Annotated in this window: 53 protein-coding genes and 1 pseudogene; 28 read left to right on the top strand and 26 right to left on the bottom strand. The window is 66.7% G+C overall.

From position 1 onward, the window contains the following. Positions 1-14 precede the first annotated feature (14 nt). From VZ068_RS18350 to VZ068_RS18330, 5 genes are all read right to left on the bottom strand, one after another. Positions 15-2,084, bottom strand: coding sequence for a M13 family metallopeptidase (locus VZ068_RS18350; RefSeq protein ID WP_349657753.1), 2,070 nt, complete (start codon positions 2,082-2,084; stop codon positions 15-17). Positions 2,085-2,234: 150 nt separating this feature from the next. Continuing rightward, the gene (locus VZ068_RS18345; RefSeq protein ID WP_349656098.1) at positions 2,235-2,930 is read right to left on the bottom strand and encodes a glycosyltransferase; all 696 of its coding nucleotides are present in this window, start codon (positions 2,928-2,930) and stop codon (positions 2,235-2,237) included. A gap of 234 nt (positions 2,931-3,164) precedes the next feature. Continuing rightward, the gene (locus tag VZ068_RS18340) at positions 3,165-4,160 is read right to left on the bottom strand and encodes an aldo/keto reductase (protein ID WP_349656097.1); all 996 of its coding nucleotides are present in this window, start codon (positions 4,158-4,160) and stop codon (positions 3,165-3,167) included. A 140-nt stretch (positions 4,161-4,300) separates the two neighbouring features. Next, positions 4,301-4,870, bottom strand: coding sequence for a flavodoxin family protein (locus tag VZ068_RS18335; protein WP_259156742.1), 570 nt, complete (start codon positions 4,868-4,870; stop codon positions 4,301-4,303). Positions 4,871-5,105: 235 nt separating this feature from the next. Then, complete coding sequence (locus VZ068_RS18330) at positions 5,106-6,002, bottom strand: LysR family transcriptional regulator (RefSeq protein ID WP_349656096.1); 897 nt, start codon at positions 6,000-6,002, stop codon at positions 5,106-5,108. A 105-nt stretch (positions 6,003-6,107) separates the two neighbouring features. On the opposite strand from VZ068_RS18330, the gene VZ068_RS18325 reads away from it, so the two are divergent. The 4 genes from VZ068_RS18325 (at position 6,108) to VZ068_RS18310 (ending at position 10,629) form a co-directional block, all read left to right on the top strand. After that, on the top strand, positions 6,108-6,518 hold the full coding sequence (locus tag VZ068_RS18325; protein WP_349656095.1) for a DoxX family protein: 411 nt from the start codon (positions 6,108-6,110) through the stop codon (positions 6,516-6,518). Positions 6,519-6,543: 25 nt separating this feature from the next. Then, entirely contained in the window at positions 6,544-7,350 is an 807-nt protein-coding gene (locus VZ068_RS18320; RefSeq protein ID WP_349656094.1) for a class III extradiol ring-cleavage dioxygenase, read from the top strand. A 167-nt stretch (positions 7,351-7,517) separates the two neighbouring features. After that, positions 7,518-8,762 carry a putative DNA modification/repair radical SAM protein gene (locus VZ068_RS18315; protein ID WP_349656093.1) on the top strand — a complete coding sequence of 415 codons (1,245 nt, stop codon included), beginning with the start codon at positions 7,518-7,520 and terminating at the stop codon, positions 8,760-8,762. A gap of 427 nt (positions 8,763-9,189) precedes the next feature. Continuing rightward, the gene (locus VZ068_RS18310; RefSeq protein WP_349657752.1) at positions 9,190-10,629 is read left to right on the top strand and encodes a UdgX family uracil-DNA binding protein; all 1,440 of its coding nucleotides are present in this window, start codon (positions 9,190-9,192) and stop codon (positions 10,627-10,629) included. Positions 10,630-10,928: 299 nt separating this feature from the next. Here VZ068_RS18310 and VZ068_RS18305 read toward each other — a convergent pair whose 3' ends face one another. After that, complete coding sequence (locus VZ068_RS18305) at positions 10,929-11,486, bottom strand: fasciclin domain-containing protein (protein ID WP_349656092.1); 558 nt, start codon at positions 11,484-11,486, stop codon at positions 10,929-10,931. Between the two features lie 383 nt (positions 11,487-11,869). Between VZ068_RS18305 and VZ068_RS18300 the strand changes: the two genes are divergently transcribed. From VZ068_RS18300 to VZ068_RS18285, 4 genes are all read left to right on the top strand, one after another. After that, complete coding sequence (locus VZ068_RS18300) at positions 11,870-12,511, top strand: hypothetical protein (protein ID WP_349656091.1); 642 nt, start codon at positions 11,870-11,872, stop codon at positions 12,509-12,511. A gap of 466 nt (positions 12,512-12,977) precedes the next feature. Continuing rightward, positions 12,978-14,615, top strand: a complete 1,638-nt coding sequence (locus tag VZ068_RS18295; RefSeq protein ID WP_046965039.1) for a Na+/H+ antiporter — start codon at positions 12,978-12,980, stop codon at positions 14,613-14,615. 434 nt (positions 14,616-15,049) lie between these two features. Next, entirely contained in the window at positions 15,050-15,994 is a 945-nt protein-coding gene (locus VZ068_RS18290; protein WP_349656090.1) for an ABC transporter ATP-binding protein, read from the top strand. After that, complete coding sequence (locus tag VZ068_RS18285; protein ID WP_349656089.1) at positions 15,991-16,752, top strand: ABC transporter permease; 762 nt, start codon at positions 15,991-15,993, stop codon at positions 16,750-16,752. The genes VZ068_RS18290 and VZ068_RS18285 overlap by 4 nt, the downstream gene beginning before the upstream one ends. Positions 16,753-17,260: 508 nt before the next feature. Here the strand turns inward: VZ068_RS18285 and VZ068_RS18280 are convergent. Further along, positions 17,261-17,527, bottom strand: coding sequence for a DUF3297 family protein (locus tag VZ068_RS18280; protein WP_349656088.1), 267 nt, complete (start codon positions 17,525-17,527; stop codon positions 17,261-17,263). Positions 17,528-17,691: 164 nt separating this feature from the next. Here VZ068_RS18280 and VZ068_RS18275 point away from each other — a divergent pair, with 164 nt between their 5' ends. After that, entirely contained in the window at positions 17,692-18,246 is a 555-nt protein-coding gene (locus tag VZ068_RS18275; RefSeq protein ID WP_349656087.1) for a hypothetical protein, read from the top strand. A 57-nt stretch (positions 18,247-18,303) separates the two neighbouring features. Here the strand turns inward: VZ068_RS18275 and VZ068_RS18270 are convergent, their stop codons facing one another. Together VZ068_RS18270 and VZ068_RS18265 are read right to left on the bottom strand one after the other, a co-directional pair. After that, on the bottom strand, positions 18,304-20,208 hold the full coding sequence (locus tag VZ068_RS18270) for a S8 family serine peptidase (protein ID WP_349656086.1): 1,905 nt from the start codon (positions 20,206-20,208) through the stop codon (positions 18,304-18,306). Positions 20,209-20,271: 63 nt separating this feature from the next. Continuing rightward, a complete protein-coding gene (locus VZ068_RS18265) occupies positions 20,272-22,707 on the bottom strand; it encodes a YadA-like family protein (RefSeq protein ID WP_349656085.1) in 2,436 nt (811 codons plus the stop codon). Positions 22,708-22,910: 203 nt separating this feature from the next. Between VZ068_RS18265 and VZ068_RS18260 the strand changes: the two genes are divergently transcribed. Beyond that, the gene (locus tag VZ068_RS18260) at positions 22,911-24,314 is read left to right on the top strand and encodes an ATP-binding protein (RefSeq protein WP_349656084.1); all 1,404 of its coding nucleotides are present in this window, start codon (positions 22,911-22,913) and stop codon (positions 24,312-24,314) included. Here VZ068_RS18260 and VZ068_RS18255 read toward each other — a convergent pair. The 7 genes and pseudogenes from VZ068_RS18255 to msrB all read right to left on the bottom strand — a co-directional run bounded on the left by VZ068_RS18255 (position 24,296) and on the right by msrB (position 29,346). Further along, the gene (locus VZ068_RS18255; RefSeq protein ID WP_349657751.1) at positions 24,296-24,982 is read right to left on the bottom strand and encodes a response regulator transcription factor; all 687 of its coding nucleotides are present in this window, start codon (positions 24,980-24,982) and stop codon (positions 24,296-24,298) included. The genes VZ068_RS18260 and VZ068_RS18255 overlap by 19 nt on opposite strands. Positions 24,983-25,387: 405 nt before the next feature. Then, positions 25,388-25,672, bottom strand: a complete 285-nt coding sequence (locus VZ068_RS18250) for a DUF4031 domain-containing protein (protein WP_259156711.1) — start codon at positions 25,670-25,672, stop codon at positions 25,388-25,390. Between the two features lie 8 nt (positions 25,673-25,680). Beyond that, a complete protein-coding gene (locus tag VZ068_RS18245) occupies positions 25,681-26,265 on the bottom strand; it encodes a hypothetical protein (protein ID WP_349656083.1) in 585 nt (194 codons plus the stop codon). Positions 26,266-26,444: 179 nt separating this feature from the next. Beyond that, positions 26,445-27,617 carry a flagellar motor protein MotB gene (gene motB / locus VZ068_RS18240; RefSeq protein ID WP_349656082.1) on the bottom strand — a complete coding sequence of 391 codons (1,173 nt, stop codon included), beginning with the start codon at positions 27,615-27,617 and terminating at the stop codon, positions 26,445-26,447. 10 nt (positions 27,618-27,627) lie between these two features. Next, positions 27,628-28,482, bottom strand: coding sequence for a flagellar motor stator protein MotA (gene motA / locus VZ068_RS18235; RefSeq protein WP_259156705.1), 855 nt, complete (start codon positions 28,480-28,482; stop codon positions 27,628-27,630). A 97-nt stretch (positions 28,483-28,579) separates the two neighbouring features. Next, positions 28,580-28,844, bottom strand: a pseudogene (locus VZ068_RS18230) (MliC family protein); the annotation flags it as partial. Positions 28,845-28,881: 37 nt separating this feature from the next. Further along, complete coding sequence (gene msrB / locus VZ068_RS18225) at positions 28,882-29,346, bottom strand: peptide-methionine (R)-S-oxide reductase MsrB (RefSeq protein WP_259156703.1); 465 nt, start codon at positions 29,344-29,346, stop codon at positions 28,882-28,884. A gap of 420 nt (positions 29,347-29,766) precedes the next feature. Here msrB and VZ068_RS18220 point away from each other — a divergent pair, with 420 nt between their 5' ends. After that, positions 29,767-30,198, top strand: coding sequence for a hypothetical protein (locus VZ068_RS18220; RefSeq protein ID WP_349656081.1), 432 nt, complete (start codon positions 29,767-29,769; stop codon positions 30,196-30,198). 39 nt (positions 30,199-30,237) lie between these two features. On the opposite strand, the gene VZ068_RS18215 is transcribed toward VZ068_RS18220, so the two are convergent. Beyond that, positions 30,238-30,717: an Lrp/AsnC ligand binding domain-containing protein gene (locus VZ068_RS18215; RefSeq protein WP_259156701.1), complete on the bottom strand. Its 480-nt coding sequence runs from the start codon at positions 30,715-30,717 to the stop codon at positions 30,238-30,240. Positions 30,718-30,864: 147 nt separating this feature from the next. Between VZ068_RS18215 and VZ068_RS18210 the strand changes: the two genes are divergently transcribed. Both VZ068_RS18210 and alr read left to right on the top strand, forming a co-directional pair. After that, entirely contained in the window at positions 30,865-32,154 is a 1,290-nt protein-coding gene (locus VZ068_RS18210; protein WP_259156699.1) for a D-amino acid dehydrogenase, read from the top strand. Next, on the top strand, positions 32,154-33,254 hold the full coding sequence (gene alr, locus VZ068_RS18205) for an alanine racemase (RefSeq protein WP_349656080.1): 1,101 nt from the start codon (positions 32,154-32,156) through the stop codon (positions 33,252-33,254). The genes VZ068_RS18210 and alr overlap by 1 nt, the downstream gene beginning before the upstream one ends. Positions 33,255-33,871: 617 nt before the next feature. Here alr and VZ068_RS18200 read toward each other — a convergent pair. Beyond that, positions 33,872-34,447 (bottom strand): DUF3016 domain-containing protein, encoded by a 576-nt coding sequence (locus tag VZ068_RS18200; RefSeq protein WP_349656079.1) that lies wholly within the window; start codon positions 34,445-34,447, stop codon positions 33,872-33,874. Positions 34,448-34,695: 248 nt separating this feature from the next. Between VZ068_RS18200 and VZ068_RS18195 the strand changes: the two genes are divergently transcribed. The 5 genes from VZ068_RS18195 (at position 34,696) to VZ068_RS18175 (ending at position 39,530) form a co-directional block, all read left to right on the top strand. Then, positions 34,696-35,142, top strand: coding sequence for a hypothetical protein (locus VZ068_RS18195; RefSeq protein ID WP_259156692.1), 447 nt, complete (start codon positions 34,696-34,698; stop codon positions 35,140-35,142). Next, positions 35,129-35,419 carry a hypothetical protein gene (locus VZ068_RS18190; RefSeq protein WP_259156691.1) on the top strand — a complete coding sequence of 97 codons (291 nt, stop codon included), beginning with the start codon at positions 35,129-35,131 and terminating at the stop codon, positions 35,417-35,419. The genes VZ068_RS18195 and VZ068_RS18190 overlap by 14 nt, the downstream gene beginning before the upstream one ends. Before the next feature lie 125 nt (positions 35,420-35,544). Continuing rightward, positions 35,545-37,578 (top strand): ATP-binding protein, encoded by a 2,034-nt coding sequence (locus tag VZ068_RS18185; RefSeq protein WP_349656078.1) that lies wholly within the window; start codon positions 35,545-35,547, stop codon positions 37,576-37,578. Between the two features lie 216 nt (positions 37,579-37,794). Beyond that, complete coding sequence (locus VZ068_RS18180; protein WP_259156689.1) at positions 37,795-38,103, top strand: DUF3247 family protein; 309 nt, start codon at positions 37,795-37,797, stop codon at positions 38,101-38,103. Positions 38,104-38,192: 89 nt separating this feature from the next. Further along, positions 38,193-39,530, top strand: coding sequence for a sorbosone dehydrogenase family protein (locus tag VZ068_RS18175; RefSeq protein WP_259163137.1), 1,338 nt, complete (start codon positions 38,193-38,195; stop codon positions 39,528-39,530). 472 nt (positions 39,531-40,002) lie between these two features. On the opposite strand, the gene VZ068_RS18170 is transcribed toward VZ068_RS18175, so the two are convergent. Next, positions 40,003-40,263 carry a hypothetical protein gene (locus VZ068_RS18170; protein ID WP_104535155.1) on the bottom strand — a complete coding sequence of 87 codons (261 nt, stop codon included), beginning with the start codon at positions 40,261-40,263 and terminating at the stop codon, positions 40,003-40,005. A gap of 228 nt (positions 40,264-40,491) precedes the next feature. Between VZ068_RS18170 and VZ068_RS18165 the strand changes: the two genes are divergently transcribed. Genes VZ068_RS18165 through VZ068_RS18155 form a run of 3 tightly spaced genes read left to right on the top strand, consistent with a single transcriptional unit; the run spans position 40,492 to position 42,946 of the window. Next, complete coding sequence (locus VZ068_RS18165) at positions 40,492-41,559, top strand: class I SAM-dependent methyltransferase (RefSeq protein ID WP_349656077.1); 1,068 nt, start codon at positions 40,492-40,494, stop codon at positions 41,557-41,559. Further along, positions 41,556-42,269, top strand: a complete 714-nt coding sequence (locus VZ068_RS18160) for a pseudouridine synthase (protein WP_259156685.1) — start codon at positions 41,556-41,558, stop codon at positions 42,267-42,269. The genes VZ068_RS18165 and VZ068_RS18160 overlap by 4 nt, the downstream gene beginning before the upstream one ends. After that, positions 42,266-42,946, top strand: coding sequence for an HAD family phosphatase (locus VZ068_RS18155; RefSeq protein ID WP_259156684.1), 681 nt, complete (start codon positions 42,266-42,268; stop codon positions 42,944-42,946). The genes VZ068_RS18160 and VZ068_RS18155 overlap by 4 nt, the downstream gene beginning before the upstream one ends. 434 nt (positions 42,947-43,380) lie before the next feature. Here the strand turns inward: VZ068_RS18155 and VZ068_RS18150 are convergent, their stop codons facing one another. From VZ068_RS18150 to VZ068_RS18125, 6 genes are all read right to left on the bottom strand, one after another. After that, entirely contained in the window at positions 43,381-44,187 is an 807-nt protein-coding gene (locus VZ068_RS18150) for an SDR family oxidoreductase (RefSeq protein WP_349656076.1), read from the bottom strand. A gap of 188 nt (positions 44,188-44,375) precedes the next feature. Next, on the bottom strand, positions 44,376-44,936 hold the full coding sequence (locus VZ068_RS18145; protein WP_349656075.1) for a DUF1415 domain-containing protein: 561 nt from the start codon (positions 44,934-44,936) through the stop codon (positions 44,376-44,378). Positions 44,937-45,066: 130 nt separating this feature from the next. Beyond that, positions 45,067-45,924: an alpha/beta fold hydrolase gene (locus tag VZ068_RS18140; protein ID WP_259163133.1), complete on the bottom strand. Its 858-nt coding sequence runs from the start codon at positions 45,922-45,924 to the stop codon at positions 45,067-45,069. Then, a complete protein-coding gene (locus VZ068_RS18135) occupies positions 45,902-47,641 on the bottom strand; it encodes an ATP-binding protein (protein ID WP_349656074.1) in 1,740 nt (579 codons plus the stop codon). Before VZ068_RS18135 ends, VZ068_RS18140 begins: the two co-directional genes overlap by 23 nt. Then, positions 47,634-48,095: a hypothetical protein gene (locus VZ068_RS18130; RefSeq protein ID WP_349656073.1), complete on the bottom strand. Its 462-nt coding sequence runs from the start codon at positions 48,093-48,095 to the stop codon at positions 47,634-47,636. Before VZ068_RS18130 ends, VZ068_RS18135 begins: the two co-directional genes overlap by 8 nt. Positions 48,096-48,247: 152 nt before the next feature. After that, positions 48,248-48,733: a YajQ family cyclic di-GMP-binding protein gene (locus tag VZ068_RS18125; RefSeq protein WP_259156674.1), complete on the bottom strand. Its 486-nt coding sequence runs from the start codon at positions 48,731-48,733 to the stop codon at positions 48,248-48,250. A 106-nt stretch (positions 48,734-48,839) separates the two neighbouring features. Here VZ068_RS18125 and VZ068_RS18120 point away from each other — a divergent pair, with 106 nt between their 5' ends. The 5 genes from VZ068_RS18120 (at position 48,840) to VZ068_RS18100 (ending at position 53,299) form a co-directional block, all read left to right on the top strand. Further along, positions 48,840-49,736 carry a DMT family transporter gene (locus VZ068_RS18120; protein WP_259156671.1) on the top strand — a complete coding sequence of 299 codons (897 nt, stop codon included), beginning with the start codon at positions 48,840-48,842 and terminating at the stop codon, positions 49,734-49,736. Positions 49,737-49,897: 161 nt separating this feature from the next. Then, on the top strand, positions 49,898-50,905 hold the full coding sequence (locus tag VZ068_RS18115) for a methionine ABC transporter ATP-binding protein (protein ID WP_349656072.1): 1,008 nt from the start codon (positions 49,898-49,900) through the stop codon (positions 50,903-50,905). A gap of 2 nt (positions 50,906-50,907) precedes the next feature. Next, the gene (locus VZ068_RS18110) at positions 50,908-51,600 is read left to right on the top strand and encodes a methionine ABC transporter permease (protein WP_259156991.1); all 693 of its coding nucleotides are present in this window, start codon (positions 50,908-50,910) and stop codon (positions 51,598-51,600) included. A 215-nt stretch (positions 51,601-51,815) separates the two neighbouring features. After that, a complete protein-coding gene (locus tag VZ068_RS18105; RefSeq protein WP_259156669.1) occupies positions 51,816-52,616 on the top strand; it encodes a MetQ/NlpA family ABC transporter substrate-binding protein in 801 nt (266 codons plus the stop codon). A gap of 125 nt (positions 52,617-52,741) precedes the next feature. After that, positions 52,742-53,299, top strand: a complete 558-nt coding sequence (locus VZ068_RS18100) for a DUF1453 domain-containing protein (RefSeq protein ID WP_259156668.1) — start codon at positions 52,742-52,744, stop codon at positions 53,297-53,299. A gap of 118 nt (positions 53,300-53,417) precedes the next feature. Here VZ068_RS18100 and VZ068_RS18095 read toward each other — a convergent pair whose 3' ends face one another. Further along, on the bottom strand, positions 53,418-54,089 hold the full coding sequence (locus VZ068_RS18095; protein WP_259156667.1) for an OmpW family outer membrane protein: 672 nt from the start codon (positions 54,087-54,089) through the stop codon (positions 53,418-53,420). A gap of 144 nt (positions 54,090-54,233) precedes the next feature. Between VZ068_RS18095 and VZ068_RS18090 the strand changes: the two genes are divergently transcribed. Further along, complete coding sequence (locus VZ068_RS18090; protein WP_259156666.1) at positions 54,234-54,794, top strand: DNA-deoxyinosine glycosylase; 561 nt, start codon at positions 54,234-54,236, stop codon at positions 54,792-54,794. 180 nt (positions 54,795-54,974) lie between these two features. Next, entirely contained in the window at positions 54,975-55,739 is a 765-nt protein-coding gene (locus tag VZ068_RS18085; protein ID WP_259163128.1) for a YggN family protein, read from the top strand. The last annotated feature ends 10 nt before the right edge of the window (positions 55,740-55,749 follow it).

The raw sequence follows: 55,749 nt of genomic DNA, 5'->3' as shown, positions 1-55,749 counted from the left end.
CTGCCAGGCACCAGCTACCAGATCCGCACCCGCTGCTCCGGCGGCAGATACAACAGCTCGCCCTGCTGCACATTGAACGCCGGATACCAGGCATCGAGATTGCGCACGGTCTGTGCGCGGAAGCGTCCGGGTGCGTGCACGTCGGTGAGCACGGCGTTGCGTAGCGCGACGTCGCGGTACTTGCCGCGCCAGGCCTGCGCAAACCCCAGGAAGAAGCGCTGGTCCGGGCTGAAACCATCGATGGTCTGCGGTTGCTTGCCCTGCAGCGACAGCTGGTAGGCGTCGTACGCGGTGGCCAGGCCGGCAACGTCGGCGATGTTCTCGCCCAGCGTCAGCTTGCCGTTGACGCTCAGATCGTCGAACGGCTTGTACGCACTGAACTGCGCTGCGAGCGCATTGCCGGCAGCCTCGAATTTCTTCAGGTCCTGTGGCGTCCACCAATTGTGCAGCTCGCCGTGTTCGTCGAACAGCGCGCCCATGTTGTCGAAGCTGTGGCTGATTTCGTGCCCCATCACCGCGCCGATCGCGCCGTAGTTCACCGCATCGTCGGCAGCCGGGTCGAAGAACGGCGGTTGCAGGATCGCGGCGGGGAAGATCAGGCGATTTTCCAACGGCACATTCAGCGCATTGACCTCCTGCGGCAACATGTACCACTCGCGATGATCGACCGGCTTGCCCAGCTTGGCGATGTTGCGGCGATACTCGAACAGACCGGCGCGTTCCACGTTGCCCAGCGGATCGTCGCGACGCACGTCGAGCGCGCTGTAGTCGCGCCAGCTGTCCGGGTAGCCCACCGCCACCGTCAATCCGGCGATCTTGGCCTTGGCATGCCGTTTGGTCTCCGGAGTCATCCACTCCAGCGCGTCGATGCGCTTGCCGAATGCGGTGATCAGATTCTTGACCATCTCTTCGGCGCGGGCCTTGGTCTGCGCGCTGACATATTTCTGCACGTAGCGCTTGCCCACCGCTTCGCCCAAGGCGGCGTTGGTCGCGTCGATTCCGCGCTTCCAGCGCTGGCGTTGCTGCGGTGTGCCTTCCAGCGTAGTGCCGTAGAACGCAAACCGCTCATCGGCAAACGCCTTGGACAGATACGGCGATGCACGATCCAGCGCGCGGAAACGCAGATAGTCCTTCCAGGTCTGAAGCGGTTCGGATTTCACCAGCGCCGACAGCCCGCGTACGGCCTGCGGCTGCCAGACGATGAAGTCCTGCTGCGCCCTCAGGCCGGCGGCGTCGAAGAACAGCGCCCACTCCAGGCCCGGCGCATTACGTGCGAAATCGGCCTGTTTCCAGGCATTTGCGCCCGCCTGCACATTGTTGGTCTGCTCGGGCGTGGCGTGTACGCGCGCGATGGCCACTTCCAGGGCAAGGATGCGCTCGGCCTTGGCCTGGGCATCGTCGATGCCGGCCAGGTCCAGCACCTTGACGATGTGGGCGCGGTAGGCCTCGCGCAGCTGCGCCATGCGCCCGCCGTCCAGGTAGAAGCTGCGCTCGGGCATGCCCAGGCCGCCTTGCACCAGGTACGGCGCGTAGCGGTCGGGGTTGTGCAGATCCTGCGACACCCACAGGCCGAACAGACGGTCGGTGTAGAAATTCGTCGAGTTGAGCAGGTCCACATCGGCGCGTAGCTGCCCGCCCAGGGTGCGTGCCAGCGCCTGCTTGTCTTCCAGCTGCGCAATGGCGTCGAGCTCCGGCTGCACCGGCCGCACGCCCTTGGTCTCGATACTGGCTTCGTCCATGTAGGCGGCGTAATAGTCGCCGATCTGCTTGTCTTCGCCGGTGACGCGGTCGTTGGCCGCAGCGCCTTCGATGATGTCGCGGCTGTGGCGCTCGGTGTCGATGGCGATGCTGACGAAGCTGTTGAAGCTGGAGCGGTCGTCGGGAATCTGCGTGGTCTTGACCCAGTTGCCGCTGGCATAACTGAAGAAGTCCTCGCCCGGCGCCACGCTGCGATCCATGCCCGCCATATCGAAGCCGAAATCACCCAGCTTGGGCGTGCTGGGGGCGGGGGTGGTGCGCGTGTCGGCCGCCGGCGCCACGCCATCGCGGTGACAGGCTGCGGTGGTCAATGCCGCGGCAGCCATGGCAGCGATCAGGACAGGGCGGTGCAAGGAAGCCATGCGGCGCAACTCGGAAACCAGGAACAAGGACCGCAGTGTAAGTGGCATGTGCAGCCACGTCCCGGTTTGAGGGCAGGTGTCGCCGCCTCCTGGCGCGCTGCGGACACGCTCGGTTCAGCGCCGTCGCTGATACCAGAAGCCCAGCGCATCGCGGGTCTGCAGCATGCGGCGCCCGCGCCACACAAATCGCAACAGCAGGCCCAGGTGCTCGCGCTTGGAAAAACTGCGCAGCTTGCGGTCGGAGGTGTGGACGGTCTGGCGCAGGATCACGAAGCGCCCGCAGCGTGCCAGCGCGCGGCTCAAGGCGACGTCTTCGCCAGCGTAGTACTGCGTATCGAAGCCGCCTGCACTGACGAAGGCCACGCGCGTGCAGAACAGAAAGCACCCTGGCGCGATGCCGGCGACGCGGAAAAACCAGCCGAATGCGGCCTGCGCTGCACGTTCGAACCACACCCGCTCGCCCTGCAGATGTACTTGCGCACCACCTCCCACCGCGCCGGCATCCAGCGCGGCCAGTGCGGCGCCGACGACCTGCGGGTTGATCAGGGTGTCGGCATCCAGAAACAGCAGGCGCTCGCCGCGTGCGGCTTGCGCGCCGGCGTTGCGGGTGGCGGCGATATGCCGCAGCTGTACTTCCAGTACCTGTGCGCCGTTGTCGCGCGCAATGCGTGCGGTGGCGTCCTCGCAGGCATCGGCCACCACGATCGCTTCGTAGTCCAGCTGCATTGCCTGCGCACAGGCGTGCAGGCACTGCAGCGTCTGGCCGATCAGCGCAGCCTCGTCATGGGCGGGAATCACGAAAGACAGCATGGGAGCGTGGTGTGGGCACGGGATGAGCGATGGTGCGCCGAGTGTGCAAGCAGCCGCGATGCGGGGGCGTGAGTGCATGCAGCCGGCACGCTCACGCCGTGCTCGGCCGGAGGCTCCTGTCGGGGCGATGCACGCATGTCTGCCGCTCCAAATCTTCGGGGGCATCACTATGCAAGCATGCTTTCGCTAGCCAGCGCGTAGCCGCAGCGTGCGCTGCGGCCACGCGGTCACCGCTCAGCGGTTGAGCGCGCCCATCATCGCTTCGGGGTAACGCGTGCCGGCCGCGGCCTGCGCCGGGAAGATCGCATCGATGCGCGCCAGCTCGTCGGGCATCAACGCCACATCCAGTGCGGCGATGTTCTCGTCCAGGTAGGCCTGACGCTTGGTGCCGGGAATCGGGATCAGGTCCTGGCCCTGCGCCAGCACCCACGCCAGCGCCAGCTGCCCGGGCGTGATGCCCTTGTCGGAGGCGATTGCCTTGACCTGCGCCACCAGCTGCAGGTTGCGGGTGAAGTTGTCGCCCTGAAAACGCGGCGAATGCCTGCGGTAGTCGTCGGCCTCGAAGTCGTCGGGCGATGAGAACGCGCCGGTGAGGAAGCCGCGGCCCAGCGGCGAATAAGGCACGAAGCCGATGCCGAGCTCGCGCACGGTGGCGAACACGCCGTTGTCTTCCGGCTCGCGCGACCACAGCGAGTATTCGGTCTGCACCGCGGTGATCGGGTGCACGGCATGCGCACGGCGGATGGTGGCTGCGGCTGCTTCCGACAACCCGAGAAAGCGCACCTTGCCCTGTTCGACCAGACGTGCCATCGCACCGACGGTGTCTTCGATCGGCACGTTGGGATCCACGCGGTGCTGGTAGTACAGATCGATGTGCTCCACGCCAAGACGGCGCAGGCTGGCGTCACAGGCGGACTGCACGTAGGCCGGGCTGCCGTCGATGCCGCGCACCGACGGGTCGTTGGGGTCGAGCTTGATGCCGAACTTGGTAGCCAGAAACACTTCGTGCCGGCGCGATGCGATCGCCTTGCCCACCAGTACTTCATTGGTATGCGGGCCATACATGTCGGCGGTGTCGAGCAGGCTGATGCCGCGGTCGAGCGCGCGATGGATCACCGCAATCGAGGTCGCCTCATCGCGACGATCGCCATAGAACGCGCTCATGCCCATGCAGCCAAGGCCGAGGGCGGAAACGGTGGGGCCGGAACGGCCAAGCGTGCGGGTTTGCATGGTGGGGGCTCCGTGCAGCGAGGTAGGCGGGGAGAATGGCGTGGCGCGCGTTAGCGCGATGTGGCCCATGCCATCACGCACCACCCGCGCAGATCGGCAGGCCAAGGCTGCCGATCTGCGCGGGTTGGGGTGCGCTTCGATCAGGCCTTGAGCTTGCTGGCGAACTCGGCCACGCGCTTGCCGAGCAGCCTGGCGGTTTCAAGATCGCCACTGCGCGGGGCTTCTTCCGGCGATGCGTCCGACGGCGAGATCGCCAGCGCGCCGCCCCAGCCGGCGGTCCAGTTGACGTCCTGCGGCCCGTGCGCCTTGGTATTGGACGGCGGCAGACCGGTGCCGATCCAGACCTGCCCGTGCTGCTGCGACAAGGTCCAGAAATACTGGATGGTGGCGTATTTGTCGCCATTCACCGACGCGGAATTGGTAAAGCCGGCGGCGACCTTGTCCTTCCATGCCTGCGCAAACCACGGCTTGGAGCTGGCATCGGCAAACTTCTTGAACTGCCAGGCCGGCCCGCCCATGTAGGTGGGGCTGCCGTAGATGATCGCGTCGGCGGCGCCGATCGCCTCCCAGGCGTCGTCGGGCAGGTTGCCGTCCTGGTCGATGCGGTACAGCGTGGCCTCGCCGACACTGGCGGCCCCTGCATGCACGGCTTCGGCCTGCTTGACGGTGTGGCCGTAGCCGCTGAAATACACGATGGCGATCTTGCTCATGGACGCTCCTGCTGAAGGGGGAGCCCGATTGTGCGCACACCGGCCGCGACAGATGAATGACCACGTGCGGGACGAACTGTTGCCGGGGCCGCTTGGGGGTGACCAATGCACCGACCGCATAGCCACCAGACGGGCGCGGCTGTGCAGTTGGTGCACCAGGGATCGCCCGCACATTCCGCTGCCGAGCGCGCCCTGCACCCCCACTGACGGCTGCTGCCGCATATTGCCAATGCGTTTAGCCGGCCGCCGGCCCGGCCAGACATTCGAGCAGGTAGTCGATGAAGCTGCGCACCTTCGGCGCCAGATGGCTGCGGCTGGCGTATACCGCGAAGATGCCGATCTCGCCGAGTTCGTACTCGGGCAGGATGCGCAGCAGGCGGCCGCTGGCGATATGCGCATCGGCCAGGAAGTCCGGTTGTATCACGATGCCCTGGCCGGCCAACGCTGCCGCATTGAGCACATGCCCGTTGTTGGCGCGCAGCCCGCCGTGGATGCGTACCTCGACATCGCCGTCCGGCCCGTGGAAGCGCACCTCGTCGCCGCTGGGCGAATAGTGGTAGAGCAGGCATTCGTGACCGGCCAGATCGGACGGGTGCTTCGGCGTGCCGGCGCGCGCCAGATAGGCGGGCGATGCGCAGGTCAGCAGCCGTACCTTGCCCAGTTGCCGCGCGATCAGCATCGGCGCCGGCTGGCGGGTGATGCGGATGGCGACATCGAAGCCCTCTTCGACCATGTCGACCAGGCGATCGGATAACGACAGGTCCAGGTCCACCTGCGGGTAGCGTGCGCGAAAGCCGGGCAGCAGCGCCCCAAGCCGCTCGATCCCGTAGCTCACCGGTGCATTGACCCGCAGCAGCCCGGACGGCTCCAGCGCCTGCGCCCCGATGGTGGCTTCCAGGTCGTCCAGATCGGCCAGTAGCTGCAGACACCGCTGGTAATACGCGGTGCCGGCGCTGGTCAGGCTGACCCGCCGCGTGGTGCGGTTGAGCAGGCGCGTGCCCAGGCGTTGTTCGAGCGCGGCCACCTGGCGGGTGACGTTGGCGGTGGAGCGGCCCAGCGCATCGGCTGCGGCACTGAAGCCGCTGCGTTCGGCCACCGCCGTGAACACGCGCATCGCATCGAGGGTATCCATCGGCGCTCCGATTGTTTCTTTCAGTGCAATAAATTATCCGATTCCGACGTATTTATCAGATTTCTGTAGGGAATAGGCTGTGCTCGTCGTCTATGGAGTCCCGTCATGTCCGATTACCCCGCAATCCCGCGCACGGCCGCCTATGGCGCGGCGCTGTTGCGCATCAGCCTGGGCGTGCTGTTCCTGGTGCATGGCCTGACCAAGCTGCTGGTGTTCACCCCGGCCGGCACCGTGGCTTACTTCCAGTCGCTGGGTCTGCCCGGGGCGCTGGCCTACCTCAGCATGGTGCTGGAACTGGGCCTGGGCCTTTCGCTGCTGCTGGGCGTCTACGCGCGCTGGACGGCGCTGCTGGGCGTACCACTGCTGCTGGGCACCATCGTCAGCGTGCATGGCGCCAACGGATTCGGTTTTTCCAACCCCGGTGGCGGCTGGGAGTACCCGGCGCTGTGGGCGGTGTTGCTGGTCGTGCAGTCGCTATTGGGCGATGGCGCATTCGCGCTGAAGCCGGCGCGCTGATGTCGGTCATTTCAAGGAGCCACGCATGAGCCGCCTGCCATCGCTGTACATCTCGCACGGATCGCCGATGACGGCGTTGCAGCCCGGCCAGGTCGGGTTGCGTCTGGAACAACTGCGTCAGCTCTTGCCGCGGCCGCGCGCGATCGTCGTCGCCACGGCACACTGGCTGGGCCGTCGCCCGCTGGTCAGCGGTGCGGCGCTGCCTCCCACCATCCACGACTTCGGCGGTTTCCCTGCGCCGTTGTACGAGCTGGAGTATCCCGCCCCCGGCGAGCCTGCGCTGGCGCAGCAGATCACCCGGCGGCTGGAACAGGCCGGCCTGCATCCGCAGCTGGACCCGCAACGCGGCTTCGACCACGGGGTGTGGGTGCCGCTGCGCTTGCTGTACCCGGCGGCCGACATCCCGGTGGTGTCGGTGTCCATCCAGCCCGAGCTTGGCCCTGCGCACCAGTTTGCGGTTGGGCGCGCATTGGCGCCGCTGCGCGACGAGGGCGTGCTGGTGATCGGCTCGGGCAGCATTACCCACAACCTGCACGATGCCCGCCATGGGTATAGCGCCGAGCGCGAGGCGCCGTACGTACGGCCCTTCATCGAATGGACCGAACGCAAACTATTGGAAAACGACATCGCCGCGTTGCTCGACTATCGCCGCAAGGCGCCGTATGCCGAGCGCGCGCATCCCAGCGACGAGCACCTGTTGCCGCTGTATGTCGCGATGGGCGCGGCAGGCAGCGTCCACCTCGGAGCGCAGCGGATCGACGCCGGCATCGACGGAGGCTTCCTGGCGATGGACCTGTATCGCTTCGACGGCGATGCGGCGATTGCGGCCTGATCCGGTCGTTGGGGCGGTGCCGTCATCGTGGCGGCCCTGCTGCGATGACGGCACCGCCTTGGCACCACGCTAACGGCGTCATCGCTACACCGCAGCGCTCTGAAGCATTCACGATAGGCTGCGGTGCAGTCTCATAGGCTGAGACGCCTTGGCTGCATGCTGCTCGCGTGAAAATCCTCGACAAGCTCGCCGTCCTTGCCGACGCCGCAAAATACGATGCCTCTTGCGCCTCCAGCGGTGCCAACAAGCGCAATTCGCTGGGGACGGGCGGGATCGGCAGTACCGAGGGCATGGGCATCTGTCACTCGTACACGCCCGATGGCCGCTGCGTGTCGCTGCTGAAGATCCTGTTGACCAACTTCTGCATCTTCGACTGCGCCTACTGCGTCAATCGCGTGTCCAGCAATGTGCGCCGCGCGCGCTTCACGCCGGAAGAAGTGGTCACGCTGACGCTGGATTTCTACAAGCGCAATTACATCGAAGGCCTGTTCCTGTCCAGCGGCATCATCCGCAACTCCGACTACACCATGGAGCAGCTGGTGGAAGTGGCGCGGCAGCTGCGCGAGGTGCACCGCTTTGCCGGCTACATCCATCTCAAGACCATTCCCGACGCCGCGCCCGAGCTGCTGGCTGCGGCCGGCCGCTATGCCGACCGGCTGAGTATCAATGTGGAGTTGCCGACCGAGCAGGGCCTGACCTTGCTGGCGCCGGAGAAAAGCGTCGGCGGCATTCGATCGGCGATGGGCGAGCTGCGTTGGCGCATCGAAGAAAACCAGCTGGAGCGCAAGGCAGAAAAGGTGCGCCGGGCCAAGCCGCCCCGCTTTGCGCCGGCCGGGCAAAGCACGCAGATGATCGTCGGCGCCGACGATGCCAACGACCGCAGCATCCTGGACACCAGCCACAACCTGTATGGAAACTACCGCATGCGCCGGGTGTATTACTCGGCCTTCAGCCCGATCCCGGATGCCTCGTCCAAGTTGCCGTTGCAGGCGCCGCCGCTGCAGCGCGAGCACCGCTTGTATCAGGCCGATTGGTTGCTGCGGTTCTACGAGTTTTCGGTCGAAGAAATCGCGCCTGCCCAGTCCAACGGCATGCTGGATCTGGATGTGGACCCCAAGCTGGCCTGGGCGCTGCGCAATCCGCAGCGGTTTCCGGTGGATCTGAATGTGGCGCCGCGCGAAATGCTGTTGCGGGTGCCCGGTCTGGGCACCCGTAATGTGGAGCGGCTGCTGTTGTCGCGCCGGCATGCGCGGTTGCGGGTGGGCGACCTGGCGCGGCTGCGGGTACCGATGAAGAAGCTGCTGCCGTTTGTGAGTGTGCTGGACCACCATCCACGTCAGCGCTTGGACGATCCGGTTCGACTGAGGGCGCAGTTGGCGCCTGCACCGCGGCAGGCAAGCTTGTTCGATTGATGTCTATACCTTCTCCCATCGGGAGAAGGTGCCCGAAGCGCGGATGAGGGGACGGCCGCGCGCCTGACCTGGACGTGCCTGGTTGCTTTCATCACTCCACGATCCAGGCCGCCGAACCCCTGCGCCAGGACCGCCGTCGCCTGACGCGATCCGGTGCAATGACGCCGCACCGGTGCCCCATGTTTCTCGCTATACGCGGCAAGGCACCCAGGTTCGCTGCATCCAGACAGCGCATCTGTGCGGTCACGCACCGTTGTGGTGGTCGGTTCGCTCCAAGCGAGGTGTTGGAGCAAAATCAATGGCTGGAAAGCGGCAACGCGATAACAGCAGTGCCAACTGCAAAGACAGCAACAACGATGCAAAACGCAAGCGAAGGGCCGGCGGCGAAGCGACGGCTGGATCGGAACTCTTCAGGTCAGGTGTGATGATGTTCAGCGCTGAGGTCGAACCACCGTGGAGTTTCGAAGCATGGCGCACGCTGGCGCGGGCGGGATGGTGCGCGCAGGTAGAGCCGGACGATGTGGCATGGAACGGTGGTGCGCAGGGCGGGTTATTGATGGGGCAGGGGCTGCTGGATTTGCCGGTGAGCGTGCCGCCACCACGGGTGTCGGCGGACTTCATGCAGCTGGCTGAGTCGGTGCTGTGCCATCGCGATCCGCAGCGGCATGCGGTGCTGTACCGGTTGTTGTGGCGAATCGCTTCGGGTGAGAAGGCGCTGCTGGAGCGCGCCACCGATGCGGATGTGCACCGGCTTGCACAGTGGCAAAAGGCCGTGCAGCGCGACACGCACAAGATGAAGGCGTTTGTGCGCTTTCGCCGCCTGCCCGGGGAAGAAGAGGCGTTCGTCGCCTGGTTCGAACCCGAGCACTGCATCGTGGATCGGGTGGCGCCGTTCTTCGCGCGACGCTTTGCCGGCATGCAGTGGGCGATCCTCACGCCTTACCGCAGCGTGCGTTGGGATGGTGAGGCGTTGTCGTTCGGCGATGGTGCGGTGCGTTCGCAGGTGCCTGCCGACGACGCGCAGGAAACCTTATGGCGCACGTACTACGCGCATATCTTCAATCCCGCGCGGCTCAACCCCACCATGATGCGGCAGGAAATGCCGCAGAAATACTGGAAAAACCTGCCCGAAGCGGCGCTGCTTCCGGAGTTGATCCGCGAGGCCGGTGTGCGGGTGCGCGAGATGGCCGAGCGTGCGCCCGAGCCGGTACGGCGGCGCCTGCCGGTGGCGCCCGCGCCTGTGTTGGACGTTGCAACGCAAAGCCTGGCGCAGTTGCGCACGGCGGCGCGCGACTGTCGTCGCTGCGAGCTGTGGCAGCCAGCCACGCAGACGGTGTTCGGCGAAGGGCCGGACGACGCGTCGGTGATGGTCATCGGCGAACAACCCGGCGACGAAGAGGATCTGAGCGGGCGTCCGTTCGTGGGCCCGGCCGGGCGTCTGTTTACCATGGCGCTCGGCGAGCTGGGCGTGGACCGCAAGGCGCTCTACGTGACCAATGCGGTCAAGCATTTTCGCTTCGAACAGCGCGGCAAGCGCCGCCTGCATCGCAATCCCGAGCGTGCGCATGTGCAGGCCTGCAATGGTTGGCTGCAGGCCGAGCGTGCGCAGCTGCGGCCCGCGCAGATCGTCTGTCTTGGAGCGACCGCAGCGCAGGCGGTGCTGGGGGCGGGTTTTCGCTTGATGCAGCAGCGTGGGCAATGGCAACGGCTGGACGACGGCACGCCGGTACTGGCGACCGTGCATCCGTCCTGGGTGCTGCGGCAAGGCACCGACGTGGCGCGCGAGGAAGGCTATCGCGGCTTTGTGAAGGACCTGCGGCAGTTGTTGGCGCCGCCGGGGAAGGCGGGCAGTGCGGCCGACGCATAAAAAAAGCGCGTGCAAATGCACGCGCATGGTGTCGGAGAAACAAGACACCAAGTGAGGTCGCCGGCATGCCGGCGACCTCGTTACCGCCGCTTCGCGGTTGGGTGGCGCATCCTGCAAATGGACGCGCATGAATCGGTGCGTTGATGCGCCAGTGGACACGACCAGATTGCGGTCGCAACGATTGCCCACCAATGCGCCATGCGATCAGGCGCCAGCGCATGTGTCGTGCGCTACCTGCCGACGCAGATTCGACCGGCTTGCATCGGTGGGACGATCAGGCGCCAGCGATGTATCTGCAGTTACGGCATCAGCACCTTGTCGATCACATGGATCACGCCGTTGCTCTGATTGACGTCGGCGATGGTGACGGTGGCGGTGTTGCCCTTGACGTCGGTGAGGGTGACCTTCTTGCCATTGAGCTTGGCGGTCAGCGGCTCGCCCTGCACGGTGGTCAGCGTGGCGCTACCGCCACCGGCCTTGATCTTGGCGATCAACGAGGCGGCGTCCACCTTGCCCGGCACCACGTGGTAGGTCAGCACCTTGGTCAGCGTCGGCTTGGATTCGGGCTTCAACAGCGTGTCCACCGTGCCGGCCGGCAACGCGGCAAACGCAGCGTTGGTCGGGGCGAAGACGGTGAACGGGCCCGGGCCCTTCAGGGTGTCCACCAGGCCAGCGGCTTTGACGGCTGCCACCAGCGTGGTGTGATCCTTGGAGTTGACCGCGTTGTCGATGATGTCCTTGGTGGCCAACATCGGCGCGCCACCCACCATCGGATTGGACGCAGCGTAAGCGGGAGCCATTGCGCTGGTCAGGGCAATGGCGGTGGCGAGGGCAAGCGACTGGAATGAGGTCTTCATGAGGCATCGATCCTTTGGGTGAGCGATTACCTGGATGGCAATCGTGGATCTGGATACGCGGCCCACTGCGGCGCGGATGCATCACGCAGTCTTTACAAGAAGATGCTGCGCTGCAGCGGCTCCGCAGCTCCGTCGTCGCGAACCGTGATCGCCTCGCCCATGGTTGAGTCTGTTCGATCGGCGATAGCGGTACAGGCCGAGCGATCGTGTTGAAGACGCGACGAGGCAACTGCACTGCAGGCGATGCGCGATCAGACCGTGTCGCCGCCATTGTCACAACCGCCCAAAGCGGCACGAATGTTCGCCATCAGCAGAAGCGACGCCGGCCAGTGCCGTTATTGTCTATGGCCTTGCGTGATAACCAGTTCTCAAGGCTGTAAAACATGAAGTCCAAAAAGAGTGAGTTCAATCGAGTGCTACTGCCGACAGTATTGGTGGCAGGCGCGCTGGCGTCGTTCGCTACTGCACAGGCATCGGCCGTCACGCCAACGCATGCGTCATCGGCGGCCGCTGCTGTCCCTGCGCGTGACATCTATCGACCAGGGCAGAAGTGGATTGTCCCGGGGGAGTGGGAATTCACCGTTGATTCCGCGCGCGTGGCCAGGGTGAAAATTCCCAACCATGGCGGCGGCTCCTGGGTTCCCACGCAAGTGATCCTGCTGAGCTACAGCTACAAGAACATCGGGTTCGACGACAGCGCCAACAACAAGGGCGGCGGCCCGTCGACACTGGCGTTTTCCAAAGCGCATATCGACGTGTTCGATGCCAACGATGCGGACAACGGCGGCGCAGGCAATTACCCGGTGCGCATCAAGCTCGTCGAAGACGCCGACGGTCAGAAGCTCGGGCAGGAGATGGTGGGCGCGCAGTGGCCGTACGCCTTCAAGAAGAAGGTCAAGGCGGTCAAGGTGACGGTCAGTCACTACGATTCCAGGCTGAAACTGCATGAAGCGAGCTTCCTGGTCCCGGTCGAGGGCGCCCTGCAATCGAAGCCGCATCCGAACAAGCACGTCCGCCACAGCTGATCTGCGTTCTGCCGATCTGCGCGGGCATGCCACCGGCATGCCCGCCATCGCGAGCGATCACATCGCCGGCTGCTCTCGACGGCGCTTGAGGTCCGCGCGGTCGAGTGACTGCTGGCCTTGGCGATGGATCCATCGTCTGCCCGCCGCCCGCATGCGCATTGCGGGCCTGTCGCATTGCCACGATGGCGCTGCAGTTGATCGTGCTGCGGGCCCTTTTTCTTGACGAAGCCCCACCGCCTCCGCGTTTAGGCCTGTCCATCCGGCAGCCACGGTATCTGATCGACAGACACCCGCCACGGCGCTGGCGCATCACACCCTTGTGGCCTGCCAGCGCACAGGGCCGCGCCCAGACCCAGGTGGCGCGGTGGTTTCATCACCGGTTGCAAACCGGTATGTTCCCGTAGGTGCGTTGTTGTGCGTCGCAAGACGATGCCGCACGTGTGGCCGTCTCTTCTCCCGGGTTTTTATGCATTCGATCGATGTCGTCCTCGCCATGTTGCTGGCGGTCGCGGCCAGCGGTTATCTGATCCGCATCCTGCCGTTCTCGCTGCCGTTGCCGTTGGTCCAGATCGCGCTGGGCGCGGTGGTCTCCGGCGTGTTCGATGCGGGGCACGAACTGGAACCGGAACTGTTCTTCCTGTTGTTCCTGCCGCCGCTGCTGTTCCTGGATGGCTGGCGCATTCCCAAACAAGGCCTGTTCCGCGACAAGGCGGCCATCCTGGAACTGGCGCTGGGCCTGGTGGTGTTCACGGTGATCGGGGCCGGGTTGCTGATCCACTGGTTGATCCCGGCGATGCCGTTGGCCGTGGCGTTTGCGCTGGCGGCGATCATCTCGCCGACCGACCCGGTGGCGGTGTCGTCGATCGCCTCCAAGGTGCCGATCCCCAAGCGCCTGATGCACATCCTCGAGGGCGAGTCGCTGCTCAACGACGCCTCCGGCCTGGTGTGTTTCCAGTTTGCGGTGGCTGCCGTGCTCACCGGTACCTTTTCGGTGGCGACCGCCTCGCTCACCTTCCTGTGGGTGGCGCTGGCCGGGCTGGCGCTGGGCGTGGCCACCACCTTCGGCCTGAGCCGCATCCAGGCCTGGATCTGGCGCCATTTCGGCGAAGAGCCCGGCTCGGCGATCCTGGTCAACCTGCTCACGCCGTTCGCCGCCTATCTGCTGGCCGAAGCCTTCCATGCCTCCGGCATCCTGGCCGCAGTCGCGGCCGGCATCACCATGAGCTACGTGGAAATGGCCGGCAACGCGCCGGGCAATATGCGCCTGCAGCGCTCGGCGGTGTGGGACACGGTGCAGTTCACCTTCAACGGCATCATCTTCGTGCTGCTGGGCGAGCAGTTGCCGGGCATCCTCGATGGCGCGGTGCGCAGCGTGCAGGAGGCCGGGCACCTCAATCCGTGGTGGCTGGCGGTGTACGTGGCCACCATCAGCGCCAGCCTGATGGCGCTGCGCTTTGTGTGGGTGTTCCTGTCGCTGCGCTGGAACATCTTCAAGGCGCAGCGACGCGGCGAGGCACACGTAAGCCCCCCGTGGCGGATCGTGGTGGCGGTGTCGCTGGCCGGCGTGCGCGGTGCGATCACCCTGGCCGGTGTGCTCACCTTGCCCTTGATGCTGGATGACGGCTCGCCGTTTCCGGCCCGCCAGCTGGCGATCTTTTTGGCTGCCTCGGTGATCCTGGTGTCGTTGCTGGTGGCCAGCGTGGCATTGCCGCGGCTGCTGCGCGGGCTGGAATTGCCGGAAGAGGAGGACGAGCAGCAAAAGGAAGACCTGGCGGTGAAGGCGGCCTCGCAGGCAGCGCTGGAGGCAGTGGAGAAGTTGCGCCAGCGGCTGGTGGAAGACAGCGCGCATGCCGAGCGCTACAACGCCGCCGCCAACCAGGTCAGCCAACGCTACCAGCGCAAGCTGGGCGCGGTGGACATGGCCGAGACCGACCCGGAAGAAGCCGGCGCCTACGAGCAGGCCTTGCGCCAGTTCCGTCACGCCGCCCTGGTGGCCGAGCGCAACGAGCTGTTCAAGCTGGCGCGCCGTCGCGAGATTTCCGACGACCTGTCGCGCCGGCTGGTGCGCAATCTGGATCTGATCGAGTCGCGCAAGCGCGCTTGAGCGCGCTGGCGCGCGCGGGAATCGGGAATCGGGAATCGGGAATCGGGAATAGGGATATAGGGATATAGGGAATCGGGAATCGCAAAGGCGACGATGTGCAGTTGCGGTCGCGTAGGAGCGCGCTGGCGCGCGATGGGGCCTTCCCGATACGCATCATGGCGCAGCGGCTCGGGAAGAGTGAAGCGCAACGACCAGCACCGTCGTAGGAGCGCACCTGGGCGCGACAGGCCGTACCGATAACGCCTCTCGCGCCCAGGTGCGCTCCTATAGCTGCGCATGCCGGCGTGTTCGGGCGGCGCAGCCGCAGATCTTGTCCGGTGCCCAGGCACGCACCAGGCAAATCGCGCGTCGGGAGACACCATCCCACCAGACCCCCTCCCATCGTCACGGCACGCGGCCTACCCTGTGGCGCTTATCGTTGCCGTGCACAGCCCATGACGCCCATCGTTTCCATCCAGGGATTGAGCAAGACCTACGCCGGCGGTTTCCAGGCCCTCGAACACGTGGACCTGGACATCCAGCGTGGCGAGATCTTCGCGCTGCTCGGCCCCAACGGTGCCGGCAAGACCACCTTGATCAGCATCATCTGCGGGCTCATCAACCCCAGCACGGGCACCGTGCTGGCCGATGGCCACGACATCGTGCGCGACTACCGCGCCGCACGCGCGAGCATCGGGCTGGTGCCGCAGGAGTTGGCCACCGACGCGTTCGAAACGGTGTGGGCCACGGTGCGTTTCAGTCGCGGCCTGTTCGGCAAGCCGGCCAACCCGCAGTACCTGGAAACCATCCTGCGCGAGCTGTCGCTGTGGGACAAACGCAACAACAAGATTTCCACCTTGTCCGGCGGCATGAAGCGGCGCGTGCTGATCGCCAAGGCGCTGGCGCACGAGCCGCGCATCCTGTTTCTGGACGAGCCCACCGCCGGGGTGGACGTGGAGCTGCGCCACGACATGTGGCAGATGGTGCGGCGGCTGCGCGAGCAGGGCACCACCATCATCCTGACCACCCATTACATCGAGGAAGCCGAAGACATGGCCGACCGCGTCGGTGTCATCAATCGCGGCGAGCTGGTGCTGGTGGAAGACAAGCACACGCTGATGCGCAAGCTGGGCAAGAAGCAGCTGACCCTGAGCCTGCAAGCGCCGCTGCAGGCGTTGCCCGCCGCGCTGGCGGACCTGCCGCTGGAAGTGTCGGCCGATGGCAATAGCCTGATCTACACCTTCGACACCCAGGCCGAGCAGACCGGCATTGGCGCGTTGCTGCGCCGGCTCAACGAGCATGGCATCGACTTCAAGGACCTGCATTCCAGCGAAAGCTCGCTGGAAGAGATCTTCGTCAACCTGGTGCATGGCGCACGCGCTGCGCAGGTGAGCGCATGAACCTGCATGCGATTGCGGCGATCTATCGTTTCGAAATGGCGCGCGCGTTCCGCACGCTGACCCAGTCGATCGCCTCGCCGGTGTTGTCGACCTCGCTGTATTTTGTGGTGTTCGGTGCAGCGATCGGCTCGCGCATGGGCGATATCGACGGCATCAGCTACGGTGCCTTCATCATCCCCGGCCTGGTGATGTTGTCATTGCTCAACGAGAGCATCTCCAATGCCTCGTTCGGCATCTACATGCCGCGCTGGGCAGGCACCATCTACGAGGTGCTCTCGGCACCGGTGGCGTGGTGGGAGATCGTGATCGGCTACGTGGGCGCGGCCGCCAGCAAGTCGGTGATGCTGGGCTTGCTGATCCTGCTCACCGCGCGGCTGTTCGTGCCCTACGAGATCGCCCACCCGGTGTGGATGCTGGGTTTTCTGGTGCTCACCGCGCTGACCTTCAGCCTGTTCGGTTTCATCATCGGCATCTGGGCCAACGGCTTCGAAAAGCTGCAGGTGATCCCGCTGATGGTGGTGACGCCGCTGACCTTCCTGGGCGGCAGTTTCTACTCGATCAACATGCTGCCGCCTGTCTGGCAGAAGGTCACCTTGTTCAATCCGGTGGTGTATCTGATCAGCGGGTTCCGCTGGAGTTTCTACGGCAAGGCCGACGTGCACATCGCGGTGAGTACCGGCATGACGTTCCTGTTCCTGCTGGTGTGCCTGGGCGTGGTGGCGGCGATCTTCCGCAGCGGCTATCGGCTCAAGGCGTGAGTGGTGAATGCAGTGGTGTTGTCGGCCGCGTCTTGCTGAATGTTGTCGCAAGTCCAGGTCAAACGCTGAGTAGGTCGAGGGCGCGGTGCCCTCACCGCTCGCGGGACACGCCGCAAGTACGTCCCTATAGGCTCGGTGGCGGCATCCATGCCGCCACACGGTCCCGCAATCGGTGAGGACACCGCACCAGAAAGTCTGCTGCTTGCTTGAAAGCCATGAACACCGACCATCGTGACTGGCCCTTGCCCGCCCACCATCGCGGGACCTTACGCGGGATGGATGCCGCGTAAGAGCTTACAAGGACGTACTTGCAGCGTGTCCCGCGATGGTGGGCGGGCAAGGGCCCTGCAGCCAAGTCGCAGATCAGCTGCTAATGCGGCAGTCATCGCTGCTACACGAACGGACTTGCGGCGTGTCCCGCGATGGCGGGCGGGCAAGGACCCTGCAGCCAAGTCGCAGCTCAGCAGCTCTGCGATGGAACAACGTGAAGTAGTTTGGTCAGCCGCTGCTACTCGGCAGCAGGCTTGGCGTCGTGCTTGGTGTCCAGGTAATAGGCCACCACCTCGCCCTTGACCTTCATCGTCATCGGGTTGCCGCGACGGTCGCGCGCCTTGCCGACCTGCACCTTGATCCAGCCTTCGCTCACCGAGTATTCCTCCACGTTGTCGCGTTCGACACCGTTGAAGCGCACGCCGATGCCGCGGTTGAGGGCGTCGGCATCGTGGAACGGGCTGCGTGGGTCGATGGCCAGATGATCGGGAGGGGTATCGCTCATGGGAAAGGTGTCATGACGGGCCGGATGGCCGTCTTCGGCCGCACAGGATACGGGCCTGCGCCGCGATGACCAGCCCCTGGCAGGCGGCCGCATGGGCGGAGACGGTTTGCTTGGCGCGCGCCAGGCGGCACACTTCACGCTGAATCTTTCTGCGAGACTCCGCCATGCCCGACAACAGTGCCGATTACGAAGACGATGACGGCCTGCCTTCCGATCTGGAGGAAGGCGACGACGTCGACGATCATCCTGCGCGGGTCTGGAACCTGCTGGTCCTGATCAATCCCGGCGACGAAGACACCGCACTGAGCCAGTTCGACAGCTGGCGCGAGGCGCAGGCCGAGGCGGACGAGGACGATGAAGACGACGCCTGGCTGTGGACGTTGAAGGACACGATCGACTGGCGCTCGGGCTTCTACGTCGACTGGAAGGACACCGACGCGTTCATCGCCGCCATCGACGAACTCAGCGCGCGCTGGAACCTGCGCATCGATTGGGGCGGCGATCTGGACGATGAAGACTTCGCGCGCGATCTCGACGTGCCCGACCTGATGGCGGTGGCGTTCGATCGCCTGCGCGAGCATGGGTATTCGCTGTGGAACTGGAACACCGGCGGTGACGCCTATGCCGGCTGGATCGCGCTCAGCCGCGACGACGACGCGATGCTGGCGTTGACCTCGCTGTTGGGCGTGGAAGTGCGGCTGGGGAACGAGGCGTTCTGAGCCAGCCGCACGCCTGGTGACGGAGGCGGCAGACACCGCCCCCGGCGCGCTTGCCGCTTACTGCCGCGCCATCAGCGACACGTTGTTGAAGCCACCTGCGCCGCCGACCAGTTTGATGTAGTAGGTGCCGGTCTGCGGCGCCGTCAGCCGCAGCGTCTGCGCGCTGCCGGTGCGTGCCGATTTCAGCAGGTAGTTGCTGGTGGTCGGCTCGGCCTCGAAGCCGATGTACAGCGCGACGTTGCCGCCGCCACCATAGCTGAGCACATTCAGGGCGCTGCCGGCGGTGGCGGCGAAGCGATAGGTTTTCTCGTCGCTTTGCGCGCCGCTCTGGCCGGTCAATGCGACCCGGTTGGTCAGGCTGACGGTGACTGGCGTGCAAGTGCTGCCGCTGCAGCTGTTGCGCACATAGTCCAACGCCGCAGTGGCATCGACGATGCCGGTGCCGATCGATCGGCCCGCCGGTGGCCGGACCGGGAACGCACGCGCGGTCTGGCGCAGCATGGCCTCCATCTGCGCAGGGACCAACGGCGTCTTGCCCGAGGCAGCCAGCGCGCTCTGCACCAGGGCCGCGACTGCCGCCACATGCGGGGTGGCCATCGAGGTGCCGGCCATGCCGGCATACTCGTACTCGCCGGAGGTCGGTGTGGTCGTGCCGCTGTAGCCGGTCGACAGCACCACCCCGTCCCAGCCATTGTTACCGGTGTCGTCGCTGGCGCCACCGCCAGGCCCGGACAGATCCACGCTGCTGCCGAAGTTCGAATAGAACGCGATACCGCCCGTGATACGGGTGGCGCCGACCGTGATCACGTTGCCGCAGCTCGACGGGCTGAACTGCGAGGCATTGCCGGCATCGTTGCCTGCCGCCACCACCACCACCGCACCGTTGGCCACCGCGGTGTCGATGGCGCTCTGGGTGTTGCTGTCGCAGCTGCCAGGGCCGCCCAGGCTCAGGCTGATCACTTCGGCCGGATGGGTGTTGTCCGGCACGCCATCGACATGGCCGCCGGAGGCCCACACGATGGCATCGGCGATATCCGCACCGGTACCGCCGCACTGGCCGAGCACGCGCACCGGCAGGATCTGCGCATCGTGGGCCACGCCGGCGCCGCCGATCGTATTGTTGGTGAGTTCGCCGACGGTGCCGGCAGTGTGGGTGCCGTGCCAGCTGCTGGAGCGTGCCGGCAGACCGCAGAAATTGCCCTCTTCGGTCCAGTCGCCGTAGTCCAGCGCGCCCGGCACGCGGGCGTCGCTGTCGCGCCGGGAGATCGTGGCGTTGCTGATGAAATCGTAGCCCGGCAGGATGTGGTCGTTACGCTTCAGGTCCGGATGATCGGGCAGGATGCCGGTGTCGAGCACGGCCACCACCACGCCGGCGCCGGTGGAGGTTTCCCAGGCCTCCGGTACGCGGATGCCGCCGGTGCTGTCCTGCAGATGCCACTGGAATCCCGCATACAGCCGGTCGTTGGGGGTGACCGCCGTGGCCGTGGCCTGTGGCGTCACTGCGCTGGCGCCGGCCTTGAGCGCGGGCCCGGCGAAGTCGTCGACCGGACGCAGCATGCGATCGAACTCGGCGTATTGCACCTGCGGGTCGGCGCGCAGCTCGGCCAGCAGCTTGTCGCGGTCGGCGCTGCTCAGCGTGCGCGCCACGTCCAGCAGGCTGGCGCCGGTGCCGGTGCGGCGCAGCACACGTGCGTTCAGCGGCGTCGCGCGCGCGGCACCGCTGGCGGCGCGCAGCACCCCGGCGCGGTTGGCGGCCGCAGACAGGATCGACAGGCGCGAGCCGTCGGAGGGCACGCTGCTGTGGTACTTGACGATCAGCCGTGTGGGGAGCGTGGTGGGAGTGCCAGCGGCCGGCAGACCGCGCAGGCTGAGTTGATCGGTGGCCGCATGGGCCTGAAACGTGGCCGTGGCCAGGATTGCGCTCAACAGCAGGGACTTGAGCGGCAGCGAAGCGTTGTTCATGGGAATGGCTCTCGCAAGGATCGATGGAGTGAGGGGGAAGACGTGCACGGCGCGGCGCGGGCGCTACAGGTCCAGGCCGAAGCCCAGTCCTGCGGAGGACTCGCTGCCGCTGAAGGCGCCGCCCAGGCTGAAGGAGGCACGCTCGCCCACTTTCTTGGCGTAGCCGATCGAGAGCGCGCGTTCGCCGCTCTGGAACCCGGCACCGACCGCCACGCGGCCGCGCGCGCTCTGGGTGCCGGCGGCATTGATGCCCATGTTGAGCATCGCCGCGCTCATCGCGCCGATGCGGTCGATGCGGCGATCCATGCTCTGGAAGCGCCGCTCGCTGCCATCGCGCAGTTGGGTGAAGCTGTCGCTCAGCGCCGACACCCGGCTGTCGGTGTAGCTGTTGGCCGAACTCAGCGTGCGGCTGTCGCCGGCATTGAGCTGGGCCACGTTGGCGGCATCGGTATCGCTTGAGCCGGTGGCGACGTTGGTGATCTGGCGCGCGTTGCCGGCACTGCCGACCGAAACGCTGTTGGCGCGATCGGCCACCGCACCGCGTCCCAGTGCCACCGCGTTGTCGGCGTCCACGCGCGCACCCTGGCCAAGCGCGGTGCCCGAGGCCGCAGCAACGCTGGCGCTTTCGCCCACCGCCACCGCGTTGGTGGCGGCGGTGGCGATGGTCGTATTGGCGCCGACCGCGGTGCTGCCGTCGGCGTTGACCCTGGCATTGGCGCCGAGCGCGGTGTCCTGCGGGCCGTAGGCCAGCGCGTCGGCGCCGACCGCCAGGCCGTTCTCGCCATTGGCGGTGGCCGACGACCCGATCGCCACGGCATTGGTGCCGCTGCCGACCACCGGCGCCAGGCTGCCGCCGCCGACCGCCACATTGCCTGCGGTGACGTTCTGCAAGGCACCGATGCGCCCATCGAAGCCGGTCAAGGCCGCATCGATGGCGCCCATCGCCTCGCCGAGGTTGCCGTAGCTGCTGCCCTGCACCAGATAGCTGCCGCTGATCAGGTTGCCGCCGGGATCGAAGGCGCTGCCGGCGCCCAGGGCGGTGGCCACGCTGCGCAGCTGGGCAAGGTTGACCGCGTCGGTGTCCTCGCTGCCGGCCGCCACGCTGGTGATCTGACGGGTCAGGCCGGACGCGACATCGCCGACCGCCACGCTATTGCTGCGCGTGGCATGCGAATACGCGCCCAACGCCACCGCACTGCTGGCCGAGCGGTTCCAGGCATCGTCGACCCAATCGCCGACCTTTGCGCCATAGCCGATGGCGGTGGCATCGACGCCATTGACCTCGGTGTCGGCGCCGATCGCGGTGCTGTTGGGGTTGAACCAGGAGGTTTCGGCATTGGCGCCGAGCGCCACGCTGTTGGCGGTGTAGGTCACTGCGCGCTGCCCGATCGCCACCGAGTCGACGTCCTGGGTCAGCGCGAATCCACCCACCGCCACCGAGTTGGCGCCGAACGATCCCGCGCTATGGCCGATTGCCACCGCGTCGGTGTTGCCCGGCAGGTTGGAAAACACGTTGGCGTTGTAGCCGATGGCGATGGCGTAGTCGGACTGGGTCTGCGCGCCGGCGCCCAGCGCGATGGCGCCGGTGCCGGTCGCTGCAGCGATGCCGACGCTGTTGCCGGCACTCTCCGCCGCGGTGCTGATGCCGCCGATCGCCACGCTGTCGGTACCGCTGGCCAAGGCATTGAAGCCCATCGCCACGGTGCTGTCGGCAGTGGCGCGGGCGCCGTTGCCGAGCGCGCTGCTGCCAAAGCCGAGCGCCTGCGATCGCGTACCCACGGACGTGGCGCCCTGCTCCAGCGCGCGCGCACGATGCCCTAGCGCAGTGGCTTCGAAGACACTGGCTTCTGCACCGCTGCCCACTGCGGTGGTCATCACGTCCAGTGCTTTGGCGCCGCCGCCGAGTGCGGTGGAAGCGAAGCCGGTGGCTTCGGTGGATTCGGCATGCACAGCGAGAATGTTGCCGCTATCGTCGTAGTCAAAAACATCGGTGGTACCGCCGACCGCGACCGCCGATTCGCCGGTGGCTGCCGCCGCGTAGCCGGCGGCGATGGCGAACTTCTCGGTAACCGTGGCCCCGGCGCCCAGGGCGATGCCGCCCTCACCGAGCACATTGCTGGCTTCGCCGATCGCCACCGCGTACGGCTCGCCGGCAAACGCGCCCACATCGGTGCTGGCGTCGGCGCCGCCGACGATATGGAAATGCTTGCCGGTGTCGGCAGCATCGTCCTGGTCGGCATCGGCATCGGCTTGCGAGGCGCTGTCCTGATCGACCGCAAGGGCGGCTGCATCGGTCGCGCCCTGGCCATGGGCTGTGCCGGCGCCGCGCTGGGTGGTGGCGACCTGCGCGATCGCCGTGCCGCTGCCGAGCAGCAGTGCGGTCAGCACTGCGGCATGCAGCAGCACGCGCTGCGGACGTGTGCCGGCATGGGGGTGCGGCGCGGTGGTGGTCGCGTGCCGGGCGCAGGCCCGGTTCGAGAGACGATCAATCTGGCTCATGGAGATTCCCTGGCGCATGGATGGAGTGGTCGACCGCGGCACTCCGGCTCTCAGACACCCCCACATGTCCTGGAGTCCGGTAATTTTCATGTTGCGGGACAACCCAACATAGTCAGGCGCGGCGCCACGTGTCACCAAGCCACGATTGCATCCACTCACCACGAATGTGAGGATGCAAAGACACTCACAGACGTCCCGTCGCGATGCTGTCTGCCGCAAAATCCAGGCTCCTGCCGCGCTGGTTGGCCACGCGCTGGCGCGAGGATCCGATCGATCGACGGCAGGTGGCCTTCCTGCAGCTGCTGCTGGTCGCCATCGCGCTGTACAACCTGGGCGATGTCGGATTTTTTCTGTATGTCGCCGGGTTGGGCCGCTTGCAGGCCAGGCCCGATTTGGCCTGCGCATTGGCCGGCACCGTGCTCACCGCGTTCGGCGCGCTGGCTGGCGTGCCGATCATCCGTCGCGGCCGCAGCGCGGCGGGCGTCAAGGTCTTCATTGCCGCCGCGCTGCTCGGCACCTTCGTCACTTACGTGCGGGTCGACATCTTCGATTTGATGACCAATCCGATGCCGGTGATTGCCCTGGTGCTCGCCGGCATGGCGCTCGGTCGGCGCAATCTGTGGCGCGTGTTTGCGCTGCTGGCGGCGGTGTGCGTGATGGCCTTGATCGCGCAATTGCTGTGGTTTGCGCCATCGCGTTCGACCTGGGGCAATGTCGGCCTGGGGCTGATGACGGTGGGGGTGTATCTGCTGATCACCCTGATGCTCGACCGCACCATCGCCGCGCTGCGCGACAGCCTGGTGGAATCGGAACGCCGCCGACGCGAACTCGAAGCGGTGAACCGCAAGCTGGTGCGCGAAATGGCCGAGCGCGAGCGGGTCCAGGAGCAGCTGCTGCACACGCAGAAGATGGAAGCGCTGGGACGTCTGGCTTCCGGTGTTGCGCACGATTTCGATAACCTGATCAACGTCATCATCGGCTTTGCGCAGCGTCGCGACGCGCTGGAAGGCCGTGGCGAGGCACCGTTGCTCAAGACCCTGGAAAACATCGAAGCCGCCTCGCGCCGCGCGCTGACCGTCAGTCGCAGGATTCTCAACTTCGGTCGTGCCGAACCCGGCATCGCGCGCCTGTTCGATGCGCGCCACGCGTTGCTGGAGATCGAACCCACGCTCAGGCAACTGTTCGGGCACGAGATCCGCCTGCAAGGCATCGCGCCGGGACCGCCGCTGTGGATCGCGATGGACCTGGACGAACTGGAGCTGGCATTGCTCAACATCGCCGCCAATGCGCGCGATGCGATGGACGGGCAGGGGCTGTTCCGCATCGACGGCGAGCAGCAGGCCGGCATGGTCGTGCTGCAGTTCGCAGACACCGGCCCGGGGATTCCCGAGCAGTTGCTGGCGCGCATCCTGGAGCCGTTCTACACCACCAAGCCGGCCGGCAAGGGCACCGGTCTGGGCTTGTCGGTGGTGAACGAAATCGTCATTGCCGCCGGCGGGCGTGTGGAGGTCGGCAATACGGGCGACGGCGCCTGCATCCGCCTGCTGTTGCCGCTCGCCGCGCCGCCGGCGCGATCGATACGCGCCGATCAGCTGGCCAGCAGGTAACCCATTCCACGCGAAGACAGCAGCGGAAACGCCGGCGCATCGGCTGCAGTGATGCGTGCGGCCTTGCGTCGCAGGCGATGGATCAACATCTCCAACCGATGCAGGTCGAAATCGCCGACGCAGTCTTCCAGCGCCGACACCAGCGCATCGCGTTCCACCGCCTGGCCGCGTTGTGCATCCAGGCAGCCCATCAGGCAGCGCTCGAGCGAGGTCAGCACCACGATGCGCGCATCCGGTGCGACCAGGCACCACCCATCCGATTCCAGGCGCCATGCCGGCTTTGCCGCGGCACTGGCATCGGCCGGGCGCAATCGCCGCGACAGGTTGCGCAGCGTCAGCGCCAGGATTTCAGGGTCGGCGGGCTTGCGCAGGAAGGCGTCGGCGCCGCTGCTCAGCGCGTGCACATGGTCCGAGCGGCCGCGGTTGCCGGTGAGCACCACGATCCCCAGGCCAGTGAACAGCGAACGCAGATGCGCAACCACGCTCAGGCCGCTTTCGTCCGGAAGCCCAAGGTCCAGCACCACCATGTCGAAGGTCTGCTCCAGCATCAGCCGGTACAGCGCCCCCGCGGTGCCGGCGCCACTGACCGCGAATCCGAACTCCTGCAGGCCGGGAATCAGGATCTGCTCGCGCAGCACGTCGTCGTCTTCGAGAACGGCGACGCGCAACATGGAGGGTGGGTCGGAGGCTGGGGCGCGAACAGGCAATGCAACGGCTCCGGAGGATGGGCGCTTGGATAGTGACAGGCTTGTGCTTGGGCGCGGAAGCAGCGTCGCCGGTCGCACCGGTGAGTGCGTCGCAGACCGCATCCGGTTGCAAGCCTGCATGCGTCGTGTGCGCGCGCCTGACGCGCCGTTGCAGCGCCATGGGTTTCTCGCTGGCGCACGACCGGTATGGGTTGCGTCATCGTGCGGATCTGCGGCGGGTGCTGCGGTTCGATGTGGCGCCGCAACACGTGCCGATAGTGCGTACTGCGGCCAGCCGACCCAACGCGTTGCGCGCTGGCGATGACTGCGCGGATGCGCTTTCCACAGTGATGTGCTGCGTGCGATTGGCGTGTCGCTGGACCGGCGTTACGGCACCTGGCCGCGCGCCTGCGCACGCGCATTGGCGATCAACGCCTTGAGCAGTGCGCGATCGGTATGGCGGGAGATGGGGATGGTGCCCAGGGCGATGGCCTCGGCGCGTAGCGGTGCGGGCACGTCGTAGTGCGCGCCGCTGAGCTTGTTCTGGAAGGCGCGGCGGGGAATGCCCAGCCGCGCCGCCATGGCATGCAACTCGTCCAGCGTATCGCCGAGCAGGTGCGCCCAGCGCTGCTCGCGCCACAGATGCACCGCATCGTCGATGTAGACAGCCATCGGCCGGGTCAGGCCTTCTTGGAGGTCTTGCGCTTCTTGCCGGCCGTCTCGCCGTCGGCGTCATCGGTTGTGGCATCGCTGGCGTCTGCGTCTGCCGCGCTGTCGTCGTCGCCGGCAGCGTCGTCGCCAGCCGCATCTTCCGCATCGGCATCGGTACCGGCATCGGCCACTGCGTCTTCGGCGTCGGCATCGCCGTCTTCATCGGCATCGGCGTTCTGGAACTCGGACACCAGCTTGGTCAGATATTCCTCGGCGGTCTGGCCTTCTTCGGCGGCCAGGTCGTCGATCATCTGCTGCAGCTGGGTCGAATATTCCAGCGAGATGGTCTTGCCTTCGGCTTCCTGCAGGTTGGCCAGGTGCTTGAGCATGGCCAGCATCGGCACCGGGTTGTCGGCGCTGCCCATGGTCTGGCCGCCGATCGACAGCATCCACTCGCTGCCACCCTGCAGACCGATCGCGGCCACGACGCGACCGTCGGCGTCCTGCAGCACGGCATGGTTGGTGACCTGGGGCGCCTGGCCCAGACGGACGATGGGGCGCTTGGGCTGCTGCTTCTTGCGCTTGTCGCGCTTGGCCTTGGAATTGCGGGACACGGTGTTCTCGACGCTGGGAATGGCCGCCCATTCTAGAGCGTGCGCCTCACGATGCGATGAGCAGCGGGAATCGCGGGTCCCAGAGCCAGGCGGAACCGGCACCGCAGGCGCGATCAGCTGGCCGATCCGGGCCTCAACGCCCCCGGTTACCTGGCCAGTCCCCGCTCCCGCAGGGCCGATTACTGCCCCTCTACCGCCACCCGCGGCGCGGCCACGGCCGCTTCGGCCGCCTTGGCAAGTGCGGTGGCCGAGGCCACCTGTGCGCTGGAGGACACCCGCGGCGCGGCGGGGCGTGCCGCGGCCGTGCCGGGCGGTACCGGAGTGGTCCCCGCAGCGGCCTTCCCGGCAGCCGGTGTCGCTATCGCGGTCGGCGCAGCGCCAGCCACTGGCGCGCCCACGGTGGCCGTGCCGGTGGCAGCGGCGCTGAGGTCCGGCACCTGGGTGTCGGCGTCGTGCACCGACTTGCCCAGCGCCACGCCCTGGCCGGCGCCGGCCAGCGCGGCCTGTTCGGCATCCTGGGTCATCACCACGATGCTGATGCGGCGGTTGATCGGGTTCTGCGGGTCGGTCTTGTCGAACAGCACCGACGACGACAGGCCCACAACACGCGTCACCTTGGCGTCGGACATGCCGCCGCCCACCAGCGCACGCCGTGCGGCATTGGCGCGGTCGGCGCTGAGTTCCCAGTTGGTATAGCCGGCATCGCTGCTGTAGGCGGTGGTGTCGGTGTGGCCGGTGATGCTGATGTGGTTGGGCACCTGATTGATGAAGCTGGACAGCTCGCGCAGGATGTCCACCGTGTACGGCTTGAGCTGATCGCGGCCGATATCGAACATCGGGCGGTTCTGCTTGTCCACGATCTGGATGCGCAGGCCATCGGGCGTGAGGTCGAGCAGCAGCTGGTCCTTGAACGGCTCCAGCGCCTGGCTCTTGTCGATGGCTTCCTTCAGGTCCTGCATCAGCGCCTCCAGGCGCTTCTTGTCCTTGGCGCGGCTGTCCACGTCGGTATCGGCAGCGTTGTCGCGCTTGCGGCCCATCTCGTCCTTCTGCCCCTTGGCCATGTCGGCGGTGCCGCCGAGCTTGATCATCGAGGTGCTGGCGCCCCCGGGGCCGTTCATGCCGGGCGAAGGCGCCGGCGATTTGCCGGACAACGGGCTGGGATTGCGGAAGTATTCGGAGATCGCCGCGCGCTGTTCCTTGGTGGTGGCAGCCATCAGCCACAGCACCAGGAAGAAGGCCATCATCGCGGTCACGAAGTCGGCAAACGCCACTTTCCAGGCGCCGCCATGGTGGCCGCCGCCCTGGACCTTCTTGACCCGTCGGATGACGACGGTGGATTTGGCCTCGGCCATGACCGTGGCCCTACTTGATCGTCTTCAGGTGCGTTTCGAAATCGCCGAAGCTCGGACGCACGTTGGAGGGCAGGGTCTTGCGCGCGAATTCCAGCGCGATCTTCGGGTTGTAGCCGCGCAGGCAGGCCAGCAGGGCGGTCTTGACCGCCTCGTAGATGCGTCCGTCCTGGTCGGCGCGCGCTTCCATCGCCGCCGACAGCGGCGCCACGAAGCCATACGCCAGCAGGATGCCCAGGAAGGTGCCGACCAGTGCGGCGCCGACATGGTGGCCGATCTCTTCGATCGGGCCGCCGATCGAACCCATGGTGATCACGATGCCGAGCACCGCCGCCACGATGCCGAAGCCGGGCAGGCCGTCGGACACCTTGCTCAGCGCATGCGCCGGCGCCATCGCCTCGTGGTGATGCTTTTCCAGCTCCAGCTCGAGCAGCGGCTCCAGTTCGTGCGGCTCGATGTTGCTGCCGATCATCAGGCGCAGGCAGTCGGTGATGAAGTCCAGCAGGTGATGGTCGGCCACCACCTTGGGGTAGTTGCCGAAAATGGTGCTGTCCTGGGGTTTTTCGACATGGTCTTCCAGCGCCATGAAGCCGTCGCGACGTGCCTTGTTCAACAGTTCGTAGACCAGGCTCAGAGTGTCCTTGTAGTCCTCGGACTTGTACTGCGGGCCCTTGAACACGCCCATGATGCTGCTGAAGGTCTCTTTGACGATCTTGCCCGGGGTACTGACCAGGAACGCACCGAATGCCGCGCCACCGATGATCATCAGCTCGTACGGCTGCCACAACGCGCCCAGCTTGCCGTGCGACAGCACGTAGCCGCCGAGGACGCTGACGATGACGACAATGAAGCCAACGATGATGAGCATGGCGAAGCCGGAAGCAATCTGGGAGTGCTAGTTGTTTCGGCTTGCGCGGCGGATTCTTGAAGCGCGCGGCGTGAAGATGTGCGCTGTAACTGAATGCTCAGCCGATTGTCGTGGCGGCCTCATGCACGCACCACCGCTCCGCCGCCTGCCAGCGACGGCGTCGCCTCGCCGGCATGCTCCCGGAACTGCTTGCCCTGCGCGTCGGCAAACCGCGCCCCGGAGGCGGCCTGGGCGCTGAGCAGGGTCAACGTGCGGCCATCGACGCTCAACCGCACCGCATCGGTGGCCGGATCGACGCGGATGACGATCGTACGCGTGCCGCAACGCCAGGCCACCGCGTCCAACGGGCTGCCTGCCTGGCTCAGCTGCTCAGCGAGCTTGCCGGACCGCTGCGTTTCATCAGGCCGGCTGCGCTTCGGCACCGCCGCGCTGCAGCGGGTTGGGCAACGCCTGGCCGTTTTCGGTAAAGCCCAGCGACACCGAGTTGAGGCAATGGCGCTCGCCGGTCGGCGGCGGGCCGTCGGGGAACACGTGGCCCAGGTGGCTATCGCAGCGTGCGCAGACGATTTCGGTGCGGATCATGCCGTAGCTGATATCGCGGATTTCGCGCACATGCGCGGCATCGTAAGGGGCGAAGAAGCTCGGCCAGCCGGTGCCGGATTCGAACTTGGCGCTGGAACGGAACAGCGGCAACCCGCACAGCCGGCAGGTGTAGACCCCGTCCAGCTTGTTGTCCAGGAACACCCCGCAGAACGGCGCCTCGGTGCCATGGTGCAGCAGCACGCGCTGTTCCTCGTCGCTGAGCCCGGCGATCAGGGCATCGCGCTGGGCAGGGGAGGGAGGGGTCAGGTCGAACTGGCTCATGGGGTTCTCGCATGCGCGCGCTGGCAGGGTGCCGCGCCTGCACCTGTGATGTGGGCGTAGTCCGCGTGGTTCAAGCGTGCGGGGAGACCAAGCCCCTCTCCCGCCGGGGCGCCACGGCACAGCTTGCGCGCCACTGGCGCGCGTGCCTTGGCGCGCCTGCGCCGGTGGCGCAGGCCGGGGCGCGGAGCGGGGGTTGGGGTGGGGTACGGCAGCGAAGCCATGACGCAGCACTGGTTGCCAGGCCTCGCACGCACCCTCATCCGGCGCTGCGCGCCACCTTCTCCCCATGGGAGAAGGACGTGCTTTTCGCGCCGCACTCATCTCGCGAACGCGTTCAGGCCACCGCCGACCCGATGCATTGCCGCAGCACGCCGGTGCCCCCATCCAGTGAATACTCCTCGATCAAGCACGGTGTCCGTCATGGCGATCCCTTCTTCAACGCGCGGCCTGCTGCTGTGTGGCCTGTTGGTTGCCACTGGCGCGGTAGCAGCGCAATCGGCTACCACCACGCGCTCGTCCAATACCCTGCAGCCGATCACGACGCCGGCTCCGGCGCAGCCCACGCTGACGGCGCCACGCGCCGTGCAGCCTGCGCCGGTCACGGCTCCGGTGCCCTCGCAGCTCGGCCAGCGGCCGTCCGCGCCCACCATTCCGACCCGTGGCCCGGCACAGACGCCGGTGGCACCGGCCGGCAGCCAGGTTCCGCCGGCCAGCGCGCCGCTGGTCTACGACCACAATGGCCGCTTGCTGCAGGGCATGCAGCCGGCCGGCGCCAACCGGGTGCTGGATACCAAGACCGGGCGCTATTACGACGCGGTCCCGGCCGGCGATGGCATGCGCGTGGTGCGCTGACCCACGCTGTTACCAGTCCCCAATCCCCAATCCCCAATCTCAGCCCTCAATCGGCAACGCCAAGGTCTCCTTGACCTCTTCCATCACGATATAGCTCTTGGATTCGCGCACATGCGGCAAGGTGAGCAAGGTGCTGCCAAGCAACTTGCGATAGGACGCCATCTCGCTGATGCGGGCCTTGAGCAGGTAGTCGAAATCGCCGGAGACCAGGTGGCACTCCAGCACGTTGGGCAGCTTGAGGGCGGCGCGGCGGAACTCCTCGAAGATGTCGCCGGATTTGTAGGCCAGGCTGATCTCCACGAAGACCAGCAGGCTGGCCTTGAGATAGTGCGGGTCCAGCCGCGCGTAGTAGCCGGTGATGGCGCCATCGCGCTCCAGCCGGCGCACGCGCTCGGTGCATGGCGTGGTCGACAGGCCCACCCGTTCGCCCAGTTCGGTAAACGAGATCCGCCCCTCCTGCTGCAGGATGCGCAGGATCTTGCGGTCGATCTTGTCCAGCTCGCGGGCGCGGGTGGGCATGGGGTTTGTCTCCACAAGATTTGACAGGAAGTTTCACTGCGAAGCTGTGTCTATTCCAGAAATGACACTGCCTGGATCGCAATATACTGCGTCTAACTGTCTCCCCTAGCGCGTGGTTGTGGGGGAATACCCTTTCAGGAGAGCGACATGCGGGTGCTCATTCTCGGTAGCGGCGTCATCGGCACCACCAGCGCGTGGTATCTGGCCCAGGCGGGCTGCGAGGTCACCGTGGTCGACCGCCAGCCGGCGGCTGCGCTGGAAACCAGCTATGCCAATGCCGGCCAGCTCTCGTTCGGCTACACCTCGCCGTGGGCCGCGCCAGGGGTGCCCGGCAAGGCGGTGAAGTGGCTGTTCGAGCAGCACGCACCGCTGTCGATCCGCCCCACGCGCGACCTGCGCCAGCTGGCATGGCTCAGCCAGATGCTGCGCAACTGCACCGCCGAGCGCTACGCGGTGAACAAGGCGCGCATGGTGCGCATGTCCGACTACAGCCGCGACTGCCTGAACGCGCTGCGCGCCAGCACCGGTATCGAATTCGAAGGCCGCCAGCTTGGCACCACGCAGTTGTTCCGCACCCAGCAGCAACTGGATGCCGCCGCGCAGGACATCCAGGTGCTGGCGCAGTACGGGGTGCCGTACGAGCTGCTGAGCCCGGCGCAGATTGCACAGTTCGAGCCCGGCCTGGCCGGCGGCGGCGCGCAGATGGCCGGCGCGCTGCGGCTGCCCGAAGACCAGACCGGCGACTGCCGCCTGTTCACCCAGCGCCTGGCCGACCTGGCCGCGCAGGCGGGGGTCACGTTCCGCTACGGGCAGCAGATCGAGCGCCTGGAACACAGCGGTGGCCGCGTCACCGGCGTGCAGATCGATGGCCGCATGGAAACCGCCGACCGCTACGTGCTGGCGTTGGGCAGCTATTCGGCCGACCTGCTGCTGTCGCTCGGCCTGCATCTGCCGGTGTACCCGCTCAAGGGCTACTCGCTGACGATCCCGATCGTCGATGCCGCGCGCGCACCGACCTCCACCGTGCTGGACGAGAGCTACAAGATCGCGCTGACCCGCTTCGACGACCGTATCCGCGTGGGCGGCATGGCCGAGGTGGCGGGCTTTGACCTGTCGTTGAATCCGCGCCGGCGTGCCACGCTGGAAATGGTGGTCAACGACCTGTATCCAGGCGGCGGCGACCTGGCCCGGGCCGAGTTCTGGACCGGCCTGCGCCCGGCCACCCCGGACGGAACCCCGGTGGTGGGCGCCACCCCGTACGCCAACCTGTTCCTCAATACCGGCCACGGCACGCTGGGCTGGACCATGGCCTGCGGCTCCGGGCGCTACCTGGCCGACCTGATGCAGGGCCGCACGCCCGAGATCGATACCGAGGGCCTGGACGTGTTCCGTTACCTGTCCACGCGCAGCCAGCGCCCGCAGCGGGAGGCCGCGTAGTGCGTCCTGCGCAAGCGTCGATCGATCTGGATGCGTTGCGTCACAACTACCGCCTGGCCAGGCAGCTGGGCGGCGGCAAGGCGCTGGCGGTGGTCAAGGCCGATGCCTACGGGCACGGCGCGGTGCGCTGCGCGCAGGCGTTGGAGCCGGAAGCCGACGGCTTTGCGGTGGCGTGCATCGAAGAAGCGCTGGAACTGCGCCAGGCCGGCATCCGCGCGCCGATCCTGTTGCTGGAAGGCTTCTTCGAACAGGACGAGCTGCGCTTGATCGCAGAGCACGCGTTGTGGACGGTGGTGGCCACGCCGCAACAGGTACGCGCGCTGGCCGAGTTCCAGAGCCCGCGGCCGCTGCGCATCTGGTTGAAGCTGGACAGCGGCATGCACCGGCTGGGGCTGTCGCCGGAAGACTTCCGCGCCGCCTGGCTGCGCCTGCGCGGATTGCCGCAGATCGCCTCGGTGGTGTTGATGACGCATCTGGCGCGCGCCGACGAGCTGGAATGCAGCCGCACCGACGAACAGGCAGTGGCGTTTGCGCTGACCGCTGGCGGCATGCGTGCGGAAACCAGCATCCGTAATTCTCCTGGCCTGCTGGGCTGGCCGGCGCTGCGCAACGATTGGTCGCGTCCGGGCCTGATGCTGTACGGCGCAAACCCGTTCCCGCAGGACACCGAGCTCACCACGCAGCTGCGGCCGGTGATGACGCTGCGCTCGCGCATCATCAGCGTGCGCGACCTGGCGGCCGGCGAGCCGGTGGGCTACGGCGCACGCTTCGTGGCCGAGCGCCCGACGCGTGTGGGCGTGGTGGCGATGGGCTATGCCGACGGGTACCCCCAGTTCGCGCCCAACGGCACGCCGGTGCTGGTGAACGGCCAGGTCTGCCCACTGATCGGCCGCGTGTCGATGGACATGCTCACCGTGGACCTTACCGACCACCCGCAGGCCGACATCGGTGCCAGCGTACAGCTATGGGGCGATGCGCCGCGCGTCAGCCCGCTGGCGACGCAGTGCAATGTCAGCGCGTATCAGCTGCTGTGCGGACTCAAGCGCGTGCCTCGCGTGTATGTGGGCGAGGCTGCAGCAGTTGAAAGATCGGCAGTTTGAACGACACGCGCGCTTTGCCCGTACCTGCACCCCGACCCCCGCTGCGCGCCCAGCCCGCGTTGGCGACGCGGGCGCTCCAGGGCACGCGCGCCAGTGGCGCGCAAACCGTGCCTTTTCGCCCCTAGGGGGGAGTGACCTGGGCGGCAAGCTCGACGGGTTGTCCTTCTCCCGCGTGGCGGGAGAAGGTGGCGCGCAGCGCCGGATGAGGGTGCGCTTGAGGCCTCGTGTAGTTTGAACGACACGAAAGCGTCGCCCGTACCCTCACCTAAAGCCCGCGCGCGTCCACGTCCGCGTTGGCGACGCGGACGCTCCAGGCACGCGCGCCAGCGCCGCCCAAACCGTACCTCCTCGCCCCGACCGGAGCGGGGCTTCAAGCGCCAGCTCGATTGCTTGTCCTTCTCCCGCCAGGCGGGAGAAGGTGGCGCGCAGCGCCGGATGAGGGTGCGCTTGAGACCTCATGCAGTTTGAACGATACGAAAGCGTCGCCCATACCCTCACCTCAGCCCCCCGTCACGTCCCAGCCCGCGTTGGCGACGCAGGCGCTCCAGGTCACGCGCGCCAGCGGCGCGCAACCCGTGCCTCCTCGCCCCGACGGCAGCGTGGCTTCAAGCGTCAGCTCACAACCCGGCCGTACTACGATCGCTGCGGAATTGCTTGCGCACCCAGTCGTCGATCATCGCCTTCTCGAAGCGCAGCGGGTCGCTGTCGGTCAGTCGCGGGCCGCTCATCAGGAAGGCCGAGTCCACCAGCTTGCGTTCGCCCTGGTCGATCACCCGGCCGTCGGCACCGGTCAGCGTGTAGCTAAAGCTCAGGCGGGGCGGGTAGATGTCCTTGACCACGCGCACGTCCTGCATGCGCGGGCCGTGCCAGGGCTCGTACTGGCCGGCGCGGCGGATGTCGGTGATGGTCACGCTCAGGTGCTGGCCTTCGGGCAGCTGCCGCGCCGCGCTCTGCCGGAAATGGGTTGCCAGCTGGGTCACCCAGTCGCCACGCTGCGCTTCCCAGCGATTGCCGCTGAAGCGAAGATCGGAAAACTCGGCCGGGTCGGTCCAGCGCACATCCACCCTGCTATCGCTGGCGAGCGCGCGTGGCGCCTGCGGGTCGGTGACGTTGCGCACGCGCGCCTGCACACCAGTCGCTGCAAGCAGTCCTGCCAGCAACAGGCCGGCGCCGGAAACACTGGAAAGTTTCATGGAAAGCCTCCAAGCGAAAGGGACGTTGCGTACCAGCTGTCAAGGTAGTGTGGGGCTGCACCGGGCCGCCCGCAACGCGCGCTGCACCGGTGTCGCCCCTGCGTTGCCGCCCGGTTAATCCGCGTCGCAGCGGCCATGACGGCGAGTTCACCGCGCCTGCGCCCGCGCTTCACGGCGCAGCCTGGAAGATCGAGCGCATGGATACCCACTCGTTTCGCACAAAGTCAGCTTCATCGGCGCCGGCGCACATGCCGGCGGACGTGCGCCTGCAGTTCATCGACTGGGCAAAACAGCACGGCCATAATCCCGCCACCGGCGCCGCAGCCTTCGTCGCCCTGCAAAGCGAAGTGGACCTGGACCTGGCCACGCGCAGCTTGCGCATCGACCCGGGTACCGACCCACGCGACGCGCTGCGCGAGCATCTGGCCGGGTTGGCACGTCAGGTCGATGTGGCAGTGCAGTTTCCCCCTGTGTATGCGTACACCGCTGCAACCGGCCTTGAGTATCGCTACTCGCTGATGCTGGTGATCGCCGAAGATTGCGTGGAGTGGACCGGGCGGGTCTGGCAGGACCTGGACTACCAGGGAATGCTGACCGGCCGTGGCCAGGGCCCGCGCGCAAATTACACCCAACTGGCGCGCATGGCGCTGGAACACGAGCTTGATCAGGAGCGCCCGCGTTATGTCCAGGCATGAGCTCGAACTGGAATTGCCACTCGGCGCACAGGTGGCACCGGGCCAAGACGGCTTCAGTGAGCGTTGCCGGGGCGAATGCGCCGAACTCGGGCTGTCGCGGGTAAGGCTGCTGTTGCTGGATGCAGACTACGCACGTTCCACCGCCTGGCGCGAGGAGGCGCAGCGTTGGATGGACGAGCAGCTGCGCCGCGAGGGCGAGTGGGTGTTTCGCGGCGTGATCGCCGGCATCGTGGTCCTGGCCGCCTGCATTGCCCTGGCCGCCGCCACCCTCTGGTGAGTGAGCGGCAGCCCGCCAGGCGACCAGAGGGTGCATCGGAGACGTGAACTCCGTCGTGCCCCTGTGCACCCGCTGACGACATCGGGCATGGTTTCATCTGTCCGTCATCCGCTCCGGCAGCATCCGTGGTTTCCGATTTGAACACCTCCAGTGCCAGCCAAGACCTGGCCGCCGCCTTGCCGGCCGCCATCGCCGAATCGTTTCTTGATCCGGCGATGTATCACGAAATCTTCCACAACATCGATGCCGGTTTCTGCGTCATCGATATGGTGTTCGAGGGCGAGGAAGCGGTCGACTACGTCATTCGCACGACCAATGGCGCATTCGAGCGATATACCGGTTTGTCCAACGCGCTGAACGTGTCCATTCGCGGCATGCTCCCCGATCATGAGCAGGAGTGGTTCGACCGTTATGGCCAGGTCGCCCGCACCGGCAACCGCATCCATTTCGAAATGCAGGCCAAGGCGCTGCGTCGTTGGTACTCGGTGGACGCGTTCCGGGTCGGCCAGCCTGAGCAGGCGCGGGTCGCAGTGCTGTTCATGGACATCACCGAGCGCAAACGCGTGGAGCGCGAGCTGGCCGAAAGCGAGGCGCGTTTTTCCGCACTGGCCGACGGCCTGCCGATGCCGGTATGGGTGCTGGACGCCCAGGGCGTGGTGCGCTTCGTCAACAGCGCCTACGGTGAGTTCTTCGGCCTGGACATTTCCAGCGGCACCGTGTCGGCATGGAGCGAACTGCTGCACCCGGACGATCTGTCGATTTTCCAATTCGAGCTCTCGGCTGCGCTGGAAGAACAGCGCGGGCTGCGTGCGCTGGTGCGTGCGCGCCGCCACGACGGGCAGTGGCGCTGGATCGAAATGACCGCTACGCCGCGCTACTCGGCCGATGGACGCTTTATCGGCCTGGCCGGCAGCAGCCCGGATGTAACCGAACAGCGCGAAATCGAACTGGCACGCGAGCAGCTGCTGGAATCGGAGCGCAGCGCGCGCAACGAAGCCGAAAGCATGGCGCGGCTGAAGGACGAGTTCCTGGCCACGTTGTCGCACGAGTTGCGCACCCCGTTGACCACCATTCTGGGCTGGAGCGAGTTGCTGCTGCAGCGCGTGGAAGAAGGGCATCCCAATTACAAGGGCCTGTCGGTGATCGCCAGCAGCGCGCGCGCGCAGAAGCGGCTGATCTCGGACATGCTCGACCTCAGCAGCATGTTGCTGGGCAAGGTGCAGCTGGAAGTCGAAGCGCTGGACTTGGCCGAACAGGTGCGCGAGGCGCTGAGCACGCAGGAACTGGCCGCCGACGGCAAGGATCAGCTGCTGGAACTGCATGTGCCCCCCACCCCGTGCCTGGTGCTCGGCGATGCCACGCGCCTGCAGCAGGTGCTGTGGAATCTGCTCTCCAACGCGATCAAGTTCACCCCTGCGCACGGCCGCATCGACGTCACCATCGAAAGCGACGACGGGCATTTGCTGGTGTCGGTGCGCGACTCCGGCGACGGCATTGCGGCCGAGTTCCTGCCGCATCTGTTCGGCCGCTTCCGTCAGGCCGACGGCACCACCACGCGCCAGCACGGCGGCCTGGGCCTGGGCCTGGCGATCGTGCAGCAACTGGTGGAAATGCACGGTGGGCAGGTCGGCGCCACCAGCGGCGGACGCGGCAAGGGCGCCACCTTTACGGTGCGCCTGCCCGAGCATGTTCCCGATCACGCCAAGCGCCCGCGCCGCGAGCTGCGGCGGCGCCTGATGTCCGAACAGATCGTCGAAGCGCGTGCGCTCAACGGCCTGCGCCTGCTGGCGGTCGAAGACCAGCCGGACATGCTCGACTACCTGCGCCGCCTGCTCGAAGAACAGGGCGCCGAAGTGGTCACCGCCGGCAGCGCCACCGATGCCTTGGCCTTGATCGATCATCGAGGGCACGCGCGTTTCGACGTGATGCTGACCGACATCGGGATGCCTGGCATGGATGGCTACGGATTGATCCGTACCGTGCGCGATAACCTGGGGCTGGACGGGCAGGCGCTGCCGGCGGTGGCGGTGACGGCACTGGCACGCGACGACGATCGCAAGCGCGCGCTGGATTCGGGATTTCAGGAACATCTGGCCAAGCCGTACAGCGTTGCGCAGCTGGTCACCGCGGTCCGGGCAGCACGTGAATCCGTGGAGTGATGCGGGCGCGGCGGCAACCTCGCGCAGTCGACGCTGTCGCGGTGCGCGCGGGCCGATCGCAAGGCGGTTGCGCTCGATAGCTGGCCGCATGACAGGCCGCAGATGCCTGTGCGGTGCGCGTAGGGTGCGGATGTAGATGCGGCAATACGCCGCGTTTGCTGCATCTTTCACGCACGTTGGCCTAGCGTGATGCGCTCCGCTCATGGAGATATCGCGATGTCCAGATACGCCCCGCACGTCTATTCCGAGCACGTGCAGATCGCCACCCTCGAGCATTGGGTGGCCCTGCTCGACGGACAGGAACGCGTGCGCATCGAACTCGACGACGGCAGCACGCTCAGCGGCACCGTTGCCGTGCGCCCGACCATCCAGACCTATCTCGACGAGAACGACAACGAAGGCGTCAACGGGCAGTTGCGCCTGGATCAGCTGGACGCCACCCAGGAGCCGCACTGGATCTGGATGGATCGCATCGTGGCCGTGCACCCGCTGCCGTTGGGTTCCGATCCACACGTCGTGCCGTGACACGGGGCGTGTTGACGATGTATTTACTTCTCTCCGAGCAGTTGTCGGCATGATGGCCGACTGTCGCAACTGTTCAGGAATGGTTCGCAATGCATGCATCCCTGCCTACGCTGATTCGCTGGCCGCTGTCCTTGATGGCGTTGGCCGTTCTCGCCGGATGCGGCGACACCGCCACGCTGGCCATCGAACAGGGAACCGGGCCTGACCCGCAATTACCCGAGCCGGTCAAGCGCCTGATCCCCACGGTGAAGGTGGCCCCGGTCAAGCGCTGGGCCGCCAACGCCAAACCCATGGCGGCCGACGATCTGCAGGTCAACGCGTTCGCGCGCGATCTCGATCACCCGCGCTGGGTCTACGTGCTGCCCAACGGCGATGTGCTGGTGGCCGAAACCGCCGAACCGCCGAAGCCGGAAAATGCCGAAAGCGGCGGCGGCCTGCGCAAGAAAGTGCAGGGCGCGGTGATGAAGAAAGCTGGCGCCGTGGTGCCCAGTGCCAACCGCATCACCCTGCTGCGCGACGCCGATGGCGACGGCGTGGCGGAGGTGCGCACGCAGTTCATCAGCGGCCTGTTCTCGCCATTCGGCATGGCGCTGGTCGGCGACCGCTTCTACGTGGCCAATGCCGACGCGCTGGTGAGCTTCCCGTACAAGCCTGGCGATACGCACATCAGTGCCAAGCCGACGTTCGTGGCCAATCTGCCCGGCGGGATCAACCACCATTGGACCAAGTCGCTGTTGGCCAACGCCGATGGCAGCAAGCTGTATGTGGGCGTCGGGTCCAACAGCAACGTGGCCGAAAACGGCATGGAGGCCGAACTCAACCGCGCGGCGATCCTGGAGATCGATCCAGCCACCGGCAGCAGCCGCGTGTTCGCCAGCGGCTTGCGCAACCCGGTGGGCACCGCGTGGGAACCGCAGAGCAAATCGCTGTGGGTCGTGGTCAACGAGCGCGACGAAATCGGCAGCGATCTGGTGCCGGACTATCTGACCTCGGTACGCGATGGCGGCTTCTATGGCTGGCCCTATAGCTACTACGGTCAACACGTAGATGAGCGGGTCACGCCGCAGAACCCCGAGCTGGTGGCCAAGGCGATCAAGCCGGATTACGCGCTAGGCCCGCATACGGCCTCACTTGGCCTGACCTTCGCCAGCGGAACTCTGCTGCCGGAGCGGTTCCGCCAGGGCGCCTTCATTGGCCAGCACGGCTCGTGGAATCGCGACCCGCCCAGTGGCTACAAGGTACTGTTCGTCCCGTTTGTCGCTGGCAAGCCCAGCGCAACGCCGATCACGGTCCTGGATGGATTTCTGGACGCCGAAGGCAATGCCCAGGGTCGCCCGGTGGGCGTTGCAGCGGACAATAGCGGTGCCTTGCTGGTCGCCGATGACGTGGGCAATGTGATCTGGCGGGTGACGCCGAAGGCGCGCTAAGCGGAGACGTTCGCAGGCTTTATCTCTTCTCTCGATCCCTTCTCCCGCCGGGAGAAGGGGCCCCGCAGGGGCGGATGAGGGTACGCGCGCAGCCTCGCGGAACTGCCGCGTTGCATGGCTTCGCCTCCTAGCCTCGCCCAACCTCTTTACCGCGGAACTGTCCTTTCTCCCGCCGGGAGACGGTGCCCCGAAGGGGCGGATGAGGGTACGCGCGCAGCGCGGGCCTGCTGCACAGCGTGGCTTCGCCTCGTGACCGCACCCCACTCCCTCTCCGAGCCCCAGCCCGCACTTGCGACGCAGGCGCCCCAGAGCACGCGCCACTGGCGCGCAACTGTGCCCTCGCTCCCCGAAGGGAGAGGGGCTTTACACATGGTCGAAACGTGAACCGCTGACTCACCCATCGCACACCTTTCATACAGTGGCAGCGAGTCGATAGCCGCAGCGCGTCAAGTCCTGGCTGTGATAACAACGCTTAGCGCGGCGATTCCGGCGATGCGCTGAAACGGCGTGCGTAGCCGCGCTCTTCGGTGATGCGGCTGATGTCGTCGTCGGCCATTTCCGGCGCACCGTAGACGGCGTAGGCCACGCTGCCGTCGTCGCGCTCACCGACCTGGTGCAGACGGTAACGGGGGCGGCCTGCGCCGGTGTTTTCGGGGTAGTGCATCGGTGGCGGTGTGTCGTCCAGATCCATTTCGCTGTTGTCGACAACTCCACCTACGAACAGGGCTCGCATCGCGTATCTCCGGTGTGGGCTTGAATTCCAGCCTAGGCCGGCAGATGTTGCGTATGCATCAACGCTCCGTATAAACCGTGCAAGGTCGCCTGTTCGCAGGTCACGTAATGGACGACCCGCATCAGCGCGTGAGGGCTGTCATGCTGCAAGACCGGATCGGGGGCGACCAGGACGGGTGGCAGGCAGCGCTCCCTTACAATGGCCGCCTGTTCACGACCCGACGATCCGATGGCTGGCCCGCACGATGCACCGCTTCAAGCCCTGTTCCTGCCCTTCGCCCAAGGCGCGCTGCCGTGGCCGACAGGCCCGGTCCTGTTTCTGCGCGCGCGCGACGGTTTTCCGCTGCGCGAGCATGCATCCGCCGACGCGCTGACCTGCGAGCAGAGTTTTCGCCCGTTTGCGCAGGCATTGCAGGGGAGCGGCTGGGGCGTGCGCGAAGAGAGCGAGATCGAGGCCGACAGTACGCGGTATGCGCTGGTGCTGGTGCTGCCGCCGCGGCAGCGCGAAGAAGCGCGCGCGCTGTTTGCACGCGCGCTCGCGCTGACCGCGCCCGGCGGCAGGGTGGTGGCGTGCCAGTCCAACAACGAGGGCGCGCGCTCGGGCGAGGCCGATCTGCGCCAGCTCGCCGGCCTGGCCGGCAGCCTGACCAAGCACCACTGCCGCACCTACTGGACCGCGCCGCTGCCTGCCGACACCGACGCCGCGTTGCAGGCGCGCTGGGCCGCGCTGGATGCGCCACGCAAGATCCTGGATGGGCGCTTCGTCAGCCGACCGGGCGTGTTCGCCTGGGATCGCATCGATCCTGCGTCGGCGTTGCTGGTCGAGCACCTGCCGGCCACCCTGGCCGGGCATGGTGCCGACCTGGGTGCGGGGTTCGGGTATCTCTCGGCCGAACTGCTGGCGCGCTGCCCCAAGGTCACCGCGCTGGACCTGTACGAAGCCGAGGCGCGCGCACTGGCGTTGGCGCGACGCAATCTGCAGGACATCGCGCATCCGGCGCAGGTGCAGTACCTCTGGCATGACGTCACCGCCGGGCTGGCGGCGCAGTACGACTTCATCGTCAGCAACCCCCCGTTCCACACGCCCTCGCGCGCCGATCGCCCGGACATCGGCCAGCGTTTCATCGCCGTGGCCGCGCAGGCACTGCGCCCGGGCGGGCAGCTGCTGCTGGTGGCCAACCGGCATCTGCCCTACGAGCAGGTGCTCAACGAAAGCTTCGGGCAGGTCCGCGTGGCCGCCGAGCGCGACGGCTTCAAGTTGATCGCTGCCGTGCGCGGCAAGGCGGCGCGCGCATGAAGCTGGTCAAACACATCGCCAATCTCGGCTATGGCAGCCGCAAGCAGGTGACCCAGCTGTTTCGCCAGGGCGCCGTCACCGATGCGCAGGGCGAGGTGCTGTATGCCGACGACCAGGTGGAGCACGATGCCATCCGCATCGACGGCGAGCCGCTGGACCCGCCGCCGGGTTTCAGCCTGTTGCTGCACAAGCCCAGCGGGTACACCTGTTCGACCAAGGACACCGGCCGGCTGATCTACGAGCTGCTGCCATCGCGCTTTCGCTCGCGTGCGCCGGTATTGGCGCCGGTGGGGCGGCTGGATCGCGACACCAGCGGCATGCTGCTGATGACCGACGATGGCGCGTTGCTGCACCGGATCATTTCGCCCAAGTCCGCGTTGGACAAGGTCTACGACGTCAGCCTGGCCGACGACCTGCGCGGCGACGAAGCGGCGCTGTTTTCCAGCGGCACGCTGCTGCTGGAAGGCGAAACCAAGCCATTGCTGCCGGCCGAGCTTGAGGTGCTTGGCCCACGCCAGGCACGCCTGACCCTGCACGAGGGCCGCTATCACCAGGTACGCCGCATGTTCGCCGCAGCCGGCAATCATGTGGCGGCGCTGCACCGCAGCCGTATCGGCGGCTTGTCGCTGGACGCGTTGCCGGCCGGGCAATGGCGTGCGCTGCAGGACAGCGATCTGGAGGTGTTGTTCGGGCGTGGAGCGGTTGCATGACGGCGGCCACCCCGCTGCCGTTCCGCCCGCAGGCGGTGATCTTCGATATGGATGGCCTGATGCTCGACAGCGAGCGCGCCATCACCGCCTGCCTGGCACAGGCGGCCGAGGCGCAGGGGCTGACGATCGAGCCGGCGTTCTGGTTGCAGATGGTGGGCACCGGCGATGTCGCCTGCCGCCGCCTGCTCGGCGAACGCGTCGGCGACGCCGCTGCCGACCGCATGCTGGCGCGCGCGCAGTTGCTCTATGCCGTCGTTGCCGAACGCGGTATCCCGCACCGGCCCGGCATCATTGCGTTGCTGGAGTATCTGGTGGCGATCGGCATGCCGCGTGCGGTGGCGACCTCCACCCAGCGCCCGCTTGCGTTGCGCAAGCTCAAGGCGGCCGATCTGCTGTGGCGTTTCGACGCGGTGTGCACGGCCAGCGATGTGGCCCATCCCAAGCCGGCGCCGGACATCTACCTGTTGGCAGCGCATTCGCTCCAGGTGGACCCTGCGCACTGCCTGGTGCTGGAAGATTCGCCGACCGGCGTGCGCGCCGCATTGGCGGCGGGCATGACCCCGATCCAGATCCCGGACCTGCTCGAACCGGATGCGGACGTGCGCGCGCTGGGCCATCGCATCATGCCTTCGCTGAGCGATGCGCAGCGCCTGCTGGAAGCGCAATTGTCGGGCTGACCGGCGGGGTGGGTGAGCGTGCGGACGCGCATCCGGACCGCAGTGCGATGCCAGGCGCAGCAACCCGCGCTGGCGATCAGCCCATGGCGCGCTGGCGATCAGTGCGCGACCACCAACGCCCCGCTCCCGCCGGGGCGAGAAGGCATGGTTCGCGCGCCACTGGCGCGCGCGGCTTGGAGCGCCTGCGTCGCAAACGCGGGCTGGGCGCGGTGCGGTACGGACAAACCAACCCAAACCGCTTCACGCATGGACAACGCGCAAAGCCCCGCTGCAGCGGATGCACGATGCGCACCGCTATCGGAGCTTGCGCCTCACCGATGCGCAAACAGGGCTGTCGTGCATGACCAACGCCACAAACCGGCAAGCACGCGCGTAGCAACGTCACGCCCGGCACGCTGCAACGCGCATCACCCAGCCCGCATCGGCAGCACACCTCACACGTATTGCATCTTGCGCGACATGCCGCCGTCGACGACGAAGTCCTGCCCGGTGACGAACCCGGACAGCTGCGGCGACAGCAGATAGACCGCCAGCTGCGCGATGTCTTCCGGCGTGCCCACACGTCCGGCCGGGTGCTGCGCATGGTCGCGTCGCGACAGTCTGGGCGCACGACGGCGCTGCGGCGCACGCCAGGCATCGGTGCTGATCCACCCCGGGCTGATGCTGTTGACGCGTACCTGCGGGCCTTCGCTCAACGCCAATGCGTGAGTAAAGGCGACCAGGCCGCCCTTGGCCGCCGCATAGGCTTCGCTATGCGGCTCGGACTGCCAGGCGCGGGTGGAGGCGATATTGACGATCGCACCACCGCCCTGCGCCTGCGTCAGCGCAGGCAAGGCATGTTTGCTGCATAAAAATGCGCCATGCAGGCTTGCCAGACGCCGGTTCCAGTCGTCCCATTCCAGCTGCGGCAACGGCGCAACGTGCGGGTCTGCGACGCCGGCGTTATTGACTAGGCCATCGAGTCTGCCGAAGCGCTTGCGCGCCGTGGCGATCAAGCGCGCGGCCTGGGTCTGGCGCGCGGCATCGCAGCGCACGAACGCACTGCGTTGTGGCAGCGCCCATTCCTGCAGGCAGGCCTTTCCGGCATCGGCATCCAGATCGCCGATCACCACACTGCCGCCGGCGCCAAGCACAGCCTGCGCAATCCCGCGTCCAATGCCTTGCGCGCCACCGGTGATCACCACCACGCGGTCCTGCAGCGGTGACGGGTTCCATGCGGAAACAGCGGGAATCAGGGCCATGGCGTGCGCACATAACGGAAGGATGCGGCACTGTAGCGCGCGCCATGTCAGTGCTGCAGCAACACCGGGTATGCGTGCGACAGCGACGCATACGTGGTCCTTGTCGGCACTTCAACCGATGAGCTGTCGACGCAGGCTGCCGACGGTCGTGGCTTGCTGCGCGCGATGGCGCGTAACAGCAGGCGTGCTCAGTGCTCGGCGCCGTTCAATACGCGGTCCCAGCCCGCGTGGCCCAGCCGTTCCAGCGTCTGGATATTGCGCTCGACAATCACGTCAGGATCCGGGAACGCCGCCACCGCACGTTCCACGCTGTCCTCGCGCAGCAGGTGCAGGGTCGGGAACGGCGAGCGGTTGGTGAAGTTGGCCACATCGTCCGGCGCAGCGCCTGCGAATTGGTAATCGGGATGGAAGCTGGCCACCTGCAGGGTGCCTTGCAGATCCAGCGCTTCCACCGCTGCGTCGGCGTTGTCGAGGAAGTCGTTGTACTCCAGGAAGTCGGTGAGCACGTCCGGATGCACGATCAGCGTGGTGTCGATCTGCTCGGACGGCGTGTCGCGTAGCAGCACCAGTTCTTCGGCCAGTTGTTCCAGCAGGGCTTCGGGCGTGCTGGCATCGCTGAGTACCAGCCGCACCTGGTCCTTGACGTACACCGCCTTGGCGAACGGGCAAAGGTTCAGCCCGATCACCGCGCGCTCGATCCAGGTGCGGGTCGCGGTCAACGGATCGGGCGTGGCAGGCGTGGTGGTCATCGTGGCGGCAGCGTGATGGCGCGCCAGTGTATGCGATCGCTGCGGGCGCGGCGGCGCTAGCCGATTCATCAACGAGGACGCAGCAGACGCAACCGATGCCGTCCGGCGCGATGTTGCTGCGCCCACGCAATCAGCGCGTGTCGCCGTCGTCGCTGTACTCAGCCTCGTCAACATGTGCACCGACATGCGCACGCAAGAACTCCACCGACACCTGTGCAACGTGTCCGGCCAGCGGCGTCTTGTGCGGCGACCCGATGGCATGCGCGCCGCTGTCGAAGGCGATCGCCTGCTTGAGCGGAGCAGCGGTGCCCAGCGCGTCGAACATGGCCAGCATCGCCGGCACCGAGGCAATCTGATCTTCGTCGCCATTGGGCGCGCGGTAATAGCCCAGCAGCACCGGGCAGCGCACCTGTGACCACGGCGGCGCGGTGGCGAGCGCATCGAAGACGCCGCGCAAGGTTCGAAAGCCATCCGGGTGGATGCTGTCCGACCAGTAGGCCAGCTCCGCTGCGCTGCGCGGGTACGGGTCGGCGATCGGCGCATCGGCGTCGCAGAGCCGATCGAGCAGGTCCGCATTGACCGGCTGGATGCCGGGCGACCACGCCACCACCGCCGCAACCTGCTCGGGATGCCGGGCCGCAAGCCATAACGCCAGCGTGCCGCCCAGTGACGAACCGACAATCGCAACGCGCTTGCCCATGCGCTGCGCCTGCGCCAGCGCCTGCCGTGCAGAGCTGTGTAGCGCCGCTGTGGTCAGCCCCCGCATCGCATCGGGTGCGCGGTCACCATGCTGGGGCCAGCGGTGCACGTAGCCGTTGGCGCCCAATGCATCGGCCATCTGTTCGGGCAGCGCGCCGGCCTCGCCCGGACTTGCAGAAAACCCATGCAGGAACAGCAGCGCCAGTGGGGTGCGTTGCTGGGCAGCGCTGCGCCAATGCCAGCGTGCCGCGGTACCTGGCTTCAGCTCAGTGCTGTGGTCGTTGTGCATGGTGGGCCAGCAGGGCCAGCAGTTCGTGGGCGTTGATCGGCTTGGACAGGTAACCCGCCACGCCGGCGGCTGCGGCTTCGCGCATCGAATCGGTACGCGTGTCGGCGGTCAGCACGACGATCGGCGGCAGCGCGGCAATCGCATCGCGGGCCTGCCCCAAGGCATCCCAGCCGGAGGTGCCGGGCATGTGCAGATCGAGAAACACCAGGTCCGGCGCGGCCTGGGCAATGCGCTGCACCGCATCGGTGCCATCGACATGAAAGCTCACCCGATGCCCGGCGCGCGTCAGCAGGTTGCCGATCACCAGGCGATTGGTGTCCATGTCCTCGAAGACCAGGCAATGCAGCGGCGGCACGGTCTGCGCGTGGTGCGCCAACGCATCGCGCAGGTCGAGCGTGCGGCTGCTGTCGGCTGCGGCCACCGGCAGCTCGAAGATCCAGCGGAAGATGCTGCCCCCGGCCGGGTTGTCGCCCACCGTCAGGCTGCCGCGCATCGCATCGGACACCGACAGGGCGATATACAGCCCCAGGCCGACCCCGCCCTCGGCACGGCTGAATCCGGTGCTGAGCTGGGTGAACGGCGTAAAGATGTAGGCCTTCTTGTCGTCGGGCACGCCGATGCCGGTGTCGGTGATCGTCGCGGCGATCAACCAGCGCTGCTGTATCTGGGTGGCTTCGAGCAGCAATTCGACCGCGCCACCGGCCGGGGTGAACTTGATCGCATTGATGACCAGGTTGCTGATCACCTGCTCGATGCGGCCCTCGTCGCCCAGCACGTAGGGCGTGTTCGGTGCCTCCATGCGCACGCTCAGCGACACGCCCTTGGTGGATGCGGCGGTTGCGCAGACCGCTTTGACGGTGGTCAGCACGTCCAGCAGGCTCAGAGGCTTGCTCTGCAGCTGCAGTCGCCCACCGTCGATGCTGGCAACGTCCAGCACTTCATTGACGCGATGGCGCAGTGCGGTCGCATTGACGGTCATGGCCTGCATCAGGTCGCGCTGTTCGGACGACATGTTGTCGGTGTCGATCAGCTGCGCGCAATTGATGACCGCATTCAACGGCGTGCGCAGCTCATGGTTCATGGTGCTGATGAAACGGCTTTGCGCATCGCGCGAGGCCAGCGCCTGCAGCGCCACTTCCTGCATCGCAAGCACGATGCGCGCCACCAGCAGCGGCAGCACCATGCTGAGCGCCACCGCATACACGAAGTACGCCGGCCGCGACAGCCAGTAGCCGCTGGGCGCGGTCAGCAACATCAGTACGAAGGTGGCCAGCAGCACCGGCAAGGTCGCGCGTTGCCCATAGCGGGCCACCGCCGCGATGGTGATGAACGGCAAAAACGCGTTCAACGACATCAATAGGATGAAGGCCAGCGTGGTCTGGATGCCGATGAACAGCAGGTTCATCGCAAAGCCCATCGCATCCAGCCACTCGCTGGGCGGGATGACCCGGCGCCGCACCAGCACCATCCACGCGACCGAGATGACCCATAAGGCCACGGCGGTGGGGAATACGTTGTGCGCGTCCTTGACCAGCACCGGCTGTGGGCCATACAGCCAGCCCAGGCACCACAGGGTCACCATGGTCTGCACGATCACCCGGCCGACGCAGGCGCGGTATTCCAGAAACGACTCGAACAGCCGCACCAGTCTGTCGTTGCGCAGCTGCCGGGCGGCCAGAATCAGGCCGGGCGCTGCGCCGTCGGAAGTGCTACGCATGAGGCTCCGCGTCGTCGATGGGAAGAGTGCGCCGGTAGCGCTTGACCAGTAGACCTGCGGCAGTGGCCACGGCGGTGAAGCGGTGCGCAAGCATGTCGCTCAACGCGTCGCGTTCCACATCGTCACGCAGCTGGTCGCAGGCCTTGAGCAAGGGCTGCGAGCCGGTCAACGAGATGGTGTTCTTCAACGAGTGGATCTGTTCCAGTGCCTGCGCGTGGCTGGTGTTGGCGTCGCCAAGCGTGCACCGCGCAATGGCGTGTTCGATCTCCACCGCAAAGGCGTCGGCAAAGGCCGCAGCAGCCACCGGGTCGAGGCCGGCCATGGTGTGCAGCGTGGATCCGCTTTCGATCTGCGGTTGCGCATGGATCTTGACCGCCTGCACGCCGCCTGCGGCAGGCGCGCTGGCCTGTAAGGTGCGCAGGCGATGCAGCAGGCGGGTGAGCAGGGAGCGCATCGCGCCGCTAGACCTGCGGCCCGCAGCGACGATCGCGCTCAGCGCGGCCGCAACGCAGGCGTTGCTGGCCCCACCGCACGGCGCCGCAACGCACTGCAGGCGCCTGCATGTCGGCGTCGGCCACCGCACTCACCGGCATCGCCCGCGCACGCTCAGTCGCGGAAGTTGTCAAATTGCAGCGGAAGCTCGAAATCGGCCTTTTTCAGCAGCGCGATCGCATCCTGCAGGTCGTCGCGCTTCTTGCCGGTCACGCGCAGCTTGTCGCCGTTGATCTGCGCCTCGACCTTGATCTTGGCTTCCTTGAGCTTGGCCACCAGCTGCTTGGCCTGCTTCTGCTCGAGGCCCTGCTTGACGGTGACCTTCTGCCGCGCACCGGCCAGATTGGTTTCCACATCGCCAAAGTCCAGGCAGCGCACATCGATGCTGCGCGCCAACAGCCGCGCGCGCAGGATGTCGGTCATCTGCTTGAGCTGGAAGTCGCTGGGTGCGGACTGGTTGATCACCTTGCCGTCCTCCAGTTCGAACTTGGCTTCCACACCCTTGAAATCGAAACGCGTGTCCAGTTCACGGTTGGCCTGGTCCACCGCATTGGTCAGTTCGTGCTTGTCGACTTCGGACACGACGTCGAAGGAAGGCATGCAAAGCTCCTGTTGTCTGAAAACAGCGGCCATTCTAGGCCATCGCGCCCGGATGCCCGTCATCGGCGCATGGCGGTTGGCGCGTTGCGACGGCGATAATGCGTCCATGCCCAACCCCCGTTCTCCGCTTGCCGCCATCGCCTGGATGGTCGCCGCCGTGGCCTGCTTCTCGCTGATGGATGCGGCGATGAAGCTGCTGTCGGCGCATTACCCGCCGTTGCAGGTGACCCTGTTGCGTGGCGCCGCGTCGCTGCCGTTCGTGCTGGTGTGGGTGTTCGCCACCGCCGGGCCGCGTGCCATCGTGCCGGTGCGCTGGGGCCTGCATCTGCTGCGCGGGGGCCTGGGCATGGTGATGATCGGCTGCTTCGTCTACGGCCTGAAGCGGATGCCGCTGTCCACCGCCTACACCATCTACTTCGTGGCACCGTTGCTGGTGGCGGCCTTGTCGGTGCCGCTACTGGGGGAACACGTGGGGCCGCGGCGCTGGACGGCGATCGCCATCGGCCTGGTCGGGGTCATCGTGGTGCTGCGCCCGGGCGTGGGCGGGTTGGTGTCGCTGCCCGGGCTGATGGTGCTGCTGGCGGCCACCGCCTATGCCATCGCCGCAGTCACGGTGAGCCTGCTGACCCGCACCGATACGCCGCAGTCCATGGTGGTGTGGTTCCTGCTGTTCATGGCCATCGGCGCCGGCTTGCTGGCCATCCCCGACTGGGTGCCGTTGCAGGCCAGCCACGGCTGGCTGATCGCCGGCATGGGCCTGGCCGGCGCGCTGGGGCAGATTGCGCTGACCCAGGCCTTCCTGCGCGGCGAGGCCTCGATGATCGCGCCGCTGGAATACACCGGCCTGGTCTGGGTGATCGGCTGGGACTGGCTGCTGTGGCAGACCTTGCCCGACGGCTGGACCTGGACCGGCGCCGGCATCATCGTCGCCAGCGGGCTGTACCTGTTGCGGCGGGAGCGGATACGGCAGGCCGATAGGCCGCCGCCGCTGGATAGGCCGTGATTGGGGATTCGGGAGTCGGGATTGGGATTCGCAAGGGCAACGGCAAGGCGCTTTGGCTTTTGCGAATCCCCAATCCCCAATCCCAGCCGTTAGAACCTAATGGAATGACGGCCGTAAACATTGACTGGTAGGCTTCACGACCCCCCAATCGGCCACGCGCGGTGATCCAGTTTCAGGGCCTGCACAAGTCTTACTCCGTCGACGGTCGCCAGATCGTGGCGCTGCATCCGCTCGATCTGCGGATCGGCCCCGGCGAGGTGTTCGGCATCATCGGTCATTCCGGTGCCGGCAAATCCACGCTGATCCGCTTGATCAACCGGCTGGAGGAGCCTAGCGGCGGGCGCCTGCTGATTGGCGAGGAAGACGTCACCGCGCTGGACAGCCAGGGCATGCGTGGCCTGCGTCGGCGCATCGGCATGATCTTCCAGCACTTCAACCTGCTGTCCTCGCGCACCGTGGCCGGCAATGTAGCCTTTCCGCTGGAACTGGCCGGCACCGCACGCGCGCAGGTCGATGCGCGGGTGGCCGAGCTGCTGGCGCGGGTCGGCCTGCAGGAGCACGCCAACAAGTATCCGGCGCAGCTGTCCGGCGGCCAGAAGCAGCGCGTGGGCATTGCGCGCGCGCTGGCCACCCGGCCGCAGATCCTGCTGTGCGACGAGGCCACCAGCGCGCTGGACCCGCAGACCACCGCCTCGGTGCTGCAACTGCTGGCGCAGATCAACCGCGAGCTGGGCCTGACCATCGTGCTGATCACCCACGAAATGGACGTGATCCGCCGGGTCTGCGACCGCGTGGCGGTGCTGGACGCCGGCAAGCTGGTGGAAACCGGCCCGGTCACCGAGGTGTTCCTGCATCCCAAACATGCCACCACGCGGCGTTTCGTGTCCGAAGCCGAGCACGTGGACGAGGCCGAGCTGCACCGCGATTTCGCCGCCGTCGGCGGGCGGGTGGTGCGGCTGACCTTCCTGGGGAACGGTACCTACGAGCCGGTGCTGGGCCGCATCGCCCGCGAGACCGGGGTCGACTACAACATCCTGTCCGGGCGCGTGGACCGCATCAAGGACACGCCGTACGGTCAGCTCATCGTCGCGCTGACCGGCGGCGACCAGAATGCTGCGCGTGCCGGCTTTGTCGCCGCCGGCGTGCACGTGGAGGACCTGCGCGTATGAACCTGACGCCGATCGCCGCCGCAGGCGGTTTTTTCCGCAATCTCGATGCCGCCAAATGGGGCGACATCGGGCAGGCGACCCTGGATACCTTGCTGATGCTGGCTGGCGCGCTGCCGCTGACCTTGCTGATCGGCCTGCCGCTGGGTGTTGCGCTGTTCCTGTGCGGCGCCCCGCAGCTACGCCGTCGTCCGGTGGTGTACGGCGCGCTGGCCCTGGTGATCAACCTGCTGCGCTCGGTGCCCTTCATCATCCTGATGATTGCGATGATCCCGCTCACCCTGGCGCTGATGGGCACCTCGCTCGGCGTGCGCGGCGCGATCCTGCCGCTGGTGGTGGGCGCCGCGCCGTTCTATGCGCGCCTGGTGGAAACCGCGCTGCGCGAGGTGGACCGCGGCATTATCGAAGCCAGCCAGGCGATGGGTGCCACCACGCGCCAGCTGGTGCTGTGGGTGCTGTTGCCCGAAGCGCGCCCCGGCCTGATCGCAGGCGCCACCGTCACCACCATCGCGCTGATCGGCTTCACCGCCATGGGCGGGGCGATCGGCTCCGGCGGCCTGGGCGATGTGGCCTACCGCGAGGGCTATATGCGCTCGCATGCCGATGTCGCGCTGATCACCGTCATCGCCTTGCTGGTGCTGGTGCAGCTGTTGCAGATGCTGGGCGATCGCCTGGTGGCCCGCTACAGCCGCCGCTGAGCCAGAGGCGCCGCCGGGTCGGCAACCGGTGGCCGCGGTGCATGCCCGCATCGGCGGCCATCGTTGCGGTCAGCTGCAGCCGGCTGCGCTGGCATCTTCCCGGCGTTCGTCTTGCCTGCACGGCCGGCGCGGGCCGCCGCATCGCCGCTGCACCTGCGGTCTGCTAGGTTTAACGCCTGCGGCCCGTCCGCATTCCTCCTCCCACGGACCCTTTCATGAGCACATTTGCGTTTCGTTCCCTTCTTGCTGTGGCCACGCTTGCGTTGGCGTCCTGCGGCGGCAATGGCGGCAGCGGTGGCGATACCCTCACCGTCGCTGCTACGGCGGTGCCGCACGCCGAAATCCTGGAAGTGGTCGAACCGCTGCTGGCCAAGCAGGGTGTGAAGCTGGATGTGCGCGTGTTCAACGACTACGTGCAGCCCAACGACCAGGTCGTGCAGAAGCAGATCGACGTCAACTATTTCCAGACCGAGCCCTACCTGGACGCCTACAACCGCGACCGCAAGAGCCAGCTGGTGACCGTGGTCGGCGTGCATATCGAGCCGTTCGGTGCATACTCGCGCCGCTTCAAGGCGCTGGCCGATCTGCCGACCGGCGCCGACGTAGTGATTCCCAACGACCCGAGCAACAACAGCCGCGCGCTGATCCTGCTCGACAAGGCCGGCGTGATCAAACTCAAGGACCCGAGCAACGCGCTGTCCACCCAGCGCGACATCGTCGACAACCCCAAGCAGCTGAAATTCCGCGAGCTCGATTCGGCGATGCTGCCACGCGTGCTGGATCAGGTGGACCTGGCGCTGATCAACACCAACTACGCGCTCGACGCCGGGCTCAACCCCACCCGCGATGCGCTGGCGATCGAAAGCAAGGAGTCGCCATACGTGAACTTCCTGGTGGCGCGCGCAGACAACAAGGACGATGCGCGCGTGCAGAAGCTGGCCAAGGCCTTGACCAGCCCGGAAGTGAAGGCCTTTATCGAACAGAAGTACAAGGGCGCGGTCCTGCCCGCGTTCTGAGTGCGATCACGACGGTCGCGCTCACCAGGCCAGTGCGCGCGGCCGATCGCACCGGCGGCACCGAACACACAGGGCTGACGCAGGCGTAGTAGCGTGGGGGGCCCTGCTCTCCGGCCACCGATGCGATGCCCCTGCTTCTTGCCATCCCGCTGGCCGTGATCATCGCCCTGGCGGTGTTCGCGGTGCTGTTCCCGTTATCGTTGCTGCAGCGTTTCCGTGTCGGTACCGCGCGCCGCCAGGCACGCGGCTGGTTGCTGATGATCAATCTGGTGTCTGCGGTCCTTTCCAGCGTGTTGTTCGTCATTTTCACCGCGATCGCCGCGGCATTCTGGCCAGGTGCGATCAGTCATGCCGCCTTCGGCTGGGCATGCGGGCTGGCGCTGGGTGTGCTGGCGTTGCGCCTGACCCAGTTCGAGCGCACCACCCAAGGGTTGTTCTATCGGCCCAATCTCTGGCTCGTGCTGGCCTTGACTGCGCTGGTAGTGGTGCGGGTGATCGCCGGCATGGTGCAGGGGTGGCGCAGTGCCTGGCAGGGCGTGGCATGGCCGGTCGATGGCTGGCTCAGCCATGCCAGCCTGCTGGGTGCCGCCGGCGTGCTGCTCGGCTATGCGTTGGCTTACGCCACCTTGCTGTGGTGGCGTTGGCGCACCGCGCGCTTGCGCGGCAGCGTCTACTGGCGTTGAAACGCGTCAGGTGCACGCCATGCGCCGACGCAGCCCGGCGCAGTCGTGGATGTCGTGCATAAAAAAACGGGCCTGACGGCCCGTTTTTTCGACTCGGACGTTGCGTATCGCGACGTGCTTAGAAGCGCGCGCCGACACCGAAACCAACGGTCCACGGATCCAGTTCCAGCTCGCTGCCGGTGCCCTGGCCGCCCACGCGCAGTTCCGGACGCGAACGCATGTAGCGGGCGTCGGCACGTGCGAACCAAGTGGAGTTGATGTTCATGTCCACACCGACGGTGCCGATCACGCCCTTGGCGGTATCCAGGCCCACGTGCTGACCGGTGGTCGACGCCGCATCGATCTTCTCGTTGCTGAAGTTCGATTCGTAGTAACCCACGCCCACGAACGGACGGAACACGTTGTCGGCCTGGCCGAAGTGATACTGGCCGCTGATGGCGATCGGCTGCTGCTCGACAGTGCCCAGCTTGCCCGCGCCATCGGCGTTGACACGGTGGTTGAACTTGTCGGCGGCGCCCCACAGTTCAACGGCCCAGTTGTCGTTGATGTAGTAGCTGGCGCTCAGCGTCGGCGCCGGGCCGCCATCGACGTCCAGGCCCGGAGCCGGATCGTTCTTCGGCTTGATCAAGGCGACACCACCGACCACTGCCCAATGCTTGCCGGACGCGCTATCGGCGCTGGTGGAAGTCGAGGAGGTGTCGCCGGTATAAGTGGTGTCCTGCGCGAACGCGGACGGTGCAAACGCAAGAGCGGATACGGCAGCCAGGCTCAGGATGGAAATGGCACGCATTGGAGGTCTCCTCGCATAATTTTTGTTAGGCCCGTGGAGTGGGCCGCGCCAAAGCTATTCCTGAAAATCTGAATCCACGCCTACCTGCAGCTCGCTAAAATTTCGTTTGTTCAGGAACTTTCCCAAGAAGGTTGCGGTTGCGACATGCAGGCTGAAAAAGACATTCACGCAGATGCGATCGCCGTGACGAAAAACGACGTACGTGACGGCTTGCCAGCGCACATTCCTAACGATTGCCGTGTCCTGGTGCTCGGCTCGATGCCCGGCATCGCATCGTTGGAGGCGGGCCGCTATTACGCGCATCCGCGCAATCGGTTCTGGCCCTTGATGCATGCCCTATTAGGCATCGATGCCGCCGCAGCGTATGCCTTACGCATGCAGGCGCTGAACGCGCGTGGCGTCGGCGTGTGGGACGTCATCGGCCAGTGCGCGCGCCGCGGCAGCCTGGATGCCGCCATCGTCGCAGACAGTGTCGTGGTCAATCCGCTGCCAGCCGTGCTGGCACGCCTGCCGCAGCTGCGCATGGTGGCCTGCAATGGCGCCGCAGCGGCGCAGGCCTGGCGTCGCCACGTCGATCCGCTGCTATCGCCGGGTGCGCGCAGCGTGCCGCTTGTGGCGTTGCCTTCCACCAGTCCGGCCAACGCTGCATGGTCGTTGCCGCGCCTGTGCCAAGCGTGGCAATCGCTGCGCGATGCATTGGACTGATGCGGCCCTGGCACCGCGAAACAAGCGCCACGCTGCGTACCGGCGCGGCGCATACCCGTCAGTGCGTACGCAGACAGCCGCCACACCGCCAGCTACCGCCATAAGTCATGCCAGCGTCCGGCACAGGCAGCCCGCAGCGCGTGGCCGCACAGTGCAGGCAGCAGATGAAGGAGCACCGCAATGGCGATCAGACACGCAATGACGATGGCGGCAGCGCTGGCGTTGGCGTTGGGCAGCGTTGCTGCAGCGGATGCGACCGCTGCCGACGAGATGCATTGCGATGTCAGCAGCGATTACGACCTCACGCTCAACCCGCGCAGCCTGATCCTGATTCGCGACGCCGGGTCGCCGCAGCGCCTGGTGATGCGCCAGGGCGCGTTGTTCGTCGACGATCGCTGGGTGACGCTGAGCGCAGACGACCGCACTCGCCTGATCCAGTTCGAGCGGCAGACCCGCGAGGTGGTGCCGCTGGCGCAGGAGGTCGGCCGCGAGGCTGCAGATATCGCGGTCACCGCGCTCGGCGAAGTGGCCGCCGGATTCAGCCGCAGTCCCGAGGCCACCCGTGCGCAACTGGCCAGCGTGCGCGAAAAGATCGATCTGCGCTTGAAGCAGAGCTTCAGCAAAAGCCAGCTCACGCCCGTGAATATCGACGACGACATCGGCGCGCTGGTCGCCGAGGTATTGCCGCAGGTGATCGGCGATGTGATCGCCGGTGCGGTGCAGTCGGGGCTCACCGGCAACGACGTGCAGCTGCGTTCGCTCGATGGGCTTGACGCGCGCATCGAGCGTCTGGTCGAGCCGCAGGCGCGTGCATTGCGTCCGCGCGCGCAGCGCTTGTGCGACCGTGTTCAAGCGCTGGATGGGCTGGACAATGCGCTGGCGTATCGTTTGCCCTCGGGCGAGCCACTGCAACTGTTGCGGGTGGAACGACGCGCCCCGAAATAAGCACGCGCGC

Source organism: Xanthomonas sp. 10-10 (assembly GCF_040182365.1).
In the GTDB taxonomy this organism is placed as follows: domain Bacteria; phylum Pseudomonadota; class Gammaproteobacteria; order Xanthomonadales; family Xanthomonadaceae; genus Xanthomonas; species Xanthomonas arboricola_F.
This window is presented reverse-complemented; position numbering and strand designations above follow the sequence as displayed.

Coding starts and splice junctions, on each gene's coding strand:
- VZ068_RS18125 (WP_259156674.1), bottom strand. CDS start 48,733: ATGCCTTCCTTCGACGTCGTGTCCGAAGTCGACAAGCACGAACTGACC.
- VZ068_RS18175 (WP_259163137.1), top strand. CDS start 38,193: ATGCATGCATCCCTGCCTACGCTGATTCGCTGGCCGCTGTCCTTGATG.
- VZ068_RS18275 (WP_349656087.1), top strand. CDS start 17,692: ATGCCCGACAACAGTGCCGATTACGAAGACGATGACGGCCTGCCTTCC.
- VZ068_RS18105 (WP_259156669.1), top strand. CDS start 51,816: ATGAGCACATTTGCGTTTCGTTCCCTTCTTGCTGTGGCCACGCTTGCG.
- VZ068_RS18200 (WP_349656079.1), bottom strand. CDS start 34,447: ATGAAACTTTCCAGTGTTTCCGGCGCCGGCCTGTTGCTGGCAGGACTG.
- VZ068_RS18100 (WP_259156668.1), top strand. CDS start 52,742: ATGCCCCTGCTTCTTGCCATCCCGCTGGCCGTGATCATCGCCCTGGCG.
- VZ068_RS18160 (WP_259156685.1), top strand. CDS start 41,556: ATGAAGCTGGTCAAACACATCGCCAATCTCGGCTATGGCAGCCGCAAG.
- VZ068_RS18335 (WP_259156742.1), bottom strand. CDS start 4,870: ATGAGCAAGATCGCCATCGTGTATTTCAGCGGCTACGGCCACACCGTC.
- VZ068_RS18095 (WP_259156667.1), bottom strand. CDS start 54,089: ATGCGTGCCATTTCCATCCTGAGCCTGGCTGCCGTATCCGCTCTTGCG.
- VZ068_RS18290 (WP_349656090.1), top strand. CDS start 15,050: ATGACGCCCATCGTTTCCATCCAGGGATTGAGCAAGACCTACGCCGGC.
- VZ068_RS18215 (WP_259156701.1), bottom strand. CDS start 30,717: ATGCCCACCCGCGCCCGCGAGCTGGACAAGATCGACCGCAAGATCCTG.
- VZ068_RS18295 (WP_046965039.1), top strand. CDS start 12,978: ATGCATTCGATCGATGTCGTCCTCGCCATGTTGCTGGCGGTCGCGGCC.
- msrB (WP_259156703.1), bottom strand. CDS start 29,346: ATGAGCCAGTTCGACCTGACCCCTCCCTCCCCTGCCCAGCGCGATGCC.
- VZ068_RS18170 (WP_104535155.1), bottom strand. CDS start 40,263: ATGCGAGCCCTGTTCGTAGGTGGAGTTGTCGACAACAGCGAAATGGAT.
- VZ068_RS18265 (WP_349656085.1), bottom strand. CDS start 22,707: ATGAGCCAGATTGATCGTCTCTCGAACCGGGCCTGCGCCCGGCACGCG.
- VZ068_RS18260 (WP_349656084.1), top strand. CDS start 22,911: ATGCTGTCTGCCGCAAAATCCAGGCTCCTGCCGCGCTGGTTGGCCACG.
- VZ068_RS18340 (WP_349656097.1), bottom strand. CDS start 4,160: ATGCAAACCCGCACGCTTGGCCGTTCCGGCCCCACCGTTTCCGCCCTC.
- VZ068_RS18270 (WP_349656086.1), bottom strand. CDS start 20,208: ATGAACAACGCTTCGCTGCCGCTCAAGTCCCTGCTGTTGAGCGCAATC.
- VZ068_RS18330 (WP_349656096.1), bottom strand. CDS start 6,002: ATGGATACCCTCGATGCGATGCGCGTGTTCACGGCGGTGGCCGAACGC.
- VZ068_RS18300 (WP_349656091.1), top strand. CDS start 11,870: ATGAAGTCCAAAAAGAGTGAGTTCAATCGAGTGCTACTGCCGACAGTA.
- VZ068_RS18180 (WP_259156689.1), top strand. CDS start 37,795: ATGTCCAGATACGCCCCGCACGTCTATTCCGAGCACGTGCAGATCGCC.
- VZ068_RS18280 (WP_349656088.1), bottom strand. CDS start 17,527: ATGAGCGATACCCCTCCCGATCATCTGGCCATCGACCCACGCAGCCCG.
- VZ068_RS18220 (WP_349656081.1), top strand. CDS start 29,767: ATGGCGATCCCTTCTTCAACGCGCGGCCTGCTGCTGTGTGGCCTGTTG.
- VZ068_RS18190 (WP_259156691.1), top strand. CDS start 35,129: ATGTCCAGGCATGAGCTCGAACTGGAATTGCCACTCGGCGCACAGGTG.
- VZ068_RS18325 (WP_349656095.1), top strand. CDS start 6,108: ATGTCCGATTACCCCGCAATCCCGCGCACGGCCGCCTATGGCGCGGCG.
- VZ068_RS18195 (WP_259156692.1), top strand. CDS start 34,696: ATGCCGGCGGACGTGCGCCTGCAGTTCATCGACTGGGCAAAACAGCAC.
- VZ068_RS18145 (WP_349656075.1), bottom strand. CDS start 44,936: ATGACCACCACGCCTGCCACGCCCGATCCGTTGACCGCGACCCGCACC.
- VZ068_RS18345 (WP_349656098.1), bottom strand. CDS start 2,930: ATGCTGTCTTTCGTGATTCCCGCCCATGACGAGGCTGCGCTGATCGGC.
- VZ068_RS18305 (WP_349656092.1), bottom strand. CDS start 11,486: ATGAAGACCTCATTCCAGTCGCTTGCCCTCGCCACCGCCATTGCCCTG.
- motA (WP_259156705.1), bottom strand. CDS start 28,482: ATGCTCATCATCGTTGGCTTCATTGTCGTCATCGTCAGCGTCCTCGGC.
- VZ068_RS18285 (WP_349656089.1), top strand. CDS start 15,991: ATGAACCTGCATGCGATTGCGGCGATCTATCGTTTCGAAATGGCGCGC.
- VZ068_RS18120 (WP_259156671.1), top strand. CDS start 48,840: ATGCCCAACCCCCGTTCTCCGCTTGCCGCCATCGCCTGGATGGTCGCC.
- VZ068_RS18140 (WP_259163133.1), bottom strand. CDS start 45,924: ATGCACAACGACCACAGCACTGAGCTGAAGCCAGGTACCGCGGCACGC.
- VZ068_RS18210 (WP_259156699.1), top strand. CDS start 30,865: ATGCGGGTGCTCATTCTCGGTAGCGGCGTCATCGGCACCACCAGCGCG.
- VZ068_RS18250 (WP_259156711.1), bottom strand. CDS start 25,672: ATGGCTGTCTACATCGACGATGCGGTGCATCTGTGGCGCGAGCAGCGC.
- VZ068_RS18165 (WP_349656077.1), top strand. CDS start 40,492: ATGGCTGGCCCGCACGATGCACCGCTTCAAGCCCTGTTCCTGCCCTTC.
- VZ068_RS18085 (WP_259163128.1), top strand. CDS start 54,975: ATGGCGATCAGACACGCAATGACGATGGCGGCAGCGCTGGCGTTGGCG.
- VZ068_RS18320 (WP_349656094.1), top strand. CDS start 6,544: ATGAGCCGCCTGCCATCGCTGTACATCTCGCACGGATCGCCGATGACG.
- VZ068_RS18350 (WP_349657753.1), bottom strand. CDS start 2,084: ATGGCTGCCGCGGCATTGACCACCGCAGCCTGTCACCGCGATGGCGTG.
- VZ068_RS18150 (WP_349656076.1), bottom strand. CDS start 44,187: ATGGCCCTGATTCCCGCTGTTTCCGCATGGAACCCGTCACCGCTGCAG.
- VZ068_RS18155 (WP_259156684.1), top strand. CDS start 42,266: ATGACGGCGGCCACCCCGCTGCCGTTCCGCCCGCAGGCGGTGATCTTC.
- VZ068_RS18135 (WP_349656074.1), bottom strand. CDS start 47,641: ATGCGTAGCACTTCCGACGGCGCAGCGCCCGGCCTGATTCTGGCCGCC.
- VZ068_RS18090 (WP_259156666.1), top strand. CDS start 54,234: ATGCAGGCTGAAAAAGACATTCACGCAGATGCGATCGCCGTGACGAAA.
- VZ068_RS18130 (WP_349656073.1), bottom strand. CDS start 48,095: ATGCGCTCCCTGCTCACCCGCCTGCTGCATCGCCTGCGCACCTTACAG.
- VZ068_RS18310 (WP_349657752.1), top strand. CDS start 9,190: ATGTTCAGCGCTGAGGTCGAACCACCGTGGAGTTTCGAAGCATGGCGC.
- motB (WP_349656082.1), bottom strand. CDS start 27,617: ATGGCCGAGGCCAAATCCACCGTCGTCATCCGACGGGTCAAGAAGGTC.